The sequence below is a fragment of the Arthrobacter humicola genome (assembly GCF_022803015.1).
Classification (GTDB): domain Bacteria; phylum Actinomycetota; class Actinomycetes; order Actinomycetales; family Micrococcaceae; genus Arthrobacter; species Arthrobacter humicola_A.
Genome location: NZ_JAFKON010000018.1, coordinates 1 through 42,535, shown reverse-complemented (window position 1 = coordinate 42,535; position 42,535 = coordinate 1). Strand labels below are relative to the sequence as shown.

The 42,535-nt window shown below is 68.8% G+C and carries 39 protein-coding genes and 1 tRNA gene; 14 read left to right on the top strand and 26 right to left on the bottom strand.

The window, feature by feature from the left end; genetic code table 11:
• The first annotated feature begins 182 nt into the window (after positions 1 to 182).
• Positions 183 to 2,072: an ArnT family glycosyltransferase gene (locus ARTB_RS20700; protein WP_243182178.1), complete on the top strand. Its 1,890-nt coding sequence runs from the start codon at positions 183 to 185 to the stop codon at positions 2,070 to 2,072.
• A 54-nt stretch (positions 2,073 to 2,126) separates the two neighbouring features.
• Here ARTB_RS20700 and ARTB_RS20695 read toward each other — a convergent pair whose 3' ends face one another.
• The 4 genes from ARTB_RS20695 to ARTB_RS20680 all read right to left on the bottom strand — a co-directional run bounded on the left by ARTB_RS20695 (position 2,127) and on the right by ARTB_RS20680 (position 4,790).
• Positions 2,127 to 2,807, bottom strand: a complete 681-nt coding sequence (locus ARTB_RS20695) for an HAD-IA family hydrolase (RefSeq protein WP_243182177.1) — start codon at positions 2,805 to 2,807, stop codon at positions 2,127 to 2,129.
• Between the two features lie 55 nt (positions 2,808 to 2,862).
• Positions 2,863 to 3,240 carry a glyoxalase superfamily protein gene (locus ARTB_RS20690; protein ID WP_026266579.1) on the bottom strand — a complete coding sequence of 126 codons (378 nt, stop codon included), beginning with the start codon at positions 3,238 to 3,240 and terminating at the stop codon, positions 2,863 to 2,865.
• A gap of 71 nt (positions 3,241 to 3,311) precedes the next feature.
• Positions 3,312 to 3,947: a uracil phosphoribosyltransferase gene (upp, locus tag ARTB_RS20685; protein ID WP_018774274.1), complete on the bottom strand. Its 636-nt coding sequence runs from the start codon at positions 3,945 to 3,947 to the stop codon at positions 3,312 to 3,314.
• A 12-nt stretch (positions 3,948 to 3,959) separates the two neighbouring features.
• A complete protein-coding gene (locus tag ARTB_RS20680) occupies positions 3,960 to 4,790 on the bottom strand; it encodes a phosphatase PAP2 family protein (RefSeq protein WP_243182176.1) in 831 nt (276 codons plus the stop codon).
• Positions 4,791 to 4,880: 90 nt separating this feature from the next.
• On the opposite strand from ARTB_RS20680, the gene ARTB_RS20675 reads away from it, so the two are divergent.
• Complete coding sequence (locus ARTB_RS20675) at positions 4,881 to 5,381, top strand: nucleoside deaminase (protein ID WP_028277768.1); 501 nt, start codon at positions 4,881 to 4,883, stop codon at positions 5,379 to 5,381.
• Between the two features lie 10 nt (positions 5,382 to 5,391).
• Here ARTB_RS20675 and ARTB_RS20670 read toward each other — a convergent pair whose 3' ends face one another.
• The 4 genes from ARTB_RS20670 to ARTB_RS20655 are packed head-to-tail and all read right to left on the bottom strand — an operon-like array spanning position 5,392 to position 9,494.
• Positions 5,392 to 6,720 carry a DNA glycosylase AlkZ-like family protein gene (locus ARTB_RS20670; RefSeq protein ID WP_243182175.1) on the bottom strand — a complete coding sequence of 443 codons (1,329 nt, stop codon included), beginning with the start codon at positions 6,718 to 6,720 and terminating at the stop codon, positions 5,392 to 5,394.
• Positions 6,721 to 6,755: 35 nt separating this feature from the next.
• Entirely contained in the window at positions 6,756 to 8,021 is a 1,266-nt protein-coding gene (locus tag ARTB_RS20665; protein ID WP_243182174.1) for a glycosyltransferase family 4 protein, read from the bottom strand.
• Between the two features lie 9 nt (positions 8,022 to 8,030).
• Complete coding sequence (locus tag ARTB_RS20660; RefSeq protein WP_243182173.1) at positions 8,031 to 8,429, bottom strand: 6-pyruvoyl trahydropterin synthase family protein; 399 nt, start codon at positions 8,427 to 8,429, stop codon at positions 8,031 to 8,033.
• A 3-nt stretch (positions 8,430 to 8,432) separates the two neighbouring features.
• Positions 8,433 to 9,494 (bottom strand): dehydrogenase, encoded by a 1,062-nt coding sequence (locus tag ARTB_RS20655; RefSeq protein WP_243182172.1) that lies wholly within the window; start codon positions 9,492 to 9,494, stop codon positions 8,433 to 8,435.
• Between the two features lie 123 nt (positions 9,495 to 9,617).
• Between ARTB_RS20655 and ARTB_RS20650 the strand changes: the two genes are divergently transcribed.
• From ARTB_RS20650 to ARTB_RS20640, 3 genes are all read left to right on the top strand, one after another.
• Positions 9,618 to 9,707: transfer RNA gene (locus tag ARTB_RS20650), tRNA-Ser, on the top strand.
• A gap of 1,126 nt (positions 9,708 to 10,833) precedes the next feature.
• On the top strand, positions 10,834 to 11,085 hold the full coding sequence (locus tag ARTB_RS20645; RefSeq protein ID WP_090582464.1) for a hypothetical protein: 252 nt from the start codon (positions 10,834 to 10,836) through the stop codon (positions 11,083 to 11,085).
• A 493-nt stretch (positions 11,086 to 11,578) separates the two neighbouring features.
• The gene (locus ARTB_RS20640; protein ID WP_243182171.1) at positions 11,579 to 12,016 is read left to right on the top strand and encodes a hypothetical protein; all 438 of its coding nucleotides are present in this window, start codon (positions 11,579 to 11,581) and stop codon (positions 12,014 to 12,016) included.
• A gap of 86 nt (positions 12,017 to 12,102) precedes the next feature.
• On the opposite strand, the gene ARTB_RS20635 is transcribed toward ARTB_RS20640, so the two are convergent.
• A complete protein-coding gene (locus ARTB_RS20635) occupies positions 12,103 to 12,879 on the bottom strand; it encodes a type 1 glutamine amidotransferase domain-containing protein (protein ID WP_243182170.1) in 777 nt (258 codons plus the stop codon).
• A 130-nt stretch (positions 12,880 to 13,009) separates the two neighbouring features.
• On the opposite strand from ARTB_RS20635, the gene ARTB_RS20630 reads away from it, so the two are divergent.
• Positions 13,010 to 13,378, top strand: a complete 369-nt coding sequence (locus ARTB_RS20630) for a hypothetical protein (protein WP_243182169.1) — start codon at positions 13,010 to 13,012, stop codon at positions 13,376 to 13,378.
• 33 nt (positions 13,379 to 13,411) lie between these two features.
• Here the strand turns inward: ARTB_RS20630 and ARTB_RS20625 are convergent, their stop codons facing one another.
• The 14 genes from ARTB_RS20625 to ARTB_RS20560 form a co-directional block, all read right to left on the bottom strand.
• Entirely contained in the window at positions 13,412 to 13,597 is a 186-nt protein-coding gene (locus tag ARTB_RS20625; RefSeq protein WP_243182168.1) for a hypothetical protein, read from the bottom strand.
• 128 nt (positions 13,598 to 13,725) lie between these two features.
• Complete coding sequence (locus tag ARTB_RS20620; RefSeq protein WP_243182167.1) at positions 13,726 to 13,965, bottom strand: hypothetical protein; 240 nt, start codon at positions 13,963 to 13,965, stop codon at positions 13,726 to 13,728.
• Between the two features lie 184 nt (positions 13,966 to 14,149).
• Positions 14,150 to 14,791, bottom strand: a complete 642-nt coding sequence (locus ARTB_RS20615; RefSeq protein WP_243182166.1) for a LutC/YkgG family protein — start codon at positions 14,789 to 14,791, stop codon at positions 14,150 to 14,152.
• Positions 14,788 to 16,368: a LutB/LldF family L-lactate oxidation iron-sulfur protein gene (locus tag ARTB_RS20610; RefSeq protein WP_243182165.1), complete on the bottom strand. Its 1,581-nt coding sequence runs from the start codon at positions 16,366 to 16,368 to the stop codon at positions 14,788 to 14,790. Before ARTB_RS20610 ends, ARTB_RS20615 begins: the two co-directional genes overlap by 4 nt.
• Entirely contained in the window at positions 16,365 to 17,168 is an 804-nt protein-coding gene (locus tag ARTB_RS20605; RefSeq protein ID WP_243182164.1) for a (Fe-S)-binding protein, read from the bottom strand. Before ARTB_RS20605 ends, ARTB_RS20610 begins: the two co-directional genes overlap by 4 nt.
• Positions 17,165 to 18,745, bottom strand: a complete 1,581-nt coding sequence (locus ARTB_RS20600; protein ID WP_243182163.1) for a rhamnulokinase — start codon at positions 18,743 to 18,745, stop codon at positions 17,165 to 17,167. The genes ARTB_RS20605 and ARTB_RS20600 overlap by 4 nt, the downstream gene beginning before the upstream one ends.
• A gap of 11 nt (positions 18,746 to 18,756) precedes the next feature.
• A complete protein-coding gene (locus ARTB_RS20595; RefSeq protein WP_243182162.1) occupies positions 18,757 to 20,796 on the bottom strand; it encodes a bifunctional aldolase/short-chain dehydrogenase in 2,040 nt (679 codons plus the stop codon).
• A 5-nt stretch (positions 20,797 to 20,801) separates the two neighbouring features.
• Positions 20,802 to 21,980, bottom strand: coding sequence for an L-rhamnose isomerase (gene rhaI, locus ARTB_RS20590; RefSeq protein WP_243182161.1), 1,179 nt, complete (start codon positions 21,978 to 21,980; stop codon positions 20,802 to 20,804).
• Positions 21,977 to 22,360 carry an L-rhamnose mutarotase gene (locus ARTB_RS20585; RefSeq protein ID WP_243182160.1) on the bottom strand — a complete coding sequence of 128 codons (384 nt, stop codon included), beginning with the start codon at positions 22,358 to 22,360 and terminating at the stop codon, positions 21,977 to 21,979. Before ARTB_RS20585 ends, rhaI begins: the two co-directional genes overlap by 4 nt.
• Entirely contained in the window at positions 22,357 to 23,805 is a 1,449-nt protein-coding gene (locus ARTB_RS20580; protein WP_243182159.1) for an L-fucose/L-arabinose isomerase family protein, read from the bottom strand. The genes ARTB_RS20585 and ARTB_RS20580 overlap by 4 nt, the downstream gene beginning before the upstream one ends.
• Positions 23,806 to 23,990: 185 nt before the next feature.
• Positions 23,991 to 25,058 (bottom strand): rhamnose ABC transporter substrate-binding protein, encoded by a 1,068-nt coding sequence (gene rhaS, locus ARTB_RS20575; protein ID WP_084476154.1) that lies wholly within the window; start codon positions 25,056 to 25,058, stop codon positions 23,991 to 23,993.
• Positions 25,059 to 25,132: 74 nt separating this feature from the next.
• A complete protein-coding gene (locus tag ARTB_RS20570) occupies positions 25,133 to 26,215 on the bottom strand; it encodes an ABC transporter permease (RefSeq protein WP_243182158.1) in 1,083 nt (360 codons plus the stop codon).
• The gene (locus ARTB_RS20565; RefSeq protein ID WP_243182157.1) at positions 26,208 to 27,254 is read right to left on the bottom strand and encodes an ABC transporter permease; all 1,047 of its coding nucleotides are present in this window, start codon (positions 27,252 to 27,254) and stop codon (positions 26,208 to 26,210) included. Before ARTB_RS20565 ends, ARTB_RS20570 begins: the two co-directional genes overlap by 8 nt.
• Entirely contained in the window at positions 27,251 to 28,795 is a 1,545-nt protein-coding gene (locus ARTB_RS20560; RefSeq protein ID WP_243182156.1) for a sugar ABC transporter ATP-binding protein, read from the bottom strand. The genes ARTB_RS20565 and ARTB_RS20560 overlap by 4 nt, the downstream gene beginning before the upstream one ends.
• Positions 28,796 to 29,041: 246 nt before the next feature.
• Between ARTB_RS20560 and ARTB_RS20555 the strand changes: the two genes are divergently transcribed.
• The 7 genes from ARTB_RS20555 (at position 29,042) to ARTB_RS20530 (ending at position 38,163) form a co-directional block, all read left to right on the top strand.
• On the top strand, positions 29,042 to 30,052 hold the full coding sequence (locus tag ARTB_RS20555; RefSeq protein ID WP_028277166.1) for a LacI family DNA-binding transcriptional regulator: 1,011 nt from the start codon (positions 29,042 to 29,044) through the stop codon (positions 30,050 to 30,052).
• A 12-nt stretch (positions 30,053 to 30,064) separates the two neighbouring features.
• On the top strand, positions 30,065 to 30,655 hold the full coding sequence (locus ARTB_RS20550; protein ID WP_243182155.1) for an SRPBCC family protein: 591 nt from the start codon (positions 30,065 to 30,067) through the stop codon (positions 30,653 to 30,655).
• Positions 30,656 to 30,827: 172 nt separating this feature from the next.
• Positions 30,828 to 31,073: a hypothetical protein gene (locus ARTB_RS20545; RefSeq protein ID WP_243182154.1), complete on the top strand. Its 246-nt coding sequence runs from the start codon at positions 30,828 to 30,830 to the stop codon at positions 31,071 to 31,073.
• Positions 31,060 to 31,194, top strand: coding sequence for a hypothetical protein (locus ARTB_RS21680; protein WP_275450882.1), 135 nt, complete (start codon positions 31,060 to 31,062; stop codon positions 31,192 to 31,194). The genes ARTB_RS20545 and ARTB_RS21680 overlap by 14 nt, the downstream gene beginning before the upstream one ends.
• 157 nt (positions 31,195 to 31,351) lie before the next feature.
• The gene (locus ARTB_RS20540) at positions 31,352 to 31,969 is read left to right on the top strand and encodes a DUF4232 domain-containing protein (RefSeq protein WP_243182153.1); all 618 of its coding nucleotides are present in this window, start codon (positions 31,352 to 31,354) and stop codon (positions 31,967 to 31,969) included.
• Positions 31,970 to 32,123: 154 nt separating this feature from the next.
• Complete coding sequence (locus tag ARTB_RS20535) at positions 32,124 to 37,304, top strand: Lhr family ATP-dependent helicase (RefSeq protein WP_243182152.1); 5,181 nt, start codon at positions 32,124 to 32,126, stop codon at positions 37,302 to 37,304.
• Positions 37,297 to 38,163, top strand: coding sequence for a DNA-formamidopyrimidine glycosylase family protein (locus ARTB_RS20530; RefSeq protein WP_243182151.1), 867 nt, complete (start codon positions 37,297 to 37,299; stop codon positions 38,161 to 38,163). The genes ARTB_RS20535 and ARTB_RS20530 overlap by 8 nt, the downstream gene beginning before the upstream one ends.
• A 29-nt stretch (positions 38,164 to 38,192) precedes the next feature.
• On the opposite strand, the gene yczE is transcribed toward ARTB_RS20530, so the two are convergent.
• Entirely contained in the window at positions 38,193 to 38,921 is a 729-nt protein-coding gene (gene yczE / locus ARTB_RS20525; RefSeq protein WP_243182150.1) for a membrane protein YczE, read from the bottom strand.
• A gap of 61 nt (positions 38,922 to 38,982) precedes the next feature.
• Here yczE and ARTB_RS20520 point away from each other — a divergent pair, with 61 nt between their 5' ends.
• Entirely contained in the window at positions 38,983 to 40,563 is a 1,581-nt protein-coding gene (locus tag ARTB_RS20520) for an aminotransferase-like domain-containing protein (RefSeq protein WP_243182149.1), read from the top strand.
• Positions 40,564 to 40,724: 161 nt separating this feature from the next.
• On the opposite strand, the gene ARTB_RS20515 is transcribed toward ARTB_RS20520, so the two are convergent.
• Positions 40,725 to 41,417, bottom strand: a complete 693-nt coding sequence (locus ARTB_RS20515) for an SRPBCC family protein (RefSeq protein WP_243182148.1) — start codon at positions 41,415 to 41,417, stop codon at positions 40,725 to 40,727.
• Positions 41,410 to 42,156: a winged helix-turn-helix domain-containing protein gene (locus tag ARTB_RS20510; protein ID WP_243182147.1), complete on the bottom strand. Its 747-nt coding sequence runs from the start codon at positions 42,154 to 42,156 to the stop codon at positions 41,410 to 41,412. The genes ARTB_RS20515 and ARTB_RS20510 overlap by 8 nt, the downstream gene beginning before the upstream one ends.
• Positions 42,157 to 42,535 lie beyond the last annotated feature (379 nt).

Sequence of the window (42,535 nt, the reverse complement as noted above, 5' to 3'; positions counted from 1 at the left end):
AGTATATCAGGCTTGGCGGGTCCACACCCTCTGATTTTTTTGAATGAGACGGCGTCCGCCGAGATCTACACTGACTACATATCGTCGGCAGCGTCAGATGTGTATAAGAGACAGGCGCCGTCCCTGGCGCCCGGGCCCTGCGGCAGCGGCTGGAACTGGCGGGGCTGCTGCTGGCCACGGCCGTGCTGTATCTGTGGAATCTCGGCGCCTCCGGCTGGGCAAACGCGTTCTACTCCGCGGCGGCCCAGGCCGGGTCGCAGGATTGGGCGGCCTGGTTCTTTGGCTCCTCCGACGCCGCCAACGCCATCACCGTGGACAAGCCGCCGGCGTCGCTGTGGGTGATGGGCCTGTCGGTGCGGATCTTCGGGCTGAGCTCCTGGAGCGTCCTGGTGCCGCAGGCGCTCATGGGGGTCGGCACGGTCTGGCTGGTCTATCTGGCCGTCCGCCGGGCCGCGGCCCCCGCCACGGCCGACGCCGGCCTGGCCCACCGCGCGGGGCTCCTCGCCGGTGCGGTCATGGCGCTGACACCGGTGGCCGTCCTGATGTTCCGGTTCAACAACCCCGACGCCCTGCTGGTGTTATTGATGACCGCGGCCGCCTACGCCGTCTTGCGCTCCATCCAGGACGCGCGCGTGCGCTGGCTGCTGTTCGCCGGGCTGCTGCTGGGCTTCGGGTTCCTCACCAAGCAGCTGCAGGTCCTGCTGGTTGTCCCCGGTTTCGCCGTGGCCTACCTGCTCGCGGCGCCGGCCACGGCGGGCAGGCGCATTCTTCACCTGCTCGGTGCGGGCGCGGCGATGGCCGTCGCCGCCGGCTGGTGGCTGGCCGCGGTCGAACTCATTCCGGCGGCGGACCGCCCGTACATCGGCGGCTCGCAGAACAACTCCATCCTGGAACTGACCCTGGGCTACAACGGCCTGGGCCGGCTGAACGGGGATGAAACCGGGAGTGTGGGCGGCAGCAACGGCTGGGGCACGCCCGGGCTGTTCCGGCTCTTCAACAGCGAGTTCGGCGGCCAGATCGCCTGGCTGCTGCCCTCGGTGCTGCTGCTCGGAGCGGGGCTGCTCTGGCTGGGCCGCCGCGCGCCGCGCACCGACCCGGTACGGGCCTCGGTGATCATCTGGGGCTCCTGGGTTGCCGTTACCGGGCTGACGTTCAGCTTCATGGCCGGGATCATCCACCCGTACTACATGGTGGCGCTGGCGCCCGGGATCGCCGGGCTCGCCGGGCTAGGCGGCGTCCTGCTCTGGCAGCGGCGGAACCAGCCCGTGGCCGCCGCCGTCCTCGCGGTGGCGATCGTGGCGGCCGGGGCCATGGCCGCCGAACTCCTGGTCCGCACCGCGGCGTACATGCCGTGGCTGCGCTGGGTGACGCTCCTGGGCGCGCTCGCCGCCGCCGGCCTGGTCCTGGCCGCCGCGGCCCCGGGGGTGAAGGGAATGGGGATGATGGCGTCCAGGACGGTGGCGCGGACGACGGCGGCGCTCCCCGTCGCCGCGGCCCTCGCCGGTCCGCTGGCCTACTCGCTGTCCACCGCGGCCACGGCCCACAGCGGCTCGATTGTCAGCGCAGGCCCGGCCGTGTCCGGACGGGGCGGGGCCGGGATACCGCCGGCCCTCGGCGGCGCGGCAGGAGGCGGCTTCGGCGGTGCCACGACGGCGAACGGCACTGGCACAGGCACAGGCGCCGGGACAGGCCGCGGACAAGGGGCGCGCGGAATGGGCGGCCTGCTCGGGGCCAGCACGCCGTCGGCGGCGCTCGTGGCCGCGCTGCAGACAGATGCCGGGACCTACACCTGGGCCGCCGCCGTCGTCGGATCCAACAACGCCGCCGGCTACCAGCTGGCGACGCAGCTCCCGGTGATGGCCGTGGGCGGGTTCAACGGCACGGACCCCGCACCGACCCTGGCGCAGTTCCAGCAATACGTGGCCGACGGCAAGATCCACTACTTCATTGCCGGGCGCCTGATGCAGGGCGAAAGCGGATCCAACGATGCCGCCCAGATTGCCGCGTGGGTGCAGGACAACTTCACCGCCCGGACCGTGGGCGGGACCAGCGTGTACCTGCTGGCCGGGTAGGCGGGCGACGCCGTCGGGTCCGGGCCGGGCGGCGGCGGGGCTAGAAGGTGGGGGCTAGAAGGTGAAGGACAGGGTGCGCAGGCCGGCGCCGGTGACGTGGGTGGTCACGGCCACCCCGGAGTAGTCGGGAATGTGCAGCACACCGACCGGCAGTTCGCCGGCATTGGGCCCCACGGCCACGGTCCGGACGCCGGCGGCGATGCCCGCGGCAATGCCTGCCGGGGCGTCCTCGAACACCACCGCATCGGCCGGGGCGACACCCAGCAGGGAGGCCGCCCGGAGGTATCCCTCAGGGTGAGGCTTGCCCCGCATGACGTCCTCCGATGTGACCGAGACGGCCGGGACGCCGATCCCCGCGGCTGCCATCCGGACCCCGGCCAGGTCCCGTGACGCGCTCGTCACCAGCGCCACGGCATCCGGCGGCAGGCTCGCCAGCAGCTCCGGCGCGCCGGGCACCGGAACAATGCCCCGGGTCTCGGCCAGCTCCATCCGGCCGAGCTCGGCCGCGAGGGCCTGGATGTCGGAGCCGGCCGGGGCAAACCTGCGGACGGTGTCCATGGCCTGGACGCCATGGGAGGAGCGCAGGATCTCGCCGATGTCCAGGCCGTAGCGGGCCGCAAACGTGGTCCACACCTGCTCCACGATGCTGGTGGAATCCACCAGCGTGCCGTCCATATCGAACAGGACGGCGCGGGCGGTCAGGGTGGTGGTGCCGGAACGGGATGGAGAGCTCATGCCTCCATCCTGCCGCATGACCCCGGGTCAGCCGGCCGCGCGGAGCCTACCGGGATCAGCCGTTGGGCCGGTGGGGGATGTACTGCACCGCCCACTTGTTGCCGTCGGGGTCGGCGAAGTGGACAAAGTGCCCCCAGTCCTGGACGTCGACGTCGCTGACGTCCACGCCGTTGTCCTTGAGTTGCTTGTGCGCGGCCTGGATGTCGCTGACCACAAGCTGCAGGCTGGGCGCGGTACCGGGCGGGGCGTCGTTGAGGCCCTCGCCGATCGCAATCGAGCAGCCGGAGCCCGGTGGCGTCAGCTGGACGAACCGGAGGCCCTCCATGGGCCGTTCGTCGTAGTCGGCGTTGAAGCCCACCTTGTTGACGTAGAAATCCTTGGCCCGGTCCACATCGGACACCGGCACAAACACGAGTTCAAGTTTCCAATCCATGCCGCACAGGCTAGCGCGGTCCGCGGCGGCGCGGAAGGGATCCTCCGTGTTGCGCCTCGGCGGCGCCGCTCCTAGCCGGCGATGCCGTACAGGCGGTCTCCGGCGTCGCCCAGGCCGGGCACGATGTAGGACTTCTCGTTGAGCTTCTCGTCGATCGAGGCCAGCACGATCGTCACGTTCGCCTCTGACAACTCTTCCTCCAGCTTGGCCAGACCCTCCGGGGCGGCAAGCAGGCAGATGCAGGTGACGTCGGAGGCGCCGCGCTTGAAGAGGAACTTGATGGCCTCGCGCAGGGTCCCGCCGGTGGCCAGCATGGGATCGAGGACGAAGATCTGCCGGTCCGTGAGGTCTTCGGGGAGGCGCTCGGCGTAGGTGATGATGTCCAGGGTCTCTTCGTCGCGGGCCATGCCCAGGAAGCCGACCTCGGCCGTGGGGACCAGCTTGGTCATGCCCTCGAGCATGCCCAGCCCGGCGCGGAGGATCGGGACCACCAGCGGGGTCGGCTTGGTGAAGGCGGTGCCGACGGTGGTGCTGACGGGCGTCTCGATGGTCACCGGTTCGGTGCGGACATCACGCGTGGCCTCGTACGCCAGGAGGGTGACAAGCTCCTCGGTGAGCTGGCGGAAGACCGGGGACGGGGTGTTCTTGTCCCGCAGAACGGTGAGCTTATGGGCGACCAGCGGGTGGTCCACAACGAGAGTGCGCATGTGTCAAAACTATCACCCGGATGCTGAGGACCGTCCCGCGGTGCCCGGAGTATCGGCGTCCTTCGTATCGGGTTGTGTAGTGCCGTCATGAAGGTGGGCGGGGTGGTCGAAGGTCGGCGCGGCGCCGGCGTGTTCCCGGTGCCGGAGCACGTGGAAGAGCCGGTGGGCCAGGATCACGATCCCCACCCAGGCCAGCCCGATGACCCAGCCGATGATCACGTCGGTCATCCAGTGATGGCCCAGGTAGACCCGGCTGAGGCCCATCGCGACGATGAAGACCACACCCGCGGTGATCAGGCCGATCCTGGCGCTGGTCCGCTTGATCTGCAGGCAGGCCAGGTACACCACGAGTGCGATCACCACCGTGGTGTTCAGCGTGTGGCCGCTCGGGAAGGACGGCGAGTTCTCGTAGGGCGGCACAGCGTCGGCATGGTCCGGGCGGGTTCGGCCGATCAGTTTCTTGCCCAGGGACGTGGCCGTGACCGAGACGGCGGCGGCACCGCCGATCAGGATCAGCGGCCGCCAGGTCCGGGAGGTGTAGATGAGCACTGCCGTGAGGATGCTTGCCAGGATGGGCATCCCGATGCCGCCGCCGATGTTGGTGAACCCGGTGATAAAGGCGTCGAGGCCGGGGTTGCGCAGCTGCTCCATGAACGCCAGCGTCGGTTTGTCCAGGTTCGCGAGGCCGGCGTCGTCCACCACGTTGTCGTAGACTTCTGCGCTCACCAGGGCCAGGATCACCACCACCACGCCGCCGATCAGCATGGTGATCCACAGGGCCGCGTAGGGCACCACCCATTTGCCCCAGCGGTGCGCCAGCCAGTTCTCTGTTCCGGTGGTCACGGCCGTCTCCCGACTACTTGACAACGTTAATTACATGGGCCGCACAGCCGAGCTGCACAGCATGCTTAGGGTCGAAACTATCATTGACCCATGACTGCCCCTGAGCCCCGCCATGCCCAATGGATGAGCCTTGCCCTGGCGGAGGCCCGGAATGCCCTGGCCACCGCGGACGTGCCGATCGGCGCCGTCGTGATCGGACCGGACGGTTCCGTGCTGGGCGCCGGGCGAAACGAACGTGAGGCCCTCGGGGACCCGACGGCCCATGCCGAGATGGTCGCCATCCGGGAGGCCGCCGCGCGGTTGCGGGCGCACCGGGCTCTGGAAGGCAAGGGCGACGACGGCTGGCGGCTGGAGGACTGCACTCTGGTGGTGACGCTGGAACCCTGCGCGATGTGCGCTGGAGCGATCGTCCTCGCCAGGATTCCGCGGGTGGTGTTCGGTGCCTGGGACGAGAAGGCCGGCGCCGCGGGTTCCGTGTTCGACATCCTCCGCGAGCGCCGGCTCAACCACTGGGTGGAAGTGGTTGCAGGCGTCCGTGAGCAGGAGTGCGCAGCGCTGCTGCGGGACTTCTTCGCCGGGCACCGCGCCTGATCCGTTCCGGCTAGCCTGCGCCGCCGGCAGATGACGCGCCGGCCGGTGACGCTGAGGCTACAGCGGAAGCCGCGAGCCCATCGATCCGCTTCTGCCGGGAGGCCGGAGAGTCCAGGCTGAAGGCCCGGAAATCACCGAGGTCCTCGCGGATCCAGGCTTCCACCTCGGCGATCCGCTGCGTCACCGCGGGCGTGGGGCCGTGGAACAGCCAGGGCACGATCCGTTCCCGGGCCGGATCGTATTGCCAGAGTCCGATGATCCGGCCGCGGTCCAGGATCGGGTGGTCCGGGAGATCCGCCTGCAGCGCGAGCGACCCCAGCGCCGGCTTGTGCAGGTCCTCCTCGGCCAGCAGGTCCGCCGCGTTGCGGCGCAGCAGGAACAGGGAATCCGTTCCAGCCAGCAGCTGGATCTGTTCCCCCGCCGGCTCCTCAAAGGCGGCGAGGCCGCCGAGGTCCTCGGGCAGCATCCACAGCGGGTCCCCGCCGGTGACATGTGACCCGGCCATTGCTGTGGACAGGGCGGTGGGCACCTCGACGGCGCCGACGGCGGCGAGCGCCGCCTTGCTTTGCGCCACGGTGAACCCCGTGAACCATTGCGACTGTTTGAAGGTGGCTCCGCCGGTCCAGCCCAGGTAGCGCCGGATCAGCTCGGTGCGCGCATCCTCGTCGTCAAGATCGCTGGGCGGCAGGCCCCAGGGCTGGTAGGCGTAGCGCTGCTGGTCCAGTCGCCCGTTCGCCGGGACCCGGCGGATCCGGCCGTCCGACTGCAGGATCCCCAGGGCGGTAGGCAGGGTGGTGGTGGCGCCCTTTTTCTTGCCTTCCTCCCCCAGGTTGCGCACTGAATCGCCGAGCTCGTCCTTGAGCTGCCGGGGATCCATCGGCCCCTCCGCCTCGGCGAGGGTGTGCAGCACCTGCTCTTCCAGCAGCGTGATTTCGCCGCGGTCCACGCCGAGCCGGCCGACCACCTTGAACGCGGACTCGGCCGCGTCCCGGCCCAGCTGAAGCGCCCAGGCGAAGTCTTCCCGGCCCAGGACGTAGGTGCAGCCGCGGGCGACCGGGAGTTCCAGGATCCGGTGGGCGAGGACGTTGGCGTCCACTTGTTCGCGGCGGATGCCGGCGCGGGCGAAGAGCGTGAGGTAGGGGTTGGCGCCGCCCACGGACCGGGCCCAGCCTGCCCGGGCGAGGACCTGCTCCGCCGTGCAGCCGGCCAGCGAGCCATCCAGGCCCTGCCGGTGCCAGGACCATGCCCGGAGCCGCTCCGGGGTCAGGCTCTGCGGCTCCGGCAGGTTGATGGGCTTTTCTACCGACGGCGATTGCGTGGCGACAGGGTGGGTGCTCATGGGCTCATTCTCCAACAGCTTCTCTGTCAGCGGTATCAAGAAGCCGTATCAACCCGCGCCGGATGGTTTCTGGGCGGCCCAGTTTCACCGGTTATCGCGGTTTCCGTGGGTTCCGCGGTTTCCGTGGGCTCCGTCGGTTCCGTCGGTTCCGTCGGTTCCGTCGACAGGAAGCCCAGAACGGTCCGGGCGGTGGCGTCCCAGCCGGGCAACCGGCCCCGGGCGGCCGCTGCCGCCTCCCGCCAGCGGCCCCTGAGACCGGGGTCGTCCAGCCAGCGGCGGAGCAGGTCCGCCAGCGGGGCGGGGTCCGTTCCGAGCCCGACGGCGGCGCCCGGCAACCCCGGCACCGGTGTGCCGGGTGGACAGTCCGGCGGCAGAAAGGCCGCCGGCTGCCCGGGCAGGGTGCCGGCGGCGAGCGCCTCGACGGCTCCGGTGCCCTCGCGCACCACCACGGGAATCCCCCTGGCCAGGGATTCGGTGACCACCAGGCCGTAGGTTTCGGCCCGGGAAATCAGCAGGCTGAGATCGGCAGCATCCCATTCAGCATCCAGTGCCGGGCCCCGCAGCTCGCCCGGGATGCGGACCCTCCCGGCCAGGCCCAGGCGCTCCACGGAGGTCCGGAGCTGCGCGGCGTAGGCCGGATCGGCGGTGTCAGAGCCGATGAGGGACGCCGTCCAGGGCACATCCGCGAGCCGGGCGAGCCCGTCCAGCAGGAGCGACTGGTCCTTGTTCGGCAGCAGGGCCGCCACGGCGATCAGGTGCGGCGCGCCGGCCGACCGGCTGCCGGCCGCGAGCGGCGCGGGGGCGGTCCCGGGCAGGGCCACCCGGAGGCCGTCGAGGCCGTGGCGGGCGCGGATGCCCGCCGCGGCCGAACCGCTTGTGCAGATGACGCCGGCAGCCGCCCGCAGGGCCCTGCGTTCGCGCTCCGGGTGGTCCGGCAGGGGCATGTGCAGCAGGATCCAGACCCGGTCCCCCGCCGCAGCGGCCCCTTCCAGCTCCTCGGGCGCACCGCAGGCGAGGAGGCTGTCGACCACCGTCACTGTGCCCCAAGTTGCGGCGCCGGCAGTTGCGGGGCCGCCGCCCCAGGCGTGGCCGCCGTCGGGCCCCGCGTGCAGCAGCGTGGCCAGGCGCCGCCGGTCCCCCGCGCTGCCTCCCGGCCAGTCGCCGTCGAGCGGGCAGGTTTCCACCGCGGCACCGAGGGCCGTCAACTCCCGGGCGAGCGCCGCGTTGTAGACGTTGCCACCGGAGTTGTGCCGGACGTTGCCGGGCACCACAAGACGGATACGAGGGCTGGCCGGCGGCATCTGCGCCGCCTAGCTGGCGTCGAAGTCCAGCGAGTAGCTGGCCCAGGCATCGGGGGTCTCGCGCAGGGTGACGTCCAGCCCGGCGAGGTCGCGCCCGTCGTTGCCGACGCGGATCTGGGTGGCGACGGCGTCGGCGATGTACCGGGCGAGGGCTTCGGTGGTGCTCAGCTTGCCGGAGAAGTCCGGGTGCTCGTCGAGGTTCTTGTAGTTCAGCTCGTCCAGGATCTCGTCCACCGCGTCCCCTGCCGCGCCGATGTCCAGCACGATCGCGTCGTCATTGAGCTCACGACGGCGGAAGGTCACCTCCGTGACGAAGGTGGCCCCGTGCAGGCCCTGGGCCGGGCCGAAGACCTCGCGCGGAAGGCTGTGGGCGATCATGAAGTTGCGGCGGACAGTCAGACTAAACACGGGCTACCTCGTGGCTTCGGTGGGCTGGTCGGCGGATTTGAACTCAGTGGGCTGGTCGGCGGATTGAGCGTCCCAGGACGGGTATTCGATGACGTGGCACAGGGCGTCCAGGTTGCCGTCGGCGAGGCGCTGGACGACGCCGGGGAGCTCTGCGAACGTCGAGGAGCCGGTCAGGAAGACATCGAAGACCGGATCCTGCAGCAGGGACACGGCGAGCGCGAGACGCTCGGCGTTGGTGCGGCGGTGCCGGCGGGCGCGGGCCACCACCCCCACCTGGCTGGCGCGGATGGACAGACGGCGGGCGTGGAAGTCCTCCCCCAGTGGGAGGGAGATTTTCCGGTCGGCGTACCAGGACATTTCGATGATGTCGCCGTCGTCGCCCACCAGCTGCAGGCTTCGCTGCAGTCCTTCCTGCGAGGCCGAGCAGTGGATCACGATGTCGCAGTCCGGGAGGGCATCGTCGGGGTGGCTGAAGTCGACGCCGAGGGCGTCCGCGAACGCTCTTTTGGCGGGGTCGACGTCGATCAGTTGCAGCCGCGCGAGCGGAAAACCGGCCAGGAGCCTGGCCACCATACCGCCGACCAGTCCGGCCCCAATCACGGCAACCCTGTCGCCCAAGCGAGGTCCGGCCTCCCAGAGGCCGTTGATCGCGGTTTCCACGGTGCCGGTGAGCACCGCGCGGCGGGCCGGGACGCCGTCGGGGATCACGGTGAGTGATTCGACCCGGACGATGAAGCGGTCCTGATGCGGGTAGAGGCAGAAGACGGTCCTCCCGGCCCAGCCCTCCGGCCCGTCCTCAACCACGCCCACGGTGAGGTAGCCGAACTTCACCGGGTACGGGAAGTCCCCCACCTGGTTGGGGGCGGCCATCGCGTTGGCGACGCACTCCGGGACACTCGCACGGTGGACCACCAGTTCGGTGCCCTTGCTGATGCCCGAATACAGGGTCCGGACCAGTGCCTCCCCGGGGCCGGGGGCGGGCAGGTCCTCGCTGCGGAGCTCGCCTTGTTCCGGGCCGACGGTCCAATAGGCGGTGGCCGTGGCGTGCTGTTCAGAAGTAGTCATTGTGCTTACGAATCTAGTGCCCGGGCTGTTCGCGGGGAAGGGTGGTTCCGGCGAGTCGGTGTGAGGGTGCTGTTGGGGCTCGTTTTGTGGATGGGCGCCTTGCTCCGGTACCCTAGTCAGGTTGGTGACGTGTCCGAGCGGCCGAAGGTGCAACACTCGAAATGTTGTTTGGTGTAAAAGCCAACGTGGGTTCAAATCCCACCGTCACCGCCACGGAAAACCCCCGGGAAACCGGGGGTTTTCTACATTTCTCGGGGCCTTCGTGGTGCATTTTTGGTGCAATATTCGAGGAATCGTCGCCGCAACGAGATGCCAACGCACGCACTTGGGGTGCGACGACTGCCCCGGCGGCGGCGCCAAGATCCCTCACCTCAGAGATGGAAGCTCCATCTGCGCCAGTCGCTTCACGGCTTCGGGCGTAGGCCGGCCCCGCGTCGCGTCCAGGGTGACCCTCAGCTGCGCGGCCAGAATGTTACGGCGCACATGTAGAGCCAATTCTCTCCGAGCCTCCGGATCCCTCCGGAGCTTCCCGTCCGGCGTTCTCAACGTGTCGAAGGGGGACGGCAGCTTTGGGGGCCTTAGCTGTGCAAGTCGTACTACCGCCTCCGGCGTCTGACGTCCCTGGACGTCGTCCAGGGTAATCCGAAGCTGGGCCGCCCGGATTCCCCTCCGTATACGCAGAATGGTTTCCATCCTGGACGCTCGGGCGTCCGGACGCACATCAGATATTGCCTCGCCCCTCTCAGTGCGCTGCATTCATCATCTCCGAGAGGTCCACGACAGCCAAGGGCTTCGCGGCTATGAGGCGGACCGTGTACCTATTCTGGGCTGACGGAGGCCAACGGCCGCTGTAGGCGAGCGCATGGGGCTCGAACCCAGATTGTCAGCCCAGGGTTTTTAGGGGTGACAACTTCAGGTATTCCGAGTTCTACCAAGTTCTAGGTGGTTCTACGGTTTTTCCTAGAACCACCTAGAACTTGGTAGATCTTTCCAGATCAGTCCTCCGTCCGGCTCGAGAGGAGAAGCATCTCAGAACGTGTTCTGAGTCCGGTCGACCGGTAGCTTCAACGCCGGGCCGCCTCGACATCAACGCCCACAACATAACGGTCATTATGTTGTGGATTGACTGCGCACTCTCGGGCGAAGAAGCGGCCAGCAGCCTGGCGGGTCTTTGCACGACGATCCGCCGGTATGGGAACCTGCGCCGACAGGGTCTTGCCGGCGGGTGCCGCGGGAGGATGGGCCCAGATCCCGCGAGCCTAACGTCGCCTTATACTCCCGGACTAGGTCCGAAGCGCCCCCCTTGTGCAATGGCGGAACGCCATGCAAGAGTGCGCCCATGAATGAATCCGCTGCTAAGGTCGCGCGCAAACTCAGCACAATTCCAGTTCGTGTGTCTCGCCAAATGACCGCCACCGAGTATCAGGTTCGCGTGGCCGAGGTCCTCAACCTTTTTGACATAGAAGCAGTGGGTGACGAAACGGGTGTGCATTACGGGGGCGAGGGCATTGCGCTGGAAGATCAGCCTCTACTCGCGGCCATTCGCGTACTCATTGGAAGGCGGTTCGGCGTCCCGGACGATCTACAGTAGCCCGACAGGAGGTGTCCTTCGGATCTAATGTCGCGTTCCCTGGTCTTGGTCCGGACGCAGGGGTGGCATCGGTCATTCCAGCCGTCACACCGGTCCTGAATCAAACTGCCATTTTCACCTGGCCGGAGCTGTAGGGGTTCCACCAGGTTCACCCCCCACTTATACGGAGTTATAGGGCGTTATAGGGTATTCCCTAGAACCCCATAGAACTCCTTATAAATGGAAATATTGGTGCGGCGAACCGGCCGAGGTGCTCCACTCACCGCTGGCCACGCACATCCGCTATCGCCGCGCCAGTTAGGTCCGTAGGCGCTGCCGGCCACCGCTCGGCAGGACGGTCATTCACCCGGCTCGGGGCGGTAGGTGGCGAAGGCGAGACGGTCGGTGGACCAGCCCAGCGCGGTGGCGGGGTGGACTCCAGGTCTCACAACCAGAGAGGTACGCCGTGGGGAGCGGGACGAGAATGAGCAGAGGCCGCAAAATATGGCTCGGTGTGCTGGCAGTAACGGTTGCCTTTGTCACCGCACTCTTCCTCTGGTCATCGTGGAAGAGCGATCAGATCGTCGCTGAGCTCAAGACGATTGCCGACCGCCTCCAACCAGAGCCGGGATGGGAACCCTTGAGAACACAGAATCCGGTGGGCAGTGCGCTGTGCATCCCGCTCGATGGACCTTGCTCCCAGTACGCATACCGTTGGGACACTCACCGGAAGTACCTGGAGGGTGACCTGGAGCGGTACGTTCAGCAGGTGGGTTTGACGCCCCAGGAGTACAAGCCATGCGTACGGGAACAGAGGATCAATGCCGGCGGACTGGACTGCCGGGGTGTTGGAGTCATTGACGGCTGGAACGTACGCATCACGATCAGTGACTACGGTCGGGACGACGACACCAACATTGTGCAGGTCGTGGTCAACAAGTACGGCTACTGATCCTTGTTTTGTGTTCGCGGTTGCCGCATACCGGAGGCGGCCACCCCGTTGCCGGGGTGGCCACCAGTTCCAGTGCGATCTTGGCGTTAGTGCTCCGCTTCAGCGGCAGCCTTCTTGGCGTCCTTCTCGGCGTCCTTTTCGGCGCGCAGTGCCTCCGCGTCGTGCTGTTCCTCGGCCTTTTCCTGATGGATGACCGCTGCGAAGAGCTTCTCCATCTCCTTGGCCACGCCGGCGGCCGAGGCCGGGTTCTGGCCGGTCACCAGCCGGTCGTCAACCACGACCTTCTCCTCAAAGACGTCAGCGGAGACGTGGGTGGCGCCCTGTTCCTCAAGCCGATCGGCCAAGAAGAACGGGATGACCTTGTCTTTCCCTGCGGCAATCTCCTCGTCGTTGGTGAAGGCGGCCACCTTCCGGCCCTCGACGAGGCGAAGTCCGTTCTTCAATTCCACGTTCAGCAGGCCGGCCGGTCCGTGGCAGACCGCGCCGACCAAGCCGCCGGCGTTATAGACGCTGGCCACCAGATTCTGCAAGCCTTCGCTGTCCGGGAAGTCCCACATCGTGCCGTGGCCGCCCACGAGGTAGACGGCGTCGTACTGGTCGGGGTCAACGACGTCGACGCGGGCAGTGTTGTAGAGGCCGGCGCGCGTGGTCTCGTCCTCCGTGAAGGCGACCTGGATGGGATCTTCTGAGTCCACCTCGTCGCGCGGGGGCTGGCCGCCCTGGATGGAGGCGAAGTCGACGAAATGCCCGGAATCCTTGAAGACCTTCCAGGGATGTGCAGCCTCGGCCACGTTGTAGCCGGTCTTCTCTCCGGTATCGCCGATCTCGGAAACGCTGGTCAGTACCATGAGGATTTTCTTCATGAAGTGCTCCTTTCGTCCACCATCCACCCTACGCCCAGCCCATTCGGGCCCTCCCTCCCCGCTGTCTTTTGCCTGCCGGCAGGCCTGCCTGGCTCTTGACCATTGAGGCAACGCCCTAGAGCCTTGGGGCATGAGAACTCGATACCACTTGGGCCTCGCAGCCGCTGCAGGGTTGGCGCTGCTGTGCGGGTGCGCGATGCAGGGGGATCCGGCAAGTGGGACCCCGGCCAAGCCAACAACGATGGCCGCCTCAGGCTCGCCGTACAGTCTCTACACACACTGCGGCATCCATGAAGCGCTCGTGCAGGGCGCCTATTTCGTCGCAGACGAGGCGCTGGACGACGGACACGGCAACCCGCCTGAAGGCTGGATGAACCCCTACCAGCCCGGCGCCATCACAGTGACCGGCCCAAAGGCCATCTTCCGCGATGACGCCGGCCACACGGTGACCTTCCATGCCCGCCCCGGCGCCACAGGTTTCCTCACCACCTGCTCCTAAAACGCAGGCACCGGCCCCCGAAGCCAAAACGGACTAGTCGTCGCAGTTCTGCAGGACCCAGTTCTGAGCGCGCCAGATGACGTTGTAGAGGTTGTAGGGTGCGACATCAAAGGTCTCCCACTTCTGGCCGACGTGAGCGGTCCAGTCAGGAATGGCGCCACAGCAGACACGGTGTCCGAAGACATAGAACAGTGCATGTGGCAGAGCGCGCTTCATCATGGAATGCCTTTCCATTGTCGCCGGCCCCCGACTGGGGCTAGCGTAGCCGCGTGCTCATAGCGTCATCGTAGCGGACCTCGTCCTGGCTCCCCCAGAAACGCGCGGTTCCGTCGAGCGCCGCCAGCCGTTCAGGGCTCCCCCTGGAGTTGCTCCATCTCCAGGCACGCGTCCTCGTAGGAAACGTCGCCGTTCCGGAAGGCCTGCTCGAGTTCCTTGGCCCTGCGCCGTGACTGGGCCGTGCTCAGGGTTCCCGTGAGGCCAGCCTCCAGATAGTCGAGCCTGGAGTACGTGGGCTGCTGGTCGCGAGCGTGGTCCCTTGCGGGAACGTGCCGGCGGATTGTCGCGCGGAACCAGGCGCCAGGGTGCATTAGGCGATGCGCATAGGCTCTGGGGTCGACTAGGTACATGCTTCCATGGTTCAACTCCCTGCTGAGAAGACCATGAGTTTCCTCTGAGTGATCGGGGCAAACGACTTTCCGGGACCATCACCGCCAACCAGGAGGCCCCGTTTCCCTCGCGCTGGCAGGGAAGCGGGTCCCGGTCTCCCGCCTTCTACCCGCGAACGATCACCACGTCCAGGGTGCGCGGGCCGTGGACGCCTTCGACGCGTTCGAGTTCGATGTCGCTGGTGGCGCTGGGGCCGCTGATCCAGGTCTGCGGGCGGGTGCCGTCGAGCCTGCGGAGGGCCTCCGGCAGGATGGCGGTAATTTCCCCGGCCCGGACGATGCAGATGTGCCGGTCCGGAACGAGGCTGATGACCCGGCGCCCCTGGTCCGGTGCGGCATCGAGGATGATGGTGCCGGTTTCGGCGACGGCGACGGCGCTGCCGGTGACGACGGCGTCGATCCCGTCGAGTTCCTCGACGCTGAGCCGCTGCCCGGGGGCGTCAGTGACGCGGCGGCCGGAGCCGCCGTCGTGAGCGTCCGCCTCCGCAAACAGGGACTCCGCGAGGCCGTGCGGCACGGCGTAGCGGCCGGTGCCCTCGAGGAGGGCGGCGAGCCGTTGCGGCACCGCGGCGGCTTCCTCGATGAAGACGTTCGCCTTGTAGTCGAGGAGCCGGTCCGTCAGCAGTTCGATGAGCTCCTCCCCGCCCAGCCCGGAGGAGCGCCGGTAGTCGCGGGGCACCTCCGGTACCGCCGGGGCGTCCCGGAGGGCGGAGCGGATCCGGTCGAGTATGTCTGCGCGCGCGTTCACGGGTTCTCCTCTGTTCCGGCTGATCCTGGGCCGGGGGCGTCGGTGCCGGCAGCGTCGGTGCCGGCAGCCGGGGCTGCATCGGGTCTGGCGGCCCGGTGTTCCTTGTTCCACCATTGACGGAAAGACTGCCCCGGCGGTGCGGGGATGTCCCGGCTCTGGGTCCAGCCGGCGGCGATGCCGGGCAGTTTGGTGATCTTCCGGTCCGGCCCAGCGGCAAGCCGGCCCAGGGGCAACGCCTTCTCCACGAGGCCCAGGTTCTTTCCGGAGGACAGCGCCCAGGAGGCCGCCTTCATGCCGACGTCCATCTGGCTCGGCATCGCCCTTTTCCTGCGGTTCTTGCCGCGTTTGCTGTCCACGTCCTCGCCCCGCAGGTGCACCAGGATGTCCGGGATGTTGATCTTCACCGGGCAGGCGTCGTAGCAGGCTCCACACAGGGACGAAGCGTATGGCAGCGAGTTGTTCTCCTCCGCCGTGATCCCGGTCAGCAGCGGGGACAGGATCGCGCCGATCGGTCCAGGGTAGGTGGATCCGTAAGCGTGCCCGCCGGTGCGTTCGTAGACGGGGCAGACGTTCATGCAGGCGCTGCAGCGGATGCAGTGCAGCGCGGAGCGGCCCATCTCGTCGGCCAGGGCGGCGCTGCGCCCGTTGTCCAGCAGGACGAGGTGGACGTTCTGCGGGCCGTCGTCGGGCGTGACGCCGGTCCACAGCGAGGTGTAGGGGTTCATCCGCTCGCCGGTGGATGACCGCGGGAGCAGCTGCATGAACACTTCGAGGTCCTCCCAGCCCGGCAGCAGTTTTTCGACGCCCATGACGGTGATGAGCGTTTCCGGCAGCGTCAGGCACATGCGCCCGTTGCCTTCGGATTCGACGACGGCGAGGGTCCCGGAGTCTGCGAGGGCGAAGTTCGCGCCGGACACGGCCACCTTGGCGCTGAGGAACTTGCGGCGCAGGTGTGCCCGGGCGGCCGCGGCGAGGCGGGCCGGCTCGTTGGTGAGCTCCGGATCCACCCCCTCCATTTCGCGCAGGAAGATGTCCCGGACCTGGCTGCGGTTCTTGTGGATGGCCGGGACCAGGATGTGGCTGGGCTTGTCGTGGTCCAGTTGGACGATGAGCTCGGCGAGGTCGGTCTCGTAAGCCGCGATGCCCTGTTCTTCGAGGTATTCGTTGAGGCCGATTTCCTGCGTGGCCATGGACTTGACCTTGACCACCTCGGTGGCGCCCTGGTCCCGGATGAGGGCGGCGACAATGCTGTTGGCTTCGCCGGCGTCCCGGGCCCAGTGGATGGTCCCCCCACGGGCGGTGAAGTTCGCCTCGAACTCTTCGAGCAGTTCCGGTAGCCGGGTCATGACGGATTCCTTGATCGCCCGGCCCGCCTCGCGCAGCTCCTCCCAGTCGGGGAGTTCGGACACGACGGCCAGCCGCTTGTCCCGGATGGTCCGGGTGGCGTGGCCGAGGTTGGCCCGCAGCTGGGGGTTGCCGAGCTCGCGGCGGGCGGCTTTCGGGAAGGGCTCGTGTTCGTGCAGGTTGCCGATGCCGAAGACCGGCAGGGACGGCATCCCCAGGAATGTGCCGCTCATCGTGCGGTCCTTCCGGTGGTGAGGCGGACGTCGCCGGAGACGGCGGCGGGATTCTCGAGGGTGCTGGCCAGGATCTCGGCGAAGTGCATCGTGGTGACGCCGGTGCCCTGCCGGGACAGTCCGCCACCGATGTGCATCAAGCAGGACGCGTCGCCGCCGGCGCAAAGGTCGGCGCCCGTGCCGCAGATGTTGGCGGTCTTGTCCGCCAGCATCGCCGAGGACACGTCCGCGTTCTTCATCGAGAAGGTGCCGCCGAAGCCGCAGCACTGGTCGGCCTCGGGCAGTTCGGCCAGTTCGATGCCGCCAACCGAGCGCAGCAAGTCCAGTTGGCGGTCGCCGAGCCGGAGCAGGCGCATGCCGTGGCAGCTGGGGTGGTAGGTGATCCGGTGCGGGAAGTACGAGCCCAGCTGCGCCGCTGCGTCGGTGACGCCCAAGACATCCACCAGGAGCTGGGAAAGCTCGTAGGTTTTGGCTCCGACGGCGGCGGCCCGGGCTTCCAGCCCGGCGTCCCCGCAGCGGCGGGCGACCATGAGGTGCTGGTGCTTCACGGAGGCGACGCAGGAGCCGGACGGTGCGACGGCGACGTCGTACTCATCGTCTTCGAAGGCCTTCACATGGTTGGCGACGACGGGCAGCGCCTCCTTGAGGTAGCCGCTGTTGACGTGCATCTGCCCGCAGCAGGCCTGGCCGGCCGGAAAGATGACCTCGTGGCCGAGGCGTTCGAGGATGGACACCGTGGCGCGGGCGGTGGCTGGGTACATGGCGTCCACGATGCATGTGGCGAAAAGCGCGATCCTCACTGGGCACCTCCGCTGGGGACGACGCTCTGGTGTGCGGCCCGGGCTGAGGGCACGTACTCCGCCGGGTGCTGGGAGGCACGCACCACCGCGCGCAGCTCCCCCAACCCGCCGCTGAGCACGCCTGCGGCGCGGGCTTGGACCAGGACGTTGCCCAGGGCCGTGGCTTCCACGGGTCCGGCGATCACGCGTTTGCCGGTGGCGTCGGCGGTGAGCTGGCACAAAAGCCGGTTCTGGGATCCGCCGCCCACAATGTGTACGACGCCGGCCTGGATGTCGGCGAGCCGTTCGGCGTCGGCGATGGTCCGGGCGTAGCCGGCGGCGAGGCTGTCCAGGATGCACCGCACGATGTGCGCGGGATGCTCCGGCAAGACAGCGCCGGTGTTCCGGACCGCGGCCCGGATCCGTTCGGGCATGTTGTCCGGGGCGATGAAACAGGGGTCGTCGGCGTTGATGACCGGGCCGCCGGGCGGAAGAGTCGCGGCCGCGTCGAGCAGTTCCTCGAGCCCCGGCCGGTAGCCTTCGGCGGCCCAGGTGCGCTGGCATTCGCTGAGCAGCCAGAGACCGCCGACGTTGCGCAGGTAGCGGATGGTGCCGTCCACGCCGCGTTCGTTGGTGAAGTTCGCGGTCCGGCTGGCCTCGGTCAGGACCGGGTGGGACAGTTCGACGCCGACCAGGGACCACGTGCCGGAGGAGACGTACGCGAAATTCTCGTTAGCAGCTCCGGCGCCAGCGCCTCCGGCGTCCGCCGGGACGGCGGCGACGGCCGAGGCGGTGTCGTGCGAGCCGACGGCTACCACCGCGGTGGTTTCGGGAAGTCCCAGGCGTGCCGCGATGTCCTGAGTGAGGGTGCCGACCATCTCGCCGGGCTGGATCAGCGGCGGGAACAGGTTCGTGGGGAGGTCCAGGGCGGTGAGGAACTCCGTGGCCCACTCCCCCGCGACGGCGTCGAAGAGCCCGGTGGTGGAGGCGTTGGTGGCCTCGGTGCGGCGCTGGCCGGTGAGCAGGAACCCGATGAGGTCCGGGATGAGCAGCGCCTGCAGCCCCTCCAGCGCCGGCTCCGTGGCGAGCTGGTAGATCGTGTTGAACGGCAGGAACTGCAGCCCGGTGGTGGCGTAGAGCCGGGCCGGATCGAGTTTTTCGTGGACCCGGGAGATGGCGGCACGGGACCGGTCGTCACGGTAGCTGAACGGCGCCGCGACCAGGTCACCGGCGTCGTTGACCAGCCCGTAGTCCACGGCCCAGGTGTCGATCCCGATGCTGGCGATGCTTTCGCCGCGGGCCGCGGCCGCGCGGGCGGCGGCAGCGAGCCCGGCGAGGACCTCGGCGAACAGCGCGTCGAAGTCCCAGCGGAGGCCGCCGTCGAGCTCCTTGACCCCGTTGGGGAACCGGCGCACGGTCTCCAGCTCGGCCCTCGCCCCACCGGGACTGCCCGCGACCCGGCCCAGGATGACCCGGCCTGAGGACGCGCCGATGTCGATCGCGGCAAAAGCACTGCCGGCATCGACATTCCCAGCGAACGGGTCGCCGCCGGGCGCGGTATCCGCTGGCGGCGCAGTGTTCAGCGCAGGAAGGCTCATCCCAGGAAGGCTCATCGCAGGAAGGCCGCGGCCACGCCGGCGTCCACGGGGATGTGGAGCCCCGTGGTGTGGGAGAGCTCGCTGCCTGTGAGCACGGCGGCGGCGTTGGCCACGTTTTCGGGCAGCACTTCGCGCTTGAGCAGGGTGCGCTGGGCGTAGTACTTGCCCAGTTCCTCTTCCTGCACGCCGTAGACGGCGGCGCGCTTGGCGCCCCAGCCGCCGGCGAAGATCCCGGAGCCGCGGACCACGCCGTCGGGGTTGATGCCGTTGACCCGGATCCCGTACTCGCCCAGTTCCGCGGCGAGGAGCCTGACCTGGTGGGCCTGGTCTGCCTTGGTGGCGGAGTAGGCGATGTTGTTCGGGCCGGCGAACACGGAGTTCTTGGAGGAGATGTAGATGATGTCCCCGCCCATCTCCTGGCCGATCATCACCTGTGCGGCCGCCTTGGCCACCAGGAACGAGCCCTTGGCCATGACGTTGTGCTGGAGGTCCCAGTCCTTTTCAGTGGTTTCCAGCAGCGGCTTGGAGATGGAGAGCCCGGCGTTGTTGACCACCAGGTCCAGTCCGCCGAAGGCCAGGACGGCTTCCTGGATGGCGGCGGCGATCTGGGCTTCGTCGGTGACGTCGGCCTGGACCCCGATCGCGACGTCGGCGCCGCCGAGTTCCGCGGCCACGGCCCGGGCGTTGTCCAGGTTCAGGTCCGCGATGACCACGCACGCGCCGTCGGCGGCGAAGCGGGTGGCGATCGCCTTGCCGATGCCCGACGCCGCCCCGGTCACCAAGGCGATCCGGCCGGCATGGGATTTCGGCTTGGGCATCCGGGCCAGTTTGGCCTCCTCCAGGGCCCAGTATTCGATCCGGAACTTCTCGGCTTCCTCGATCGGGGCATAGCTGGAGACGGCTTCGGCGCCGCGCATGACGTTGATGGCGTTGAGGTAGAACTCCCCCGCCACCCGGGCGGTCTGCTTGTTCGCGCCGAAGGAGAACATGCCCACGCCGGGCACCAGCACGATCGCCGGGTCCGCGCCGCGCAGGGCGGGGCTGTCCGGGGTTGCGTGCCGGTCGTAGTACCCCTGGTAGTCCTCGCGGTAGGCGGTGTGGAGTTCTTTCAGCCGGGCCACGGAGTCCTGGACCGGGGCGTCGGCGGGCAGGTCCAGGACCAGCGGCTTGACCTTGGTGCGCAGGAAGTGGTCCGGGCAGGACGTGCCCAGGGCCCCGAGCCGCGGGTGTTCGGCGCTTTCCAGGAACGCCAGGACGGCGGGGTCGTCGCTGAAGTGCCCCAGCTGCGGCTTGTCGGTGGAGGCGAGGCCGCGGATCACGGGGGCCAGGGCGGCGGCCTTCGCGCGGCGCTCGGTTTCCGGGAGGGCGGCGTAGCCGGCCAGCTTGGGACCGAACGGTTCGTTCTTGCCGTGGTCCTTGATGTACTGCTCGGCCTGTTCGATGATCCACAGCGAGTTGGCCTCGGCTTCCTCGCTGGTGGCGCCCCAGGCGGTGATGCCGTGGCCGCCCAGGATGGTGCCGACGGCCTGCGGGTTGGCGTCCTTGATCGCGGCGATGTCCAGGCCGAGCTGGAAGCCGGGGCGCCGCCACGGCACCCAGGCCACTTTCTCGCCGAAGATCTCCTTGGTCAGGGCCTCGCCGTCGGCGGCCGTGGCGATGGCGATCCCGGAGTCCGGGTGCAGGTGGTCCACGTGAGCGGCATCGACCAGGCCATGCATGGCGGTATCGATCGACGGCGCGGCGCCGCCCTTACCGTGCAAGCAGTAATCGAACGCGGCGACCATTTCGTCTTCACGCTCGACGCCGGGGTACACGTTCCTGAGCGCCTGCAGCCGGTCCAGCCGCAGCACGGCAAGGCCCTCGGCCTTCAGCGTGCCCAGATCCCCGCCGGAGCCCTTGACCCACAGGAGCTCGACGTCGTCGCCGGTCACGGGGTCCTTTTCGGTGCCCTTGGCGGAGGTGTTGCCGCCGGCGAAGTTGGTGTTCCGCTTGTCCGCGCCGAGGCGGTTGGAACGGGAGATCAGTTCTTCAACAGTCTTGTTCTCAGTCATAACTCTTAAGCGCCCCATCCGGCCTGGTGGCCGCCGACGCGGTCCTCGTTGATCTTCTTCTGGTAACCGCTGGCCTTGAAGGCGGCCATCGGGTCCGCGGGCAGGCCGCGGGATTCACGCCAATGCGCCAGCGCGGGGCGGACATCGGTGTAAAAGGCATCGTTGAAGATGCCGTTGGCGGCCAGGACGTCGCCGCTGCGCTGGGCCTCGGCCAGCGCGTCGGTGTCGATCAGCAGGGCGCGGGCGGTCATTTCCTGGACATTGAGCACGGACCGGATCTGGCCCGGGATCTTTTCCTCCAGGTTGTGGCACTGGTCCAGCATCAGGGCGACGGCTGAATTCTCTCCTGCGGACTTGCCGAACCCGCCGCCGCGGATGACCTCGTGCATGATGCGGAAGAGCTGGAAGGGATCCGCCGCACCGACGATCAGGTCATCGTCCGCGTAGAAGCGGGAGTTGAAGTCGAAGGAGCCGAGCTTGCCCAGGCGCAGCAGCTGCATGACGATGAACTCGATGTTGGTGCCGGGGGCGTGGTGGCCGGTGTCGAGGCAGACGAAGGCTTTCTCGCCTAGGGCCAGGGTCTGGGCGTAGGAGGTACCCCAGTCCGGAACGTCGGTGTGGTAGAAAGCCGGCTCGAAGAACTTGTACTCCAGCACCAGGCGCTGCTCGCCGCCCAGGGCCGCGTAGATTTCCTGCAGCGACTCGGCGAGACGGTCCTGCCGGCCGCGCATGTCGTCCTGGCCCGGGTAGTTGGTGCCGTCCGCGAGCCAGATCTTCAGATCCCGCGAGCCCGTGGCGTTCATGATCTCCAGGCACTCGAGGTGGTGGTCGATCGCGCGGCGGCGGACCGCAGGGTTCGAGGAGGTCAGGGAACCAAACTTGTACTCGTTGTCCTGGAAGGTGTTGGAGTTAATGGTGCCGAGTCCCACGCCGAGCTCCGCCGCGAACTCCTTCAGGGCCGCGTAATCATCCACCTTGTCCCAGGGGATGTGCAGCGCCACGGTGGGCGCGAGTCCGGTGAGTTCGTGGACCTTCGCGGCGTCGGCCAGCTTCTCGTGGACCGTGCGCGGGGTGCCGGGCGTGCCGAACACCTTGAAGCGGGTGCCGGAGTTGCCGTAGGCCCAGGACGGGACCTCGATGGCGAGTTCCCCGAGGCGGCCCAGGGCCGTTTCTGTGGTGTTCATGGTTGTTCCTTCTGCGGTTGGTGGTTGTCCCCGGCGGCGTTGGCCGCGGACAACTGGTCCTCGAGATTGAAGATTTCGGTGAGCTGGAGGAAGCCTTGGTCCGGCGCTCCGGCGAGGTCGTCGAAGAAGCCGGCCATCTCGGCCTGCCAGCGGGCGTTGACGTCAGTGGCTGCCATCCGGGCCTGGGCTTCGGTCAGGCTGTCCGTTTCGAAGTAGCCGATCAGGAGCCCATCGGGCCGGAGGAAGAGTGAGTAGTTGTTCCAGCCCGAGGCCTTGAGGGCCCGGAGCATCTCTGGCCAGACGGCGGCGTGCCGGCGGGTGTATTCCCCGATCAGCGCGGGCTTGACCTGGAGCTGGAAGCAGACGCGTTGCGTGCTCATGAGAGCACCACGTGGCGGTGTTCGATGCCCAGCAGGGATGCGGCGGCCTTGATGTCGGCGGCGCGGTGGCCGACGCACAGGGCCCAGTGGTGGCCGATTCCGGTCTGGCTCCAGACGTCCACCCAGAGCCCGGGATCCCCGCCGAAGTCCACCCGGGAGGTCGTGTTGCCGATCTGCAGGAGCGGGCCGGGAACCACCTCGCCCTCGGAGGTGACGAACACGTAGCTTCCGTCCGGGTCCTGGCCGAGGCCGAAGGTGGTGACGGGACCGTGGCGAACATCGAATTCGACCGAGACGCCCCAGCCGCGTTTGCCGTGGTAGATGCCGAGCCCGCGCAGGAGCGGGTCCTGGGCGGACACGGCCAGGTGGGCCGGACCGTCGTGTCCCATTTCGACCACGTTGTCGAGGAAGTTCAGGGCCTGGATCTCGGTAAATGATCCCCCGGCGCCGATCGCCTGGGCCGCCAGCATGGCGATGGAGGTCCGCAGCTCGAACTCGCCGGCCATCGGGATGCCCCGGGCCGTCAGGATGGAGGAGCCCAGGATCATCCCGGCGCCGAGCCGTTCGTGCTGTTCGCCGGCCAGTCCGCGGTGATAGTAGGCCACGGAGTCCAGGTCAAAGTCCTCCACAAGGCGGTCCAGGCCGACGGACACCTTCGCGCCCCACGCGAAGTCGTCGTCGTTCACGGAGTCATCCACAACGAAGAGTTCGCGGGCGAGCCCGAGCCGTTCGGTCACCTCCGCCTCCGTGACGGCGTTGACCCGTTCGCGGAGGTCATCGAATTCCAGCACCTCCACGTGGGAGCCGAAGGTGGTGGACACGGTGGTGAGGTCGGTGGCGACATCGAGCATGCCCGGATAGAGGTGGCCCATGAGTCCGTGCCGGGCATTGCGGAGCCGGGCGCGGACGCCGGCGGCGTGCACCCACGCGGTGATCCGCTCCCAGGCGGACTCCTGCTTGAGGTGCCCCGAGACTGAGCGGAAGTCGATTCCGGCCCGGCGGAAGACGTTGGCGACCTCCGGCACCGGGCACTGGCCGCAGTAGGCCAGCCACTTGCCGGTGTCAAAGTTGGCGTGGTCCATCGCTTCGGTTGGCTGCAGGTCGATCACCAGGACGGGGGTTTTCGCGCGCTGGGCGATGGGCAGGACCATGGAGGACGTCAGGTACGTGGTGAGGAAGATGACGATGAGGTCGCAGTCGGCGACGCGGAGTTTTTCGCCGGCCACGGCGGCTTCCTGCGCGTCGGAGATGAAGCCGGTGTCGATGACGTCGGCGTCGAGTTCCTGGAAGCGGCCGGTGACGTAGCGGACGGACTCCCGCAGCTGCGGCAGCAGTTCCGGGAACTGGGGCCAGTACGCGCCGAGGCCGCCGGAGACCAGCCCGATGCGGGTGGGGCGGCGCCGATGCGGTTGCAGCAGCCGGTCTGCCGGTTGTTTCTGGTTCATGTGGGGGCCTTCCGGCATGAAAAAGGGGAACTGGGGCTCCGGAACGTGGTTTCCGGGCACGGCTGTGGAGCAGGCGCCGTGGGCCCGGTGCTGTGGCACCGGTGAAGCGGAACGGAGTGAAGTGGTGAGGTGCCGGGCGGGCTGTCGGCGGCCCGCCCGGCCGCTCGGGATGGGTCAGGTAAGGATTAGAAGTTGTACTTGTCGATGTTCTCGGCGTTGAAGACCGTCGGCGGGCCGACGATCACCAGGCCGCCCTTTTCGACCTTGCGTTCGCCCAGTTCGCCGGCGGTGAAGGTATCCCCTTCGGCGCCGGTGATCTTGCCGTCCTTGAGGGCCTTGCCGGCGAACGCCGCAACGTAGCCGAGCTGTGCCGGATCCCAGAGGGCGAACTCCTTGACGGTGCCGTCCTTCACGAAGGGCCGCATTTCATTCGGCAGTCCGAGCCCGGTGAGGGCAACCTTGCCCTTGTAGGCGGACGTTGAGAGGTACCGGGCGGTAGCGGCGATGCCCACTGTGGTGGGCGAGATGATGCCCTTCAGGTTCGGGTGGGCCTGCATGAGGCCCTGGGCTTCCTGGAAGGACTTGGTGTCGTTGTCATCGCCGTAGACCTTGGCCACAAGCTTGATGTCCTTGTACGCGGGGTTGGAGGCGAGCTCCTCCTCCATGTACTTAATCCACTCGTTCTGGTTGGTGGCGTTGGCGGTGGCGGACAGGATGGCGATCTCGCCGCTGCCGCCGATCTGCTCGGAAATCAGCTTGGTCTGGATCAAGGCAACGTCCTTGGCGACGACCTGGCTGATGAAGATGTCGCGGCAGTCGGGATTGGTATCCGAGTCGAACGCGACGATCTTGGCGCCGGCGGAACGGGCTTCGCCGAGGGCCGTGCAGACGGCGTCGGGGTCATTGGCGGCAATCGCGATGACGTTCGTGCCGGCCTGAGTCTCGGCGTTGATGAACGAAACCTGGCTGGAGGCGGAGGCTTCCAGCGGTCCGACGACCTGCGAGGAAGCGAATCCTGCCTCGGTGGCGCCCTTCTTGCCGCCGCCCAGAACAACGTCCGTGTACGGGTTGTTCAGCTGCTTGGGGATGAAGGTGATCTTCTGGTCCCCGCCGCCTGCCGAGGGGCTGCTGGTGTCGGTCGAGGATGCAGAGCCGCTGTTGCAGGCTGTCAGCGCCAGTGCGGCCACGGCGGTGATGGCCACCATGCTTCCCAGTCGGCCGGTCCGGCCCTTGTTCTTGCGGTTCAACATCATTGTTCTTCCCTTTTCCTTCGTGCGGTCGGTACAGCCGGTCCCAGGCGGGCGCGGTTTGTTGTGGTGTGCAGATTTCAGGTGGCCTTGCGGGTGAAACTTCGGCGGACGCGGCGGGTGTGTCGCCATTGCCTGATGGCGGAGCCGATGCTCGGCGCCACCACTGAGAGGATCAGCAGCAGTCCGGTCACCGTGATGAGGACGACGTCGGACACCCGGGCCAGGCGGAGGGCGTAGTTGAGCGTGCCGATCAGCAGGACGCCGGCGATGACGCCGGGGATGGAGCCCTTGCCGCCGAAGATCGACACGCCGCCGAGCAGGACGGCAGCGATGACGGCCAGTTCCAGGCCGGAGGCGTTGTCGCTGCGGGCGCTTGTGTAGCGCAGCGTCCAGTAGATGCCGGCGAGAGCCGAAACGGCGCCGGACCCGACGTAGAGCCAGAACTTGCTGCGGGCGACGTTGATCCCGACGAAGCTGGCGGCTTCCTTGCTGTAGCCCATCGCATAGAGGCCGCGTCCGAACGGTGTGAAGTGCAGCAGCACGCCGAAGAAGACCATCACCACGACGACGCCGATCATCACCGTGGGGATGCCGGTGCCGCCGATTTTGGAGGTGAAGAAGGCGGTCAGCGCCTTGGGGAAGTTGGCCACGGCGTTGTCGCCGATGATGACCAGGGCCAGACCGCGGAACAACGCCAGGGTGCCGATGGTGACCGCCAGGGAGGGCAGTCCGAGGACCGCGATCAGGAAGCCATTGAACATGCCGGCGGCAATTCCTGCCAGCAGGCTGATTGCCAGGGCCAGCCAGATGTCCGTCCCGCCGGCCCAGAGGACGCCCATCAGGGCGCTGGTCAGGCCGGCGGTGCTGGCCACGGACAAGTCGATGTCGCCCGTGATGATGATCAGTGTCATCGGCATGGCAATCAGCAGGACCGGGATGACGTCCAGGAGCAGGAAGCCGGTGGTGACCGGCGAGGCGAAGCGCGGGATGGCGATGGCGGCGTAGATCAGGAAAGCAATCAGGGCGTAGATGGTGACGGCGTCACGGCCCATCAGGATCCGCGCGGCGCCGGTCCGGCCCTTCGGTTCGCTGGCCAGTGGCTTGGTGTTGTCAGCCACGGGAGCCGGCGCCGTGCTGGTGGTGGACGTGGTTTCAGACATTGCGAGCCTCGCTAATCCGCAGTTTCTTGGCTGTGCGCAGGCTGGCCACGCGGTCGATGATGATGGCGGTGAGGATCAGCACGCCGACGATCGCCTGCTGCCAGAATTTGTCCACCCGCAGGGCGGTCAGGGAGCTGGTGATGGTGGTCAGGAGGACGGCGCCGAGCGCGGCCCCAGTCACCGATCCGCTGCCGCCGAAGATGGCCACACCACCGACGACGGCGGCCGCCACCACGGTCAGTTCCATCCCGGTGCCGGTGGTGGCGCCGACGGAGTTGAAGCGGCTGGCGTAAAGCACACCGGCCAGGCCGGCGAGCGCGCCGTTGGCCAGGAACGCGAGGAACACGCGCTTGGAGACCTTGATGCCGAACGCGGTGGCCGCGTCCGGGTCCGAGCCGATGGCGTACAGGTCACGGCCCGGGCGGGTGCCGGACATGTAGATGGCGACGGCGATCACGACGACGATGGCCAGCAGCGTGATGACGGGGAACCCCAGAAAGGTGTTCACCGAGAGGGCGCCGAACTCCTCCGGACGGTCGCCGGCGAAGTACTGCTTGCCGCCGGCCCAGGCGTTGTTCAGGCCGCGGTACACGTAGAGCGTCCCGAGGGTGATGACCAGGGCGGGCACTTTGGCCAGCGTGACCAGGGCGCCGTTGACGGCGCCCAGCAGCGCCCCGAAGGCCATGCCGATCACAAAGACTGCGATGATCGGCACGTCGGGCATGGCCGAGAAGAGGGAGCCGGTGCCGAAGGCGACCAGCCCCAGCATGGAGCCGACGGAAAGGTCGATGTTCCTGGTGATGATCAGCAGGGTCTGCCCCACCGCCAGAATCATGATGATCGTGGCGTTGAGCAGCAGGTCCTTCACGCCCTGCGCGGTGAGGAACAGCGGGTTGATCAGGTAGGTGACGAGTACCAGCAGTGCCAGCGCGATCAGCACGGGGAGTTCGCGCATCCGCAGCAGCGAGGCGACGGCGCCCCGGGCGCCGGCGTCGGGTGCCGGCGTCGTTGCGTTCTTGTGGTCCAGAGCTGAGCTCACAGGGTTCCTCCTGCGGAAGACGTGGCGGCGTGCATGACCGATTCGGGGTTCGCATCGGCACGGTCGAGTTCGGCGGTGATCCGGCCTTCGCGCATGACCAGGACGCGGTCCGCCATGCCGAGGACCTCGGGCAGTTCGGAGGAGATCATCAGGATCGCGATCCCGCGCCCGGCGAGGTCCGAAATGAGCCGGTGGACCTCGCTCTTGGTGCCGACGTCGATGCCGCGGGTGGGCTCGTCGATGATCAGCAGCCGCGGGTCCGTGGCCAGCCACTTGGCGAGCACCACCTTTTGCTGGTTGCCGCCGGAGAGCGTGGAGACGGCGTACTCCTGCGAGCCGGTCTTGACCTGGAGCCGTTTGCTCCATTCCTGGGCCGCGCGCCGCTCGGCGCCCCCGTTAATCAGGCCCGCCGTCGTGTACTTGTTGCGCAGCGTGAGCGTGACGTTCCGGGCCACGGACAGGTCCATCACGAGGCCCTGCTTGCGGCGGTCCTCCGGCACGAAGCCCATGCCGGCGGTGATGGTCACCTGGGGATTCCGCGGCCTGAGCTTGCGTCCGTCGAAGGTAATATCGCCGGCGTCGTAGGGGTCGATGCCGAATACGGCACGGGCCACCTCGGTGCGGCCGGCGCCGACGAGGCCGGCCAAGGCAACAATTTCCCCGGCGCGGACCTCGAAGCTGATATCGCGGAACACCCCGGCGCGGCTGAGGCCGTCCACTTTCAGGACCACGTCGCCGATCTCGGCCGGGGTCTTGGGGAACAGGGCGCCAATGTCGCGGCCCACCATCTCGCGAACGATCTGCTCGACGGTGACGTCGGCCGTGCGGTGGGTGGAGATATACCGGCCGTCCCGCATCACGGTGATGCGGTCGCACAGGTCAAAGACCTCGTCGAAACGGTGCGAAATGAAGAGGATGCCGGTCCCGCGGTCCCGGAGGCTCCGGGCCACGGAGAACAGCCGTTCGACCTCGACGCCGCTGAGGGCTGCCGTGGGCTCGTCCATTACCAGGACTTTGGCGTCCAGCGAAATGGCCTTGGCGATTTCAATGATTTGCTGGTCCGCGATGGACAGGCCTTCGGCGATGCGGGTCGGGTCGATCGGAACGCCAAGCCGCTCGAACAGCTTGCGCGCCTCCCTGACCATGGTCGCTTTGCTGATGAGCCCGAAGCGGCCCTTGGGCTGGCGGCCGATGAAAATGTTCTCCGCGACACTCAGGTCCGGGAAGAGCGTGGGTTCCTGATAGATGACCGAGATTCCGGCGTCCTTGCTCTCGGCAACATTGCGGAACTGGACGCTCTGGCCTGCCACCTGGAAGTCGCCGGAATCGGGGTGGTGCAGGCCTGCGAGGATTTTCACCAGCGTGGACTTGCCGGCGCCGTTCTCGCCGACGAGTGCGTGGATTTCGCCAGCCTCGATGTGGATGGTGCCGTCGGCCAGGGCGACCACCGGGCCAAAGGTCTTGGCTGCGTGGGAGAGCGAGAGAACCGGAACCTGCTCCCCCTCAGCGGGGCCGGACCGGGAACTGTGTGTCTGCTGCATAAAATTGACCGCACCTTTGGGGCTTAGTGAACACTGCAATGAATCGTTTCATAACGAGTTGTGATTTGAATCATAAGGTCTTCGAATCAACACGTCAACTGACCTCAGGGATTCGAGACGCCGCTTTTGATTCGTTTCAATGAAAGGGTTCAAAGTGGACCCCGGGCGGGTATCCTGAAGTGACTATTTTGCGTACGCGCCGCCTGGCCCCAAAGGCTGCGGCGTCCACCTTCAGGAGCACAGGAAATGGTTTCAGCGAGCGTCAAGGACGTCGCGGCACTGGCCGGCGTCTCGGTGGGGACGGTCTCCAATGTGCTGAACCGGCCGCAGAAGGTTTCCGCGGAAGTTACCCTGAGGGTCCAGTCCGCCATCGACAAGCTCGGCTTCGTCCGGAACGACGCCGCGCGCCAGTTGCGCGCGGGCATGAGCCACAGCATCGGCCTGGTGGTCCTGGATGCTGCGAACCCCTTCTTCTCGGATCTGGCCCGGGGCGCGGAGGACCGCGCCGCCGCGGAGAACTTCACCGTCCTCGTCGGCAACAGCAACGAGGACGAGGGCCGGGAATCCGCGTATCTGGACCTCTTTGAGCAGCAGCGCGTGCGGGGCGTGCTGCTGTCCCCGGTAGGAAATGTGATCCCCCGGTTGGAGCAGCTCCGGCGCCGGGGCATCCCGACAGTGCTCGTGGACAGGCAGACAGAGAACACGAGCTTCTCCTCGGTGGCCGTGGACGACCTGGCGGGCGGGGAGATGGCTGCGGCCCACCTGTTGTCGCTGGGCAGGCGGCGCATCGCGTTTATCGGCGGCCCGGCAAGCATCCGGCAGGTGGCGGACCGTTTGGCAGGGGCGCGGAAGGCCATCGACGCCGTGGCGGGTGCAACGCTCGAGGTCATCGCCACGGAATCTCTGACCGTGCTTTCGGGCAGGGCGGCCGGCGAGTCCATCCGGTCCCGGCCCGAAGCCGAACGCCCGGATGCGATCTTTGCAGCCAACGACCTGCTTGCCGTGGGTGCCCTGCAGGGCCTGATGCTCATGGGCGGCGTCAAAGTGCCGCAGGAGATCGCCCTGATCGGCTACGACGACATAGAGTTCGCCGCCGCCGCCGTCGTGCCGCTGTCCTCCATCCGGCAGCCCAGCGCCCTCATCGGCTCCACCGCACTGGAACTGTTGCTCCGGGAGGCGGCATCGGAGGACGGCTTTGCACCCACCCAGGTGGTCTTTCCGCCCGAATTGATAGTGAGGGCATCCACGCAGGGCTGAAAGGAGGCTCCGATGGGCAGCACAGATTATGAGTTCCGGACCGTCTGGCGCGTGGCGGGCACGCCGGAGGAGGTCGCGGCGGTCTTGGGCGACGCCACGGCCCTGCCCCGGTGGTGGCCTTCCGTCTATCTCAGCATCGAGCCCGTGGCCGGCGGACCGGAGCCCGGGCCCGGCATTCCGCGCCCCACGCGCCTGTACACGAAGGGCTGGCTGCCCTATACGCTCCGCTGGACCCTCACGGTTACGGAGCCCGTCACGGCCCGCGGCTTCGCCCTCACCGCGGCAGGCGATCTGAACGGCACCGGCCGCTGGACCTTTGAAGAGGATGGGCCGGAAACGGTCATCACCTACGACTGGCGCGTCAGCGCCGCCAAGCCCCTGCTGCGGCGGCTGAGCTGGCTGCTGAAGCCGGCCTTCGCCGCCAACCACCGCTGGGCGATGGCCCGTGGCCAGGAGAGCCTCGCCCTGGAACTGCGCCGGCGCCGCGCGGCAGCGGGGGGCACCTCGGGGCGCACGGCGGCCGCGGCAGCGGCTGTCCCGCCGCCCCCTCCGCCCACCTTTGCCTGGCTGACCCGCCGCCGCGCAGCCCGCACGGACACGTAGACGGCCGCCTAGCGCCCGGAGTTCTACCGGGGGCTCCGGCCCTGGACTTCCGTCCCTGGACTTGTGCACAACAGTAAGACAGTGTCTCATTCACTTGACCATTGAGGCGGAAGGCCATTCCACGGTTAGCTGGGTCACATCCTCGTTTCCCCGTGACCGTTCAGGACTCCTCATGACCTTGCAGAAAAACCGGCCTTCCGGCAGCGCCGCCCATTGGGACGACGTCGAGATCGGCGACGCCGTCCACCTCCACCGCGGCGGCCGCCTTGAGCACGCGGGCCTGGTCGACAACCGCACGCCCGACGGCGATGTCGTATGGGTGCTCTCCGACGGCGGGCACCGGCAGCTGTTCCACGTTGCCGACGGCTTTGAACTGAGCGTGGCAGACCCCGGAGGCGCTGGCCATGCTGGCAACTGACCGGCCTACGGCGCTGGCACGGCAGCCGGAAATCCTGTCCGGGTCCGCGGCCGGGACGGACCCCTGGGCCGCTTCCTGCCCCGACGACTGCCACTACTGCTCGGGGCCCGAGACCGACTAGGGCAGCTGCTCGCCGGCTCCGGGAAGCAGCACGCGGCGCAGTTGACCTCGGCCGATGCCGGGAAATCACAATCCGGACATCAATCGGGCTCCGTCGCAGTGGCATCGTTGACTAAGGCAACGGCGGGGATAATGGTTGAGCCATGAGGTCTCAGCGAATGAAGCACGCACTGGTTGTGACAACGGCTGCCGCGGCGGCCCTCCTCTTCAGCGGCTGCGGGGGCAGCTCGACGCAGGCCCAGTCGGCCGCGTCCCCGCCCAGCCCGTCTGCCACGGAGACCAGCCAGCCGCCGGCGACGTCCGCCGCCGCGCCGGAATCCTCTGCCGCCGCCGCACCGTCCACCGCCAAGGCAGGCCCCCAGCTGTGCAAGGCCGCAAGCCTGACCGGCACCACCGATGCCACCGGCGGCGGCGCGGCCGGCAGCATCTACATGCAGCTGATCCTGACCAACTCCGGCACCGAACCGTGCCTGCTGAAGGGCTTCGCGGGCGTCTCCCTCACAGCAGGGGCCGACGGTGAGCCGATCGGCGCCGCCGCCACCCGCGACGACTCGGGCCCGGTCACCGACGTCACGCTTGCCCCGGGCAAGGCCGGCACAGCCACCCTGCGCTACACCCAGGCCGCCAACTACCCGGACTGCACCAAGACACCGGCGGCAGGATTCCGGGTCTACCCGCCCAACGACACCGCGTCGCTGTTCATTCCGCAGCAACTGGACGCCTGCACCAACACGGAGATCAACCTGCTGACCATCGGTGCCTTCCAGCCCAAGTAACACCCGTCCCCCGCGTCTCTGATCCAGCGCGTCTGCGCTCCGCCCGTCCCGGGTCACCTGGCCGCCGCGTTACCCGGCAGGCGCCACGATGGGACCCGCCGCCCCATGATGGGGCCCGGCCAATAGTGTCGGCGGGGTAGGGCATGATGGAGGAATGAAGGGGCAGGAGCTCGCCGGCGGCACACTCGCGGCCGACGCCATGGACCGGTTCAGCCGGCCGACCCGGGACTGGTTCCTGGGCGCTTTTTCCGCGCCCACCCCGGCCCAGAACGGCGCCTGGAATGCCATCTCCTCCGGTGCGCACGCCCTCGTCGTCGCACCCACCGGCTCCGGCAAGACGCTCGCCGCGTTCCTCTGGGCCCTGGACCGGTTGCTCGTCTCCGCGCCCGCGGAGCCCGAAACCCTCCCCGGAGTGGACCCGGCGGCCAAGGGCGGGCGCCGGAAGCCTGCCCGAGGCAAGGCGCCCCAGCGCAAGACCCGTGTGCTGTACATATCCCCGCTCAAGGCTCTCGGCGTCGACGTCGAACGCAACCTCCGCGCGCCGCTGATCGGCATCACGCAGACCGCCAAACGCCTGGACCTCCCGGCCCCGCTCATTACCGTGGGTGTCCGGTCCGGGGATACGACGGCGTCGGACCGCCGCTCGCTGCTCAGCCACCCGCCCGATATCCTCATCACCACCCCGGAATCGCTCTTCCTGATGCTGACGTCCAAGGCCCGCGAAACCCTCAGCGAGGTGGACACGATCATTGTCGACGAGGTCCACGCCGTCGCCGGCACCAAGCGCGGGGCGCATCTGGCGGTGTCGCTGGAACGGCTGGACGCGCTGCTGCCCAAGCCCGCGCAGCGGATCGGGCTGTCGGCCACCGTGGAACCCAAGGAGCTGGTGGCGCAGTTCCTCGCCGGCTCGGCGCCGGTGGAAATTGTCGCCCCTCCGTCACGGAAGAACTGGGACCTGACCGTCTCCGTCCCGGTGGAGGACATGTCCGATCTCCAGGGCGCCGCCGGGGCCTTCGACTCCGGTCCGGCCTCCGGGCTGCAGCCCCAGGCCTCCATCTGGCCGCATGTGGAGGAAAAGATCGTGGACCTGGTGCTCGCCAACCAGTCCACCATCGTGTTTGCGAACTCCCGCCGCCTCGCCGAACGGCTGACCGCCCGGCTCAACGAGATCTACGCCGAACGCCAGCTCCTGGCAGCCGGCGGCGGCTGGACAGACTTTGGCGCCGGCGCCCCGGACTTCGACGCCGTGCCGAATGACGTGCCGCGGGGCGTGCCGAGTCCAGTGCCGTCCGGCGGCGCCGCCGCGCAGCCCACGTCCACCGCCACACCGGCCCACATGATGGCCCAGGCCGGGAGCACCGCCGGCGCCGATCCCGTGCTGGCCCGCGCCCACCACGGCTCCGTGTCCAAGGACCAGCGCGCCCTGATCGAGGATGACCTGAAATCCGGTCGGCTGCGCTGCGTTGTGGCCACGTCCTCACTCGAGCTCGGCATCGACATGGGTGCCGTGGACCTGGTGGTGCAGGTCGAGTCGCCGCCCTCCGTGGCCAGCGGCCTGCAGCGGGTGGGCCGCGCCGGCCACCAGGTCGGCGAAGTCTCCCAGGGTGTCCTGTTCCCGAAGCACCGGGCAGACCTGGTCCACACGGCCATCACCGTGGAGCGGATGCTCGCGGGCAAGATCGAGCGGCTGAGCGTGCCGGCCAACCCGCTGGACATCCTGGCCCAGCAGACGGTCGCCGCCACGGCCCTCGGTGCCATCGACGTGGAGGACTGGTTCAGCACGGTCCGGCGGTCGGCGCCGTTCGCCTCGCTCCCCCGCTCCGCGTTCGAGGCCACCCTGGACCTCCTGGCCGGACGGTACCCCTCGGACGAGTTCGCCGAACTGCGCCCCCGGGTGATCTGGGACCGGAACGCCGGGACCATCGAGGGAAGGCCCGGCGCGCAGCGGCTCGCCGTCACTTCCGGCGGCACCATCCCGGACCGCGGGCTGTTCGGCGTCTACATCATCGGCACCGAAGTCGAGGGCACCGGCGGTAGCGGCTCCTCCGGCGGCGCCGGTGCGGACGGCAGGGCAGCCAGCCCGGCCGCCGCCGCGGCCAAGGGCGGGCGCCGGGTGGGCGAACTCGATGAGGAAATGGTCTATGAGTCCCGGGTTGGCGACGTCTTCGCCCTCGGCGCCACCAGCTGGAAGATCGAGGACATCACGCACGACCGCGTCCTGGTCTCGCCGGCGTTCGGCCAGCCCGGCAAGCTCCCCTTCTGGAAGGGCGACTCCCTGGGCCGGCCGGTGGACCTGGGCCGCGCCCTCGGCGCATTCATGCGCGAACTGGCGGCGTCCGACGTCGGGCCGGCCACCGAGCGGTGCAAGGCCAGCGGACTGGACGATTACGCCGCGAACAACCTGATCCAGTACCTCGCCGAACAACGGCTCGCCACCGAGGTGGTCCCCAGCGACACGACCCTAGTGGTCGAACGCTTCCACGACGAGCTCGGCGACTGGCGCGTGGTGCTGCACAGCCCCTTCGGCATGCCCGTGCACGCACCGTGGGCCCTGGCCGTGGGCCAGCGCCTGCAGCAGCGCTACGGGATGGACGGCTCGGCCATGGCCGCCGACGACGGCATCGTGCTGCGCGTGCCCATGATGGAGGATGAGCCGCCGGGCGCCGAGTTGTTCCTGTTTGACCCGGAGGAAATCGAGCAGATGGTGACGGCGGAGGTCGGCGGGAGCGCCCTGTTCGCCTCCCGGTTCCGCGAGTGCGCGGCCCGCGCGTTGCTCCTGCCCCGGCAGAATCCCGGCAAGCGGCAGCCCTTGTGGCAGCAGCGGCAGCGTTCGGCGCAGCTGCTGGATGTTGCCCGGAAGTACCCGACGTTCCCGATTGTCCTCGAGACGGTCCGCGAGTGCCTGCAGGATGTCTACGACCTTCCGGCGCTGAAGGACATCGCCGCGTCGGTCGAGCGCCGCGAGCTCAGGATCGTCCAGACCACCACCCAGCAGCCCTCCCCGTTCGCGAAGTCCTTGCTCTTTGGCTACGTGGCCCAGTTCCTCTACGAAGGCGACTCCCCGCTGGCGGAGCGCCGGGCCGCCGCCCTGGCCCTCGATTCCACCCTGCTCAACGAGCTCATGGGCCGCGTGGAGCTGCGCGAACTGCTGGATGCGAAGGTCATCGAGGCCACCGAGCGCGAACTGCAGCGGCTGGCCCGCGACCGCCAGGTGCGCGGGCTGGAGGGCGTCGCGGACCTCCTGCGCCTCCTCGGTCCGCTCTCGCCGGACGAGGTCGCCGCCCGGCTGGAGCCGGTCACGGCCCCAGCCCAGGGAAGCGAGGCTGCCGGGACCGCACCGGCGGCTGAGCCTGTCGAAGGCCTGCCGGCTGAGCTAGCCGAAACCCCGGAGGTGCTGCCAGCCGAAAGCCCGGCGACGGAGGCCGACGCCGCCGCCCACCTCACGGGCCTGCAGCGTGCCAACCGTGCCATCAAGGTCAACATCGGCGGAGTCGAGCGCTTTGCGGCGGTCGAGGATGCCGCCCGGCTTCGGGATGCCCTCGGCGTGCCGCTGCCCATGGGTGTGCCGCTGGCCTTCATCGAGCCGGTCGCTGACCCCCTCGGCGACCTCGTCTCGCGCTACGCCCGCACGCACGGGCCCTTCACCGCCGCCGAGGCCGCGGCGCGGCTGGGACTGGGCGTCGCCGTCGTCGGCACGGCGCTGAAGCGGCTGGCCGCGGACGGGCGCGTGGTGGAAGGAGAGTTCCGCCCGCACGCTGCGCCGCCGGCGGTCACGTCGGCCAGCACGGCAGCCGGCGGTGAAGAATCCGGGGTTGAGGGTTCCGGCGTGGATGGATCCGGCGAGGAGGCGTTCCAGCCCACTGTTGTGCCTCCCCTTTTGCCTCCGGCCAATGTGAGTGAATGGTGCGACGCCGAGGTCCTCCGCAGGCTGCGCCGCCGTTCCCTCGCCGCGCTCCGCGCCGAAGTCGAGCCGGTGGACGCCGCCGCCTACGGCCGGTTCCTGCCCGCCTGGCAGAACGTGCGGACCCCGGGCGGCCGCGGGCAGTCGGCGCTCCGCGGCCTGGACGGCATCATCACGGCCATCGACCAGCTCTCCGGCGTGCCCATTCCGGCCTCGGCATGGGAGCCGCTTGTCCTGGCCGGCCGCGTCTCCAACTACCAGCCGGCCATGCTGGACGAGCTCATGGCCGCCGGCGAGGTCCTCTGGTCCGGTGCCGGCTCGCTGCCGGGCAACGACGGCTGGGTGAGCCTGCACCTCGCCGATTCGGCTGAACTGACGCTGAACCCGTCCATCGACTTCGAACCCGGCGACGCGCAGCGACGGCTCCTCGAACACCTGCAGAACAACGGCGGCGGCTACTTCTTCCGGCAGCTGACCGAGGTTGCCGGCGGCATGGATTCGGTGCTCAGCGACCAGGACGTGGTGGCAGCACTCTGGGATCTCGCTTGGGCGGGCCGGATTACCGGCGACACGTTCGCCCCCGTCAGGGCCCTGATCGCCGGCGGGCACACCGCGCACCGGCAGGTGGGGCGCGCCCCGCGGGCCCGCGCGCCGCGGCTCAGCCGGCTCGGACGGGCGCACGGCACCGGCCTGCTCGGATCGCCGGGACTCACCGGCGGCCGGTACGGATCCGTGACCGGCACCGCGCCCGCTCCCCCGCTCGCCGCAGGACGCTGGTCCGCGCTGCCCTCACCGGAGCTCGATCCCACCATCCATGCGCGGGCCACCGCGGAGCTGCTGCTGGACCGCTACGGCGTGGTCACCCGCGGCTCGGTCATGGCAGAAAACATCCTCGGCGGCTTCGGCCTCATGTACAAGGTCCTGGCCCGGCTCGAGGAAGCCGGACGCTGCCGCCGCGGCTACTTCATCGAACACCTCGGTGCGGCGCAGTTCGCCGTCCCCGCCACGGTGGACCGGCTGCGGTCCTACGTCGAGGACGCCGAACTGCACAAGGCAGAACCGGTGGCCCTGGCCCTCGCCGCGACCGACCCTGCCAACCCGTACGGCGCCGCGCTGCCATGGCCCGCGCTCAACGTCGACGCCGGCACCGGCCACCGCCCGGGCAGGAAGGCCGGCGCCCTCGTGGTCCTGGTCGACGGCGCCCTGGCGCTGTACGTCGAGCGCGGCGGCAAGACCCTGCTCGCGTTCAGCGACGACCCCGACGTCCTGGCCGCGGCCGGCACGGCCCTGGTGGGTGTGGTGACCCGAGGCGCGGTGGACAAGCTGATCATGGAAAAGGTCAACGGCCACGGCATCCTGGACACCCCGGTGGCGGCCGCCCTCGCCCACGCCGGGGCCTATTCCACCCCCAAGGGACTGAGGATCCGTGCCTGAGGGCGATTCGGTCTTCCGCGCCGCCGCGCAGCTGCACGCAGCCCTGGCCGGGAAGGAACTGGTCTCCTCCGACTTCCGGGTCCCGCGCTTCGCCACCCTCAAGCTCGGCGGCTGGACCGTCGCCGAGGTGGTGCCCCGCGGCAAGCACCTGCTGATGCGCGTCCAGGGCCCGACGCCCACAGACCGGCTCACCATCCATTCGCACCTGAAGATGGAGGGCAGCTGGCAGGTCTACCCGCCCGGGGGCCGCTGGCGGAAGCCCGGCTTCACGGCCCGCTGCGTGCTGCGGACCGCCACGGCCGACGCCGTCGGGTTCTCCCTGGGCATCCTTGAGGTGGTCCGGACCGACCAGGAGGACACCATCGTGGGGCACCTCGGCCCGGACCTGCTGGGCCCGGACTGGGACGCGGCCGAGGCCGAACACCGGCTGCTCACAGCCCCGGACGTACCGATCGGCGTCGCCCTGCTGGACCAGAGCAAGCTGGCGGGGATCGGAAACATCTACCGGTGCGAGGCCTGCTTCCTCGCGGGCGTCCATCCGGCGTCGCCCGTCTCGGCAGTGCCGGACCTTCCCGCCATCATCACCGACGCCCAGGTCCTGCTCTCCGCCAACCTCGGGCCGGGCCGACGGACCACCGTCCTGAACGCCCGGGGCGTGCCGGTGGGCCGCACCGCCGGGCGTCCCGGCTACTGGGTCTACCGGCGCGAGCACCAGCCGTGCCTCAAATGCGGCACTCCGATCCGCCGCGGCGTCCTGGGCAAGGAGAACGGCGCCGGCACTGTCACCGAGGAACGGGACATCTACTACTGCCCCACCTGCCAGCCCCTGCCGGGCCCCGGATCAGAGGGCGCCGGCTGACGGGGCCCGCGGGAATCAACCCGCGGGAATCAATCGGCCGGCCCTCTGCCCGCCGCCACAGGGACCGCCGCCACAGGAACTGCCGTCCCGGCAACGGCGGCTTCCGCTTCAGTTCCGGCCGTTTCAGCTCCGGCCGCGTCAGTTCCGGCCGCTTCAGTTCCGGCCGCCGGGACCGGACGCGCTTCCGGAACGGTGAACCGCGGCAGCAGCAACTGCACCAGGGGGCCAATGGCCAGCGCGTACAGCACCGTGCCCACACCGACCGAGCCGCCCAGCAGCCAGCCCGCGCCAAGGACCACCACTTCAATGCCGGTGCGGCACACCCGGACCGGCCAGCCCGTCCGCCGGGCGAGGCCCGTCATGAGCCCGTCCCGTGCGCCCGGGCCCAGGCGGGCGCCGATGTAGCAGGCGGAGGCGACGCCATTGAGCAGCACCGCCCCGACGAGCAGGCAGATCTGGCCGCCCAGATGCGAAAACTGTGGAATCAGGGCCAGCCCGATGTCCGCGAAGACCCCCACCAGCACGGCGTTGCACAGGGTTCCGACGCCGGGCCATTGCCGGAGCGGGATCCACAGCAGCAGCACCAGGAAGCTGACAACAACCACCACCGTGCCGAGGCTGAGCCCGGTCCTGGCCGCCAGCCCCTGGTGGAGCACGTCCCACGGCGCCGTGCCGAGGCTGGCGCGGATGACCATGGCGAGGGAAATGCCGTAAAGAGCGAGGCCGAGGAGGAGCTGGAGGAGTCTGCGGGTCAACATGGTCTCCATCCTCCACGAAAACTGGCCTTGCATTCCATATCCAGTTTGAGATACTGGCTCTATGTCCGTCTCTTTGACTCCGGGGTCGCTGGTCCGCCTGCTGGGCGAGTGGAACGTCGGCGCCGCCCCCGCTTACCGCGAGCTGGGCGACGTCGTCCGCCTGCTCATCCTCGACGGCCGTGTGGCCCTGGACGTCGCCCTGCCGAGCGAGCGCTCGCTGGCAGCGGCCCTTGGCATCAGCCGCACCACGGTGACCGCGGCTTACGCCCTGCTGCGCGAGCAGGGTTTCCTCAGCAGCGGCCAGGGCAGCCGGAGCCGGAGCTGCATCCCGAGCCAGGGGCCCTTGCATGCCGGCGGCCACGACGGAGCCCTGCGGCTGAGCGGCGCGCCCGGCCTGGCGGTACCGGACGGGATCCTGGACCTGGCTTACGCCTCCCTGCCGGCCAGCGGCGAAGTGGTGCACCGGGCCTTTGCCGCGGCCCTGACCGAATTGCCGGCCCTGCTGCCGGGCTTCGGCTATGACGCCCTGGGCGTGGGCCCGCTCCGGGAAGCCATTGCGGCCCGGTACACCGCCGCCGGGGTCCCGACAACGGCCGCGCAGGTCCTGGTCACCTCCGGCGCCCAGCACGCGCTGAACATTGTGCTCCGCACATTGGCCGGGCGGTCCGGGACCAAGGTGCTGGTGGAGCATCCGAGCTACCCGAACGCCCTCGACGCGATCCGGGCTGCGGGCTGCCGACCGGTCCCGGTGGCCATGCCTGCCGCGGCCCCCGGCGGCACAGGCCATAACGGTGGAGTCCCCGGCGGCCGGGGCCACAGCGCAGGCGGTAACGGCCCCGCCCACAACGGCCTTGCCCACAGCGGCGCAGGCGGCTGGGACCTCGAGGCCATGGAAACGGCGCTGCTCCAGCAGCGGCCCGCGATGGCGTACGTGGTGCCGGACTTCCACAACCCCACCGGCCGGCTGATGCCCGATTCCCAGCGGCGCCGGCTCGTGAAGGCGGCCGCGGCGTCGGGCACTGTGCTGGTGGTGGACGAGACGCTGCGGGAGTTGAACCTCGACGGCGCCGCGTCGACCCCCATGGCCGCTTTCAGCCCGGCGGTGGTCTCCCTCGGTTCCCTCAGCAAGTCGCACTGGGCTGGGCTGCGCACCGGCTGGATCCGCGCCAGCGAGCCCCTCATCCGGCGCTTCGCCGCTGCCCGCACCACCCTGGACCTGGGCGGGCCGGTGGTGGAGCAGCTGGCCGGGGCGCATCTGGTCAACGCCATGACGGAGCCGCTCCCCGACAGGCTGTCCGCGCTGCGCGAGAACCGGGACACACTGGTGGAACTGATTCGGGAGCACCTGCCGGGCTGGGAGCCCGAGTGGCCCGACGGCGGCCTGTCCGTCTGGTGCCGACTCCCGGCGCCGATCAGCACGGCATTGGCGGTGCTGGCCCCCGACGTCGGGATCCGGCTCGCCGCCGGACCCCGGTTCGGCGTCGGCGGCGCGTTTGAGCAGTACTTGCGGTTGCCGTTCACCCTGCCACCGGAGCAGCTGGAGACGGCCGTACTGGCATTGCGTTCGGCGCAGGACCGGCTGGAGGCCTCCCCACAACTGCGACGCAACCTGTCGTCCCCGCCGGCCGCGGCCATCGCCTGAATTCTGGGGCGCTTGCAGGCCTGCCCTGCGACGCCCGTTCATTCCTGCGCCCCGAGGTCGCCGGAAACGTCCGAAGTCGCCGGACCATTCCGGCGACTTCGGCCCGTTCCCGGCGAACTCGAACGTTCAGGGCATCGCCAGGCAGGATGCCCGTCGCGGGATCAGGCGTAGACCTTCGCCAGGAACCCGGTCCAGGCTTGGGCCGTCGCCCCGGCGTCCCCGCTGCCGCTGAAGTCGTGCACGGTCATGCCCACCGGCGCGCCGAACGCGTTGCGCCCGAAGAAGCGGTACATCGTGTCCGCGGTCCGCAGGCCGAGGAAGTTCTCGTTGGCGAAGTCGATCTCGCCGGCCAGCGGCCCTACGCCGTCGAGCTCCAGTTCCACCGTCTCCCCCGGAGCGGCAGTGTCGACGCCGAGGGCCCGCTTGAGCCGGTCGAAGCCGTCCGGGGTCTGCGAAGCGGCGGGTGCCTGGATGTCTGTGAAGACCACGGGCTTGCCGTCGAAGTACTTCAGGTACTGGCCCAGGGTGTGCAGATAGAACGCCGTGTGCTTGCTGGCGCCGTCATACTGCTCATCCCAGTTGTCCGCAAAGATGCCACTGTGCACGTAGTGCAGCCGGGCCTGGCCACCGTCGAGCGGTTCCAGGACGTGCTCCAGCTGGTTGAACCAGCCATCCGGACCGTCCATCCGGGACACCAGATGGGAGGGGTATTCGTCCACGGTCCGGACCGCCGGCCATTGGTCTGTGGGGAACATCCATGCCGGGGTGTCCTTGGTGACGGCCTCCCACACCCGCTCAGGGGTACCGGGCAGTTCGGTGTCGTAGACGATTTCGAATTTCCGTTGGTCAGTCATTGTCCTGCTCCTTGGCTTGTGGGTTTGTTTGTGGGGTTGCTGTTTGTAGGGTTGCTGTTTGTGGGGTTGCTTTTTGTGGGTCTGCGTGCGCTGCCTTCGGCTGCGGCGACTTGAGCGCCGGGTGCAGCGCGACGACCAGCCGGTGCTTGCGTCCCTCCGGCCGGCGACCTGCCTGGGAACCTGCCTGCGGATCTGCCGGGGAACCTGAGGGGAGGTCACCGCCGTCGTGGTATTTGTCCACGAGCCTGGTCACGGCGACGCCGAGCTCCTCGGCGAAGGCCGCCCGGTCCGCCGCCGAACGGAAGGTAATCTCGCCGTCGATGGCAAAGGTGGCGAGTTTCTGCCGGGCTGCGGCCGCCCCGGCGATCAGCTGCCCCATCTCCTGGACCATGCGGGCAGCGAGTGCCAGCAGCCAGAAAGCGGAAAAGCGGTCCGAGAACCGGTGGGGGTCCGGCGCCACCGAGGCCAGCGCCGCCGGCGAAATCAAGTACGACGCCGCCGTCGCCCGCAGGATGCGTTCGGTCACGTTGCCGCGCCGCCGCTCCTCGACGAGCTCGACGAGCCCATGCCGCTCGAGCGCCTTGAGGTGGTAGTTCACCTTCTGCCGCGGCAGGCCCACCTTCGCGGCGAGCTGCGTCGCAGATCCGGGCTCGGCCAGCTCGCGCAGGATCCGCGTCCGGATCGGGTCCAGCGAGGCCTCCGCCGCGGCCGGATCCTCAATCACTCCGATGTCCAACATGCTTCCAGTCTGCCCGCCGACAATTTTATTTGTCAAGAACTTTTTTCTCGTCGGTGCTCGTGCTGCGGGCAGCGGCGCATGGCGAGTTCGCCGGAAGCATCCGAGGTCGCCGGACCTTTCCGGCGACCTGGCACGGGTCCGGCGAACTGGAGCTTAGGGCGGCCGGCGGGAGAGGACGGCGGGCGGGCGGGGAGGCGAGGGACATGGACGCGGCAGCGCGCAGGGCGTGACGGGCACAGGGCGGCGGCGCATCGCGAGGTCGCCGGAAGCGTCCGCGGTCGCCGGACCTTTCCGGCGACCTGGCACGGGTCCGGCGAACTGGAGCACGCGGGGCGGCGGGGCGGGGCTCGGGCGAACTGGGGCCGGGACGGGGTCGCGG

Excerpts from the sequence above, each read along its gene's own strand:
- ARTB_RS20585 (WP_243182160.1), bottom strand. The coding sequence starts at position 22,360 with ATGAGCACGCAACGCGTCTGCTTCCAGCTCCAGGTCAAGCCCGCGCTG.
- ARTB_RS20510 (WP_243182147.1), bottom strand. The coding sequence starts at position 42,156 with ATGTTGGACATCGGAGTGATTGAGGATCCGGCCGCGGCGGAGGCCTCG.
- ARTB_RS20670 (WP_243182175.1), bottom strand. The coding sequence starts at position 6,720 with ATGAGCACCCACCCTGTCGCCACGCAATCGCCGTCGGTAGAAAAGCCC.
- rhaS (WP_084476154.1), bottom strand. The coding sequence starts at position 25,058 with ATGATGTTGAACCGCAAGAACAAGGGCCGGACCGGCCGACTGGGAAGC.
- ARTB_RS21680 (WP_275450882.1), top strand. The coding sequence starts at position 31,060 with ATGCTGGCAACTGACCGGCCTACGGCGCTGGCACGGCAGCCGGAAATC.
- ARTB_RS20695 (WP_243182177.1), bottom strand. The coding sequence starts at position 2,807 with ATGAGCTCTCCATCCCGTTCCGGCACCACCACCCTGACCGCCCGCGCC.
- ARTB_RS20655 (WP_243182172.1), bottom strand. The coding sequence starts at position 9,494 with ATGACTACTTCTGAACAGCACGCCACGGCCACCGCCTATTGGACCGTC.
- ARTB_RS20635 (WP_243182170.1), bottom strand. The coding sequence starts at position 12,879 with ATGAAGAAAATCCTCATGGTACTGACCAGCGTTTCCGAGATCGGCGAT.
- ARTB_RS20630 (WP_243182169.1), top strand. The coding sequence starts at position 13,010 with ATGAGAACTCGATACCACTTGGGCCTCGCAGCCGCTGCAGGGTTGGCG.
- ARTB_RS20665 (WP_243182174.1), bottom strand. The coding sequence starts at position 8,021 with ATGCCGCCGGCCAGCCCTCGTATCCGTCTTGTGGTGCCCGGCAACGTC.
- ARTB_RS20620 (WP_243182167.1), bottom strand. The coding sequence starts at position 13,965 with ATGCACCCTGGCGCCTGGTTCCGCGCGACAATCCGCCGGCACGTTCCC.
- ARTB_RS20545 (WP_243182154.1), top strand. The coding sequence starts at position 30,828 with ATGACCTTGCAGAAAAACCGGCCTTCCGGCAGCGCCGCCCATTGGGAC.
- ARTB_RS20560 (WP_243182156.1), bottom strand. The coding sequence starts at position 28,795 with ATGCAGCAGACACACAGTTCCCGGTCCGGCCCCGCTGAGGGGGAGCAG.
- ARTB_RS20520 (WP_243182149.1), top strand. The coding sequence starts at position 38,983 with ATGTCCGTCTCTTTGACTCCGGGGTCGCTGGTCCGCCTGCTGGGCGAG.
- ARTB_RS20570 (WP_243182158.1), bottom strand. The coding sequence starts at position 26,215 with ATGTCTGAAACCACGTCCACCACCAGCACGGCGCCGGCTCCCGTGGCT.
- ARTB_RS20645 (WP_090582464.1), top strand. The coding sequence starts at position 10,834 with ATGAATGAATCCGCTGCTAAGGTCGCGCGCAAACTCAGCACAATTCCA.
- ARTB_RS20690 (WP_026266579.1), bottom strand. The coding sequence starts at position 3,240 with ATGGATTGGAAACTTGAACTCGTGTTTGTGCCGGTGTCCGATGTGGAC.
- ARTB_RS20535 (WP_243182152.1), top strand. The coding sequence starts at position 32,124 with ATGAAGGGGCAGGAGCTCGCCGGCGGCACACTCGCGGCCGACGCCATG.
- rhaI (WP_243182161.1), bottom strand. The coding sequence starts at position 21,980 with ATGAACACCACAGAAACGGCCCTGGGCCGCCTCGGGGAACTCGCCATC.
- yczE (WP_243182150.1), bottom strand. The coding sequence starts at position 38,921 with ATGTTGACCCGCAGACTCCTCCAGCTCCTCCTCGGCCTCGCTCTTTAC.
- ARTB_RS20625 (WP_243182168.1), bottom strand. The coding sequence starts at position 13,597 with ATGATGAAGCGCGCTCTGCCACATGCACTGTTCTATGTCTTCGGACAC.
- ARTB_RS20600 (WP_243182163.1), bottom strand. The coding sequence starts at position 18,745 with ATGAGCCTTCCTGCGCTGAACACTGCGCCGCCAGCGGATACCGCGCCC.
- ARTB_RS20610 (WP_243182165.1), bottom strand. The coding sequence starts at position 16,368 with ATGAGCGGCACATTCCTGGGGATGCCGTCCCTGCCGGTCTTCGGCATC.
- ARTB_RS20595 (WP_243182162.1), bottom strand. The coding sequence starts at position 20,796 with ATGACTGAGAACAAGACTGTTGAAGAACTGATCTCCCGTTCCAACCGC.
- upp (WP_018774274.1), bottom strand. The coding sequence starts at position 3,947 with ATGCGCACTCTCGTTGTGGACCACCCGCTGGTCGCCCATAAGCTCACC.
- ARTB_RS20550 (WP_243182155.1), top strand. The coding sequence starts at position 30,065 with ATGGGCAGCACAGATTATGAGTTCCGGACCGTCTGGCGCGTGGCGGGC.
- ARTB_RS20555 (WP_028277166.1), top strand. The coding sequence starts at position 29,042 with ATGGTTTCAGCGAGCGTCAAGGACGTCGCGGCACTGGCCGGCGTCTCG.
- ARTB_RS20580 (WP_243182159.1), bottom strand. The coding sequence starts at position 23,805 with ATGAACCAGAAACAACCGGCAGACCGGCTGCTGCAACCGCATCGGCGC.
- ARTB_RS20675 (WP_028277768.1), top strand. The coding sequence starts at position 4,881 with ATGACTGCCCCTGAGCCCCGCCATGCCCAATGGATGAGCCTTGCCCTG.
- ARTB_RS20540 (WP_243182153.1), top strand. The coding sequence starts at position 31,352 with ATGAAGCACGCACTGGTTGTGACAACGGCTGCCGCGGCGGCCCTCCTC.
- ARTB_RS20515 (WP_243182148.1), bottom strand. The coding sequence starts at position 41,417 with ATGACTGACCAACGGAAATTCGAAATCGTCTACGACACCGAACTGCCC.